We start from the raw sequence: 41935 nt of genomic DNA, 5'->3' as shown, positions 1-41935 counted from the left end.
GACCGCGCCGCTGACACGGGATCGGACACGGGCCATGACGACCATCGACCGGCAGCTCGTCGCGCCTCCCCCACGAGGCGAACACGCCCGCGGCGTCCCCCTCCGGCCCCTGGTACTTCACCGACTCGTGTGAGGGGAGTCGATATGATCACCGCTCCGGGGGACGCGTGAGGAGGGGTCGTGGCCGAGCGGATGGCCTTGCTGCCCACAGATCCGGACTCGGTCGGTCCCTACCGCCTTGAGCATCGGCTGGGCGCCGGCGGGCAGGGGACGGTCTACGCCGGTGCCTCGGCCACGGGCGAGACGGTGGCGGTCAAGCTGCTGCACCCGCACCTCTTCAGCAACGAGGTGGCGCGGACGCGGTTCGTCCGCGAGATGCAGATCGCCGAGCGGGTGGCGCCGTTCTGCACCGCGCAGGTGCTCGACAGCGGTGTCGAGGACGGCCGTCCCTACATCGTCAGCGAGTTCGTGGACGGCCCGTCCCTCCAGGCGTCGGTGCGCGACACCGGCCCGCGCGCGGGGGCGGCGCTGGAGCGGCTGGCGGTCAACACGGTGACGGCGCTGGCCGCGATCCACCGGGCCGAGGTGGTCCACCGCGACTTCAAGCCGGGCAACGTCCTGCTCGGGCCGGACGGGCCGGTCGTCATCGATTTCGGCATCGCCCGCGCCCTGGACCTCAACCAGTCGATCATCACCAGCCAGGCCGTCGGCACCCCCGGCTACATGGCGCCCGAGCAGCTCCGGGAGGACGAGACCGGCCCCGCGGCCGACATGTTCGCCTGGGGCGCGACCATGGTGTTCGCCGCGACCGGCAGGCGGGCCTTCGACGGCGGTTCGATCCCGGCGGTGATGCGGGCGATCCTGGAGGACGAACCGGACCTGGACGGCCTGCGGGCGCCGTTCGCCGCGATCGTCCGCGAGTGCCTGGCCAAGGACCCGGCCCGTCGTCCCATGGCCGCGCAGGTCGGCGAGCGGCTGCGCGACCTCCCGTCCCCCGTGTGGGAGGCCGGAGGCGCCGCGCCCGCCGAACCCGCGCCCCCGGAGCCGCAGGCGGTCGTCGTTGCTCCGGACACCGTTCACGACTCCGCATCGGAGGCGCCGGCGCGGGGCCGGAAAGGGCGTCGGCGCGCGCTCCTGATCGGTGCCGCCGTCGCGGCGTTCGTCGTGGCGCTGGGCGGCGGCTACATCCTGCTCCCGTCCGAGGGGGAGGGCGGGACGTCGGAGGCGTCCGAGACCCCGGATACCGCGAGGTCGTCCGGGGTGCCCGCCGCCGGGACGACCGGGCCTCCGGCGAGCCCGAGCGAGTCCGCGAGCCGCGGATCCGGGCCGTCGTCCGCGACGTCGAAGGCGCCGCCCGGCGGCCCGGCGCCCTCGACCGGCTCGGGCGGTCGCACGCCCCGGCCGTCCGCCAAGCCGTCCGAGCCGTCCGGCGGCGGCGGTACAGAGGAGAAGCCTCCCACCGGCCCGAAGACGCTGGGGACCATCTCGGCGACCGACGGCACCACCTACTGCCGGTCCCGTGGATACGCCGGCGCTGTCCGCGAGTACGGCGGCGACTACTCCTGCTACGGCGCGCCCGGCCGGACGACGGTCACCCTCAGCGAACTCTGCCGCTGGAAGTACCCGAACCACTCCAACGTCAAGGCCGACGGCACCACCTGCAAGTCCTCCTGACTCCGTCGCCGGATCAGGTGACGTTCCAGAGGTCGAGGGACGCGTAGGCGGGGCGCCACACGGTTTCGTAGGCGGTGCGGGCCTGCTCCGGGAGGAAGGCCAGCAACTTCGCGGCGAGTTCCGGGTCGGCGCCGTCCAGGAGCCAGGGGATGACGCGCGGGCCGTTCGGGCCGAGCTTCGCGCCGTGCACCTGGCCGAAGTTCGCGAAGTGCTCGGGCGGCAGGGTCTCGTCGATCAGCGGGAGCGCGGCCTCCTCCTCGTGCCTCAGGTGGCCGGTGAGGGCGGTGGCCAGGCGGTCGACGAGGGGGCCGAGGGGTTCGGCGCCGGCGTCGATCGCCTCGATGGCGGGGTCGATGGCGGCGTGTTCGGCCTCCATCGCGTCCATCAGGGCGAGCCCGTCCGGACGGTCGGCGAGGGCTTCGCGCATGGGCGGCCACAGGGCCTCGTCCTCGGCGGTGTGGTGGATGTGCAGGGCCGTCTTGAACAGGTCCCAGCCCTGTCCTTCCGCGAGGACGCGGCGCGCCTCGCCGTCCTCGCGGGCGGCGACCTTGGCGAGTTGCTCAAGCTCCCTCCGCAGCGCGTCGTGCATGACGTACATGGCGGTCCAGTCGTAGGTGGCCATGGAATCCCCTTCCGTTTCCCCATAGACGAAATCCGGGAGGGAAGTGTGACTCTTCAGGACGTCGGGGCCGGGCTGGAGAGGCGGCTGAGGAGGCGCTGGCCCTGGCGGGAGCTGATGTTGAGGCGGCGGCCGAGTTCGGCACCGGTGATGCCGGGCTCGGCGTCGATGATGGCGAGGGCGCGGGCCTCGTTGTCGGTCGCCACGCTGCGCGGGACGCTCGCCTTCTTCTGCTTCGGCGGAGCCGGAGGCGGCGGCGCAGGCGCAGGTTCGGGCTCGGGCGGAGGCGGGGGCGGAGGCGGGGCCGTGAGGGTGGTGACGCGGGTGAGGGCCTGGTCGAGCATGACGCCGTCCTTGAGCATCCAGACGACGTCCGCGGGGGCCTTCGACTTCCACTTGCGGCCGTAGTGGTCGTCCAGGAGGGCGAGGGCGTGGCGGCGGCGCTGCTCGGCCTGGAGGGCGTCGGGGTAGGACGTGATCTGCCACAGGACCATGCGGCGCCACAGGCGGAACGTGGAGAAGGGCGCCAGGATCCAGCGGGCGATGGGCACGCCTTCGCGGACGGTCCCGGCGGCGATCCCGGCGCGGCGGCGGATGGCATGCCGGACGGCCTCGATGAACGTGATGAACAGCACGGGCATGGCGGCGTGCATGACCATGCCGGTGACGTCGCCGTGCGCGGCGGAGATGTTGAGCCAGACGGTGGCGGCCGTGAAGGCGAACGCCATCCAGCGCAGCGCCGGCATGGGCATGGCCAGCCATTCCAGGAGCAGCGCGACGGAGACGAGGGCGAGGATGCCCAGGTCGACTCCGGCCGGGACGATCCACGCCTCGTCGCCGAACCACGGCTCGGCCACGTCCCGGACGGACGCGAACGAGCCGTATCCGCCCAGGCCGGCGAGGCCCGCGAAGAAGACGCCGCCGACCGCGGCCAGCACGCGCTGGGCCCGGGTCAGCGGCATCGTCGTCCGGTCCATCGCGTCCCTCCCGTCACGGGGTGTCTGGATCACCCCGTGACGGTAGCGCGCCGCCTCGGACGAAACCGGCAATATCCCCCAGTCGTCAGCGGAGCGGGTCGAACGGGTCGAGTTCCACCGGCCGCCGGCCCGTGACGATCTGCTCGGCGAGCAGCCGCCCGGTCGCCGGGCCGAGGGTGATGCCCCACATGCCGTGCCCGCCGGCGGCGAAGACGCGCGGCGAGCGGGTCGCGCCGATCAGCGGCAGGCCGTCGCGGGTGCAGGGGCGGGACCCGACCCACTCGTCCTGCCGGGCGCCGAGGTCGGCGCCGCGCAGCAGCGGCCGGGCGGCCTCGACGATCGCCTTGATCCGGCGCGGGTCGAGCGGGGCCTCCGGGGCGCGGAACTCCATCATCCCGGCGACGCGGAGCCGGTCGCCGAGCGGCGTGCAGGCGACGCGCTGGGCCGGGAAGTAGACGGGGCCGTCCGGGACGCGGTCCATCGGCACGCTGAAGCTGTAGCCGCGCCCCGCCTGGACGAGGGACCGCACGCCGAACTGCCGGGCGAGGTCGCCGAGCCACACGCCGCTCGCGAGCACCACCGTGTCGAACTGCTCGGAGTCGCTGCCCGTGGTGCGCACGGAGACGCTGCCCCGCTGGTGGCCGATCTCGGTGACGTCCGCGCCCGCGCGGATCTTGCCGCCCCGGTCGCGGACGGAGTCGGCGAGGGCGTGCACGAACGCGCCCGGGTTGACGAACCGCTGGCCGCGCAGCACGATCGCGGCGCCGATCTCGTCCGACAGGGCGGGCTCCAGGGCGCGGGCCTGGTCGCCGGTGAGGGCCTCGTACTCCAGTTCCTGGCCGGCCGCGCGGATGTGCTCGATCTCCTCCAGCAGGACGCGGCGCTCGGCGGCCGTCCGGTACGCGGCGAGGAAGGACCCGGCCTCGTTCGTCTCCGCCTTGACGCCGCCGTCCAGCAGCGCGTCGAAGCTCGGCAGCGCGCGGCCGTTGATCGGCACGAGCGACTCCATGGCGCGGCGCCACCGGGCGGCGGTGCTGTTGCGGGCGAACCCGGCGAGGAAGCGGAGCAGGCGCGGGTTCGCGCTCGGCGGGACGTAGACCGGCGAGGACGGGCTGAGCACCGCCCGGATGCCGTAGGAGAGGACGGCCGGCTCCGGCAGCGGGGTCGCCAGGCCGGGCGTGAGCCAGCCGGCGTTGCCCCAGGACGCGCCCGCGGCGACGTCCCGGCGGTCGAACACGGTGACGTCGGCGCCGTGCTCCTGCAGGAACCAGGCGGTGGACAGCCCGACCATGCCGGCGCCCACGACGGCGACTCGGCGCGGCGCTGCGTCGAGAGCCATGGCGACTCCTCTCCTCGCTGTTACGCGTGACACTTCGATGGTGCGCCGTGGTGAAGCCGTCGTCTCTGTCGCGATCGGCCAATCCGGTCGGGGCCCATCGTGCGAACGGCACAATGGACGCATGGTGAAGCTCGACGTGGCCGACCTCGTCGACTCGCTGGGGCTGCTCCGGCTGGTGACGCCGGGGCGCGGCGGGCAGGTCCACGACGTGGTGCTGGCGGAGCCGGGCGAGCCGGCCGGGCAGCCCGGCGAGATCGTCCTCGCCGTGGGCGTGACCGGCCCGGCCGAGGCCGTCGCGCTCCTGGAACGTGCCGACGCCGCGGGCGCGGAGGGCGTCGTCCTGAAGGCGCCCGTCGCGCCGGAGGTCGCCGAAGCCGCCGCCGGCCTGAAGCCCGCCGTCATCGAACTCCAGCCCGACACGTCCTGGACGCACGTCATCTGGCTGGTGCGGGGCGCCGTCGACCGCGCCTACGCGCCGCAGCCGTCCGGCATCCCCGACGACCTGTTCGCCCTGGCCGACACCGCCGCCGAGATCGCCGACGCGCCCGTCACCCTGGAGGACGCCCGCTCCCGCGTCCTCGCCTACTCCGGCCGCCAGGACACCACCGACCCGGCCCGCGTCTCCACGATCGTCGGACGCCGCGTCCCGCCGCAGGTCATCGCGCATCTCCGCGCCTGCGGGGTGTTCCGGAAACTGGCCCGCTCCTCCGACCCGATCCTCGTCCCCGCCGGGCCGGACGACATGCTGCCCCGCCTCGTCATCCCGGTGCGCGCGGGGGGCGAGTGGCTCGGCTCGATCTGGGTGGTCGCGCGGACGCCCATCTCACAGGACCGCGTCCGGCGCCTCACCGATCTGGCGTCCGTCGTGGCCCTGCACCTGCTGCGCCTGCGCGCCGAGGCGGGCGTGGCGCGCCGCGTGTCCGCCGACCAGTTGCGCACCGCCCTCCGCGACGGCACCCCCGTCCCGGCGGACCTCCCCTACCGGGCCGTGATCCTGGGCGGCGGCGAAGACCTCCGCCGCCGCCTCGACCTGTGGGAGGCCATCACCCACCGCTTCGGCTGGCACCGCCCCCTCCTCGCCGACCTGGACGGCGCCCTCTACGCCCTCCTCACCGATCCGCCCCGCACCCGGGGCGAAGCCGGGTCGACGCCGTGGCTGCGGACCGTCCTCACCGAGGTCCGCGCCCACGACCGCACCCTGTACGCGGCGGCGGGCGGCCCGGCCCGCTCCCCCGCCGACCTCCCCCGCTCCCGCGCGGAGGCCGCCGAACTCGACGCTCTCATCACGTCCGGTCGCCTCGCCCCCGGCCTTCTCCTGCTGGAGGACGTCTGGGACGCGGTCGTCATCGAACGCGCCCGCAAGGCGACCCGCGTCGAGGAGGGCCTCCTGGGCAGCCCCCTCCCGGCCCTGATCACTCACGACGAGAAGCACGGAACCGCCTTCCTCGCGACCCTCGCCGCCTGGCTGGACCACTACGGCGACCCGAAGGGCACGGCGGAGGCCCTGTCCGTCCACCCGAACACCCTGCGCTACCGCCTGCGCCGCATGGCCGAGGTGGCGCCGCTCGACCTGTCGTCCCCCCAGACGCGCCTGGCCCTACGTCTCCAGCTCACCGGTCTGGGAACAGACCCGTAGCCCCGGCCTAGGTTCCCGTGGTGCCGCCCTGCACGTACTGCTGGGCGTACTCCCCGGTCGCCGGGACGACGGTGATGACGTCGATCATGACGCCGTCCGGCGCCGCGACGATGAAGTGACGCTGGCCGAACTCCTCCGTGCGCAGGGAGAGGAGTTCAGGCAGGCCCGCCCCTTCGACCAGCCTGCGGTGCTCGGCGTCGACGTCGTCCACCTCGAAGTTGAGCAGGAGGCCGCCCTGGAGGGGCGTGCGGTGTCCTTCGGGGATGGTCGGGTGGGCGTGGTCGAGCAGGGCGAGTTCGTACTGCGGGGCGTCCGGGCGGCGGAGGCTGACGTACCAGTCGGCCTCGAAGGTCACCTCGAACCCGAAGTGCCGGACGTAGAAGCGCCGCGACGCCGCGACGTCGCGGGTGGCGATCACGGGGTAGAAGCCTCCGAGCTGGACTTTCATGAGCACGTCTCCATCCGTCCGTAGTACGATTTCACATACCCGAGGTATGTGAGACGGACGGTAGCATACCCTGGGTATGCGAAAGGGAGGGCGGACCGACGATGGCTGGCACGAGGGCCGAGCAGCGGGCGGCGACACGGCGGGCGCTCCTGGCCGAGGGACGCCGGAGGTTCGCCGCCGACGGCTACCACGACGTGGTCCTGGCCGAGGTGGCGCAGGCGGTCGGCGTCACCAAGGGGGCGGCCTACCACCACTTCGAAAGCAAGGCGGGGCTCTTCCGGGCCGTGGTCGCCGAGGTGCAGCAGGAACTCGGCGCGCGCGTCGCGGCCGCCGCCGACCAGCACGACGACCCCTGGGAGCAGCTGCGGGCGGGCTGCCGGGCCTTCCTCTCCGCCGGGACCGACCCCGTGGTGCGCCGCATCGTGCTGATCGACGCCCCGGCCGTCCTCGGCTGGGACGAATGGCGAGCGATGGACGAGGACTCCTCAGCCCGCCACCTAGCCGAAGCCCTTGAGGACCTCGTAAAAGCCGGAGTCATCACCGACCAGCCGGTAGAGCCGTTGGCCCGCTTGCTGTCCGGCGCCATGAACGAGGCCGCCCTATGGCTGGCCCGCTCACCGGCCCCGCACGCACTGGCGCAGACAGAGCAAGCATTGGACCGCCTACTGAACGGCCTGCGCACCCAAGACAACTAACGTGCGCGCCTGCGGCGGACGCGCCAGACGATGATGCCCACGACGACCACGCAGGCAACGACGATCGCGACGACGCGTCCGGCAACGTGCTCGATGCGGCTGTAGGCGGAGCCGGCGAAGTAGCCGAGCAGGGTGAAGCCGACGCCCCACAGCAGCCCGCCGGCGGCGTTGTACAGCAGGAACACGTGACGGGGCATCCGCGACATCCCCGCCAGCGCGGGCATGACCGCGCGGAAGAACGCGATGAACCGTCCGAGGAAGACGGCCACCCCGCCTCGGCGCTGGATCAGATCGCGGGCCTTGTCCACACGGTCGCGGTGGGGGCGGAGCATGCGGGTGTCCAGGATCGCCGGGCCGACCCGGCGGCCGATCATGTAGCCGACGAAGTCCCCGACGATCGCCGCCACGACCACGACCGCGCACAGCCAGACGATCGAGACCCGGTGCTGCCCGGCGATGACCCCGCCGAGGACGACGGCGGTCTCGCCGGGCAGCACGAAGCCGAAGAACAGGGCGTCCTCGCAGAACACCAGCCCGCCGACGACCCCGTACACGACCGGCCCGGACAGACCGCCCAACCAGGACGTGACCGAGTCGAGCACCTCTCCCCGCCCCCAATCCGGAGTCCCCCGCACCGGGACGGTTCCCCAGATCGCCCGGCCTAAGGCTCGTTCAGGTAGGCGAGTACGGCGCGGACGCGGCCGTTGGTGTCGTGCGAAGACCTCCCCCGCACGTGTCCCCATTGTCGTCTTGCCCCGCCCGTGAGCACTCCAATTCGATGAGTAGTGACAGCTCTGGAAGGGAGCACTGTGGGCAAGCACGATGAGAAGAAGGAAGGCGACGGCCGATGGGACAAGCCGATCCCGCCGCCGGACCCCAAGAGCCCGCCCGGGGGCGGGAAGCATGAGAAGGGCTCGTAGGTGGCCGACGCGGTTGAGTTGTCGGCCCGGCTCGTCTCCGCGCTCTCCGAGGCGGGGGAGATGACGCCGGAGTGGCGCGGACCGTTCGAGAAGGCGGCGCGGCACCGCTTCATTCCCGACACGGTGTGGGTCCAGGACGGCGACCTGCTGGTGCCGGTCGACCGGGCCGCCGACGAGGACGCGTGGCTTGAGCTGTGCTACCGCAACGACTTCGTGATCACGCAGGTGGACGACGGCGCCCCGTCCGCGCCGGGCGGAGCCGGGTACGAGATCACCAGTTCGGCCAGCCGCCCTGACGTGGTCGCCCAGATGCTCACGGCGCTGGAGGTCGCCCCGGGCATGTCGGTACTGGAGGTCGGCACCGGGACGGGATGGAACGCCGCGCTGCTGGCCGAGAGGCTCGGCCCCGGCCGGGTGACCTCGGTGGAGGTCGACCCCGCGGTGGCCGACCATGCCCGGCGAGCGCTCCAGAGGGCCGGATACGGCGTCACGGTGGTGACCGGGGACGGCGCGCTCGGATACGCACCGGACGCGCCGTTCGACCGGGTCATCGCAACGGCCGCGGCCGCTCGGGTGCCGTACGCGTGGGCGGAGCAGACTCGGCCCGGCGGACGGGTCCTGGTGCCGTGGACCACCGACTTCCACAACGGTGCGCTAGTGGCGTTCACGGTATCCAAGGACGGCACCATGCGAGGCCGGATCGTCGGCGACACGTCGTTCATGCGCCTGCGGTCCCAGCGCGGCAGGCGGGCCTTACTGGACCGTGACGTGCACAACGTCGCAGAAGCCCGCCGGTCCTCGACGGAGCTGCATCCCTACCAGGTGCTCGGCGAATACGACGCCTCGCTGGCGATCGGGCTCAGGGTGCCCCGCTGCAAGCCGATCGTCACCCATCACGGCGAGGCGTACACGGTGTGGCTGGTCGACCCCTGGTCGGGCTCGTGGGCGAGTCTGGAGCACGAGCCCGGCGCGGCGAAGTTCCCCGTCCGCCAATCGGGCGACCGCAACCTGTGGCAGGAGGTGGAGGCGGCCCTTCAGTGGTGGGACGGCCTCGGACGTCCCACCGCCGACCGCTGGGGCCTGACCGTCACACCCGACGCCCAGCACGTATGGCTCGACACCGAGAACCACCAGATCAGTCGATGACCGATGACGTCTTCGGCCACGGATACCGTACGGCTGCGAGCCGAGCTTGCCGGACGGCTCGCACTCGACGACCGGGCCTGGCGCGAGGCGGTGGGGGCCGTGCCTCGGCACCGGTTCATTCCGGGCTTCTATGCCGACTCCGGCGAGCGTTCCCGGGACGGGCTGACCGTCTGGGAGCCGGTCACCGAGGCCATCGACCGGGCGCGATGGCTGACGGCCGTCTACTCGGACACCACGCTGATCACCCAGTTCGACGGCGACGAGACCGACTGGGACCGTCCGGCCCCCAGGACCGGCGGGGCGCCGACCTCGTCGTCCACGCTGCCCTCCCTGGTGGTGCGCATGTGGGCCGACGCGGATGTCCAGAACGGCCAGAACATCCTAGAGATCGGCACCGGCACCGGCTACTCGACGGCGCTCGCGTGCGAGAGGCTCGGCGACAGTGGGGACGTCACATCCGTGGAGGTGGACGGCCACCGCCTGAGCCGGGCCGCGGCCGCGCTCTACGAGTGCGGCTACGCACCGGACCTCGCGGTGGCCGATGGGCTGTACGGGTACTGGCCGTGCGCCCCCTATGACCGGATCGTCGCCGCATGCTCGGTGCGCACCGTCCCGCGCGCCTGGCTCGCCCAGACACGGCCCGGCGGGAAGATCCTCACCACCTTGTCCGGCTGGCTGTACGGGTACGCGCGGGTGCTGCTGACCGTCCAGGACGACGGGACCGCCGAGGGACCGCTGCTGCCCGGGACCATCTCGTTCATGGCCGCACGAGTGCAGGAACGGCCGGAGCCGGGCAACCCGGCACACTGGGCGTCGCTCACACACGACGCCGAACCCCGCCCCGTCCGCCACAGCCCCGAGCGCCTCGACGATTCGACGGAGGACGGCTTCTCCGGACGTTTCCTCGCCCAGTTGGCCGCACCCAACGCGCAACTCACGCTGATGAACGGCACCGCGCAACTCATCGACGTCGCCACCGGCTCCACCGCCGCCTTCACCTCGGACGGCGTCCGCCAAGCGGGCCCTGTGCGCCTATGGGACGCCATCGAGGCGACCTGGGACGCCTGGGACCAAGCCGACCGCCCCGCCCTGGACACCTTCCGCCTGAGCATCGACAACGGAACCCAACGGATCCACCACCCCAGGACCCCCGCCCTGTCGTTCGCTTTGCCGAACTGACCCCCGGCGAGCGCCACTTCACCACTCAGCCCGGACAGCCGCAGATCAGCGGGGTTGCATATCATCGGTGGGTGGCTTCGTAGTGCTGTTGGACGGCGATGGCCTTGCCGAATTGGCCGGCCTGGCTGGGGCTGCCGCAGAGTTGCGGAGGGTTCGCCAGTTCTTAAGCATTCTTGAGCCGAGCGTTTGCGTTCGCCGCCTCGGAGCCTGACATGCGAGCGGGGGGATCGCCCCCGATGTCCAGAGGCTTGACCCGCCGGAATCCGGTAACGACCTGCACGTCCATCCAATGGCAGCGGTGCTCGGTCGAGTCGCGGCCTGCTCCGACCGCCTTTGTCAGATCACCCCATGCAGGACACACAACACGCGCTCAACAATCCGCAAGACAATGAAATCGAAATGCCCGAAATGAGGCATCCAAGATAACTGCGGGCAGCGATCATGAATCACAAGAAGAATCATGGTGGAATTTCGGATCGAAAGCACAAGCCGGCGCCCGTTCGGATACCATAGGAGCATGAGTTCAATTCCGCTCGATCTTGATGCCGCGTCCACCATTGAATTGGTGAACGCGGCCTCTGCGATCGCCGCTGAACTCGCCTCCCGCACCGCCCCCGACTCCCCAGCCGCCTGCCTGGAACTGGCCGAAGGACTCGCCGCCGCCACCGATCTGCAAGAGGCCGCGCTGGCTGGGTACGTCGGCGTGGTGGACGGCGCCCGGGAGGTGCAGCGGTGGGGTTTCCCCTCCACCCGGTCCTGGCTGCGGTCCCGCCTCGGCATGCGCGAAGCCCGCGCCAAGGAACGCCTGACCCTGGCCCGCCAACGGCACCGCCTGCCCGAGATGACCGGACGGTGGGCTGCCGGTGAGTTGTCGGCCGGGTACGCCGCCACCATCGCCGACGCCGTCACCCGGCTCGACGACACCGACTGCGGCAAGGCCGAGACCGTTCTGCTGGGCATGGTCGATCAGGGTTTCTCCGCCGGGAAGGTCGCCTCCTTCGGCAAGCGGATCCGTGACGTCATCGCCGAACGCGACGGGCGTGAGCAGGCCCCGGACGATGTGGCGCGGGGGTATGAGCGGTCGTGGATCGATTCGACGCGGTCGCTGGACGGCGGCCGCTACATCAAGGGCTGGCTCAACGCCGAAGACGCCGCGATCTGGGACGGCACTCTCGGGCCGCTGGCCAAACCCGCCGGAACCGACGACCACCGCGACCTGTCCGAACGCACCGCGGCAGCGCTGACCACGGTGCTGTCGGGCGGGCACAAGGCCACCAAGGTCACCGTCATCTGCGACCTGGACACCCTCACCGGCGGCACCACCCCCGCCCGCCTCACCGACGGCACCCCCATCCCCGCCGCCCAAGCCCGCCGCATCGCACTCGCGGCCGGAGTCTCACCCCTCCTCCTCGGCCAGGGGAACACCCCGCTCTACCTTGGGCACCGGGTGCGGTTCGCCACCGCCTCCCAACGCCAGGTCCTGGAGACCCTGTACTCCACCTGTGCGGTGCAGGGATGCGAAGTGCCCGGGACACTGTGCGAAGTCGACCACGTCCACGGCTGGGCCCTCGGCCACAGCCCCACCGACATCGACAAGCTTGCGCTCACCTGCGGGTGGCACAACCGGTACAAACACAGCAACGCCGATCGGCTCCATATCACCAAGGCGCAGGACGGCCGCTACACCTACCGCCTCCACCCACCCGGGGCCGGGCCCCTCCACAAGCTAAGACGCCCACCACCCACATGGCCCCAGGCCGCCTGATCAACAGACCGCTTGATCAACAGACCGACGCCCACGCGGGCGGTGCCCCACGCGATTCGTGCGGAGCACTCCTCACCCGCGTCCCCTGGCTCGATCGCCAATATGCCGGACAAGCCCGCGCTCACTCGCAAGAGTCCGGTCCGCTCATGCGCGGATTCAGCCGATCGAGCAGCCGTCCGACGGCGATGATGTCGGCCGTCAGGTCGCCGATCAACGCACCCGCCGGACGAACCCTGAGCTGCTGATCGTGATCTTGTAGGTGGGGCTGGGGTCTGGCGGTCGGATCGATATCGGATCGCGTGAGGTGGCCGGCCGCTGGCACGCTGCCCCCATGGATCATGCGGAAGTGCTGCTCATCGGAGGACGAGCTGGTGTCGGCAAGACGACGGTGGGGTGGGAGGTCTCGGCGCTGCTGCGCTCCGAGGCGGTCGCTCACGCGATCATTGATGGCGACTTCATGGGGCAGGTGCATCCGGCGCCGGCGGGAGACCCTCACCGCGAAGAGATCACCGAGAGCAACCTGACCGCCGTGTGGGCGAACTTCGCCCAGCGCGGCTACCGACGCCTGATCTATACGAACACCATGAGCGTGCTGCCAGAGGCGACGGGCATGTTCGAGCGTGCCATGGGGGCCGGAGTGGGGATCATACGGGTTCTCCTCACCGCCTCCGATGCCACCGCCCGCGAGCGGCTGGTGGGCCGGGAGCTCGGCTCAGAGCTGGAGCAGGAGTTGGAGGGAAGTGTCCGCAAGGCACGGCTCCTGGACCAGCGGGCCCCCGCGGAGACCGTGCGAGTGGCGACGGACGGACGGCTCGTCGTGGACATCGCGCGTGAGGTAGTCGCCGCCACTGGTTGGGCCGGGCCTCACTTCGCCCACAGATCGTGATCGTGTTGGTGGGCTGGTCCGGGAACCGGCGCGCATGCGCACTCGGCCTGGCTCAGGCCGACGTGAGGGCGCGGAGTTCGCGGGCTGCGGGTAGGGCCTGTGCTTGGGCGGGGAGGGTGCGCAGGATCTGGCCGGTCATGCGCCGTCGCGCCGGGCTCAGCGGTAGTTCCTGAAGGGTCGCCAGTGTGCGGTCGAGCCCCGTGTCGACCTCGCGGCTTGTGATCATGCCCATCGCGTCGATCATCTTGAGGTTGGCGACCGGGCCGAGAGTGCCGGGCGGGTAGAGCGCCAGGGCGTCGTCCACCGCCTTCCGGGCGCGGGCGTCACCGAGCAGGGTGTAGACGTACGCCTCGTTCCAGCGGAACCGGGCTTCGCTCCATCCGAAGGTGGCCGGGTCGCTCGTCACAGAGTTCGGCAGGTTCTCGAAGACCTCTGAGAGTTCGTGCATCGTCCGGCGAGCCGTGGCCTTGTCGCCGTGCTCTGCGGCGAGGCTGGCGCGCACGGCGTAGGCCCTCGGTAGTCCGCCGTTGGGCGTTCCACCCGAAATTCGTATGGCCTCTGTGGTGCGAGCGCTGATCTCCTGCGGTGAGAGCCCGAACCAGAATGCCTCTTCGGCTTCCCGTGCCCGCACCCATACCTTCAGGTCGCGATCGCCGGACGCGTCGGCGGCTCGGCGGGCCGTGCCCCACGTCAGGCGGGCGCCCCTGCGGTTTCCGATGTCGCCGAACTCGATGGCCAGAAGAGCGGAAAGGCCCGCGCTGACGCGAAGCAAGTCCGCCCGCTGCGCGTCGTCGCGCTTGAGCAGTTCCCCGACGCCGATGATGTCGGCGGTCAGATCGTTGATCAGCGAGCCGACCGGCTGCCGGTTGATCAGGAAACCGTACTCACGTACCGCGCTCTCCCATTCACCGATGTCGACCGGCCGGTCCAGGGCGCGGTCGATGCCGGCGAGGATTTCTTCCAGGGTTCCCGGTGGGACGGCGGCCCCGGCGCCCAGGGCGGCGATCAGCTGGAGTGCGGCGCGACGCTTCACGTCATCGTCCCCATCGTCCGGAAGAGGGCTCGGGGCTACGAGTACCCATCCGGATAACCGAGGACTCTCTCAGCGCCGCTCAGAGCAGGGACTTGAGGTTGTACTTTCCTTACCGCGTTCAAGGACGATCTGCCGGGTCCACGACGAATGTGCCGCGACCGACCACGCCTCGGACGACGCCTTTCTCACGCAGGACGCCCAACGCCTCGACCGCCGTCCGGCGCGACACCCCGAACTCATCGGAAAGGGCGGCGCCGCGGCCCCCACACCGCCGGCATCACACGACCTGCGGCCTATCAGGCTTTAACTCGGCTGGGCTCAGGCGGGCGTGAGGGCGCGGAGTTCGCGGGCTGCGGGTAGTGCCCGGGCTTGCGCGGGGAGGGCGGCGAGGACATGGCTCGCGAGTGTTCCCGTGCCGGCGGCAGAATAATCAGGGTGTTCCTGCAGCGCCGATATGGCTTCTTGCAGACCGGTGTCTATTTCTCGGTCCCGGACGAGCGCCTCGGCTCGCATCAGTGACAGGTTCTTGATCGGCGCGAGGGAGCCTGCCGGGTAGGAGGCGATCGCCCGTTCGAGCGTGGCCACAGCTTGAGAGCGCCCGGTGCGTGTCAGGACATATGATTCCGCCCACCGAAACTGGCTCTCACGGTACGCCAGGACGGTTTGGGCCCCGCCGGGCAACCGCCCGGCCACGTCCTTGACCTTGTTCAGCGATTCGAGCGCGGTGCGCTCGTCCCCGACGTCTGCCGCCAGATAGGCGCGGGCGGCGAATGCGCGAGCCAGGCCGGGGGTGGCCGCTCCCTCCGCGAGACCGACCGCCTCATCGATCAGGCCGACGACCACCCGATGCGGCCTTCCCGCCCAGAGAGCATCCTGTGCCGCTCTTCCGCGCGTCCATACCCGGAGTTCGCGATCACCGGACGCGTCGGCCGCACGGTGAGCGGTGCCCCAGGCGATCCGAGCAGAACGCTCCTCACCGGCGTCACCCAGCTCGATCGCCAAGATGCCGGACAAGCCCGCGCTCACCCGTAGAAGGCCGGTGCGCTCGTGCGCGGTGCGGCTCCGGTCGAGTAGGCGTCCCACGGCGACGATGTCAGCGGTGAGCCCGCCGATCAACGCCCCGGCAGGCTGGAGCATGATCCGCTGGCCGTACTCATAAACCGCTTGTTCCCATTCGTCGAGGTCGACGGCGTGGTCCGTGGCGCGGTCGATGCCGGCGAGGATTTCTTCCAGGGTTCCCGGTGGGACGGCGGCCCCGGCGCCCAGGGCGGCGATCAGCTGGAGTGCGGCGCGACGCTTCACGTCATCGTCCCCATCGTCGGGAATAGGGCTCGGGTTTACGGTACCCATCGGCTGATCAGTCGATTCCTGGCCGAAGAGGTCCCTTTCGTCCATTCCGAAGGCCGTGGCGTAGGCGGAGCCCCAGTCGGACGGGAACACCTCGCCTTTCTCATGGCGGTTGATCTGCCGGGAGAGGTTCTTGACCTGGCTCGGGTCCGGATGGTCGATGCCGGCGGCGGCGTACAGGCGGCGGGCCGCCTTGAACGGGCCCCAGCCGCGGGCGCGGCGTTCGGCTTCGAGGCGTGCCGCCCATTGTGGGCGCGGCTTGTCAGTCATGGGGACGGGCACCCTTCGACCGGGGAGGCGGGCGGACATGTGTCCCTCCAACACCTCCATTGTCGCCTTTCTCGGACCGTGTGCGCACGGTTTCACTGAGTTACGCGGGACATTCGCGTCCCCGAGACGAGGGAGGTCGAGGCAATGTACGGGCGTCTGGGCGCCGCGCTGCGGCGGGGCGGCATCACGCGGGCGAGTCAGGGGTCGCGGACGTATGTGTGGCCGCTCGGGGAGCGGGCGCCGGGGGCTGCGCGGCGGGCGGTGCGGGCGGCGCTGGCCGGGTGGGGTGTCGCGGAGTGCGACATCGACGTGGCGGAGCTGCTGACGTCCGAGGTCGTCACCAACGCCGTCCGGCATGGGCGGGTGAGCGGCGTCGTCAAGGTGCGGGTGCGGGTGATGGACGGGCGGCTGCGGGTGGACGTGACCGATCCGGAGCCGGGGCTGCCCCGTGTCATGGCCGCGTCCGACACCGATGAGGGGCATCGCGGCATGGCGATCGTCGCGGGGTGCGCCGATGCGTGGGGCTGGTACCCGGTGGCGGGTGGCAAGAGTGTGTGGTGGACGCAGGTGCTCGACGGCGGCAGCGGGCGGGGGTGCGCAACGAAGAGCCGTCCAAGGGGGTGAAGACGCAACGAAGTGGCAGGTCATCGCAATGTTGGCGCATTGGATCGCGCGGCGTTGCTTCCTAGGCTTCCGGTTGAGTGATCCCCCTTCGGACGTCCTTGGAGACACGTATGACCGTCATGCCGGCAATGGAGCCGAGCACCGTCCGGACCGCGCTGCGGCGGCACTTCCTGATGTGCCGGCCCGAGCACTTCGCCGTGACCTACGCGATCAACCCCTGGATGGATCCGGCGGCCGGGGCCGACGCGGCGCGGGCCGTCGAGCAGTGGGAGGGCCTGCGGGCCGCGTATCTGTCGCTCGGGCACGAGGTGAGCCTGATCGACCCGGTCGCGGGGCTGCCGGACATGGTGTTCGCGGCGAACGGCGCGCTGGTCGTCGGGGGGCGGGTGTACGGGGCGAAGTTCACGCATCCGGAGCGGCACGCGGAGGGGCCCGCGTACGCGAACTGGATGCGGGAGAACGGGTTCGCGGAGGTGCTGGAGCCCCGGCACACCAACGAGGGCGAGGGCGACTTCCTCACGCTCGACGACGTGATCCTGGCGGGGACGGGGTTCCGGACGGACGTGGCCGCCCACCAGGAGGCGCAGGAGTTCCTCGGGCGGCCCGTGGTGACGCTCCGGCTCGTCGACCCGCGCTTCTACCACCTGGACACGGCGCTGTTCCCGCTCGGCGGCGGCAACGTCGCCTACTACCCCGGCGCGTTCTCGCCGGGCAGCCGGGCGGTGCTGGAGCGGCTGTTCCCGGACGCGATCATCGCGGGCGAGGACGACGCGGCCGTGCTGGGGCTGAACGCGGTGTGCGACGGCCGCAACGTCGTCATCAACGCCGAGGCGACCGGGTTGATCCGGACGCTGGAGACGCACGGCTACGAGCCCGTTCCGGTTGATCTGTCCGAGCTGCGCAAGGCGGGCGGCGGGCCGAAGTGCTGCACGCTGGAGCTGCGCGGCTGAGCGCGGTGCCGGCCGCACGGTGCCGGCCCCGGGGGTCAGCTCCGGGGCCGGCGGCGCGTGGGCAGGCCGAGGTGGCGGCGGGCCAGGGTCCGGGTGCGCAGGACGCCGGCGACGCCGATCGCCCAGATGCCGATCTGGACGGTCCACGCGGCCCGGAACGCCTCGGGCGTGAACTCGCCGTCGGGTGACAGGGCGTCCAGGACGATGCCGATCAGCAGGATGGTGACGAGGGACGCGACGAAGCCGCCGACGTTGACGATGCCGGTGGCGGTGCCCTGCCGGCCGGGCGGGTTGAACGTGCGGGCGTAGTCGAAGCCGATCATGGAGCCGGGGCCGCCGGGCGCGACGCACAGGACGAGCAGGACGAGCAGCCAGGCGGGGGCGGGCGGCGGCCAGGCGAGGACCGCCGCCCAGGCCGCGACGTTCATCCCGACGATGCCGAGGACGAGCCAGGAGCGGCGCAGCGGGTAGCGGGCGACGAGCCGTCCGATGAAGGGCCCGGAGATGACGTTGACCAGCACGAACAGCGTCAGGAGGGTGGACGCGGCGGCCGGTTTCATGCCCTGGCCCGACACCAGGTACGGGTAGCCCCACATGAGCGCGAAGGTGTTGGACGAGAACTGCGTCACGAAGTGCGACCAGAGGCCGAGGCGGGTGCCGGGGTGGCGCCAGGCTTCGACGAGGTTGGTGCCGGTCTCGCGGAGGGTGGGGACGTCGGCGCGGCCGGGTCCGTCCCGCAGGAAGGCGATGGACAGCACCGCCATGAGGACGCCGAGGGCGGCGGCCGATCCGAAGGCGGTGCTCCAGCCGGGGCCGTGCAGGAGCGCGACGAGCGGGATGGCGCTGAGCACCTGCCCGAGCTGCCCGAGCTGCCCGGTGAGCTGGGTGACGACGGGGACGTACCGTCCGGGGAACCAGGTCGCGACGATGCCGAGGACGCTGATGAACGTCATCGCGTCGCCGGCGCCGACCATGACGCGGGCGGCGACGGCCGTGCCGATGCCGGTGGAGACGGCCATGAGCGCCTGCCCGCCGGCCATGAGCAGCGCGCCGCCGGCGACCATCCGGCGCGGGCCGACGCGGTCGAGCAGCAGGCCCACGGGGACCTGGAGGCCCGCGTAGACGAGCAACTGCAGGACGGTGAAGGACGCGAGGATCCCGGCGGACGCGTCGAACCGGTGGACCGCGTCCAGGCCGACGACGCCGAACGAGGTGCGGTGCAGGACCGCGACCGCGTAGGCGAGGACGCCGATGCTCCACAGCACCCACGCCACGGGGGCGGCCTTACGGCGTTCTGGGCGTTCCTGGGGAGGTTGGGCGGTCTGCACGGATACCCAATTTATGTCACTTCTGTCGGGGTCTTGCCCGCAGGTGCATGCGCTCCCCCTGCGGCCCGAACAGGCTGAGCACCTCGGCCGGGCCGCCCGCGCCGCCGAACCAGTGCGGCAGCCGGGTGTCGAACTCGGCGGCCTCCCCCGGCTCCAGGATCATGTCGCGGCCGGCGAGGTGGAGGCGCAGCCGCCCGTTCAGCACGTACAGCCAGTCGTAGCCCTCGTGCGTCTGCGGCTCGTCCGTCCAGCGGCGCTCCGGGACGATCATCTTGAACGCCTGCAGCCCGCCGGGCCGCCGGGTCAGCGGCAGCACGGTCATGTCGCCCATCTTCTTCGGGCGCGGCCTGATCCGCGGGTCGCCGACGGCGGGCGCGCCGACCAGCTCGTCCAGCGGGACGCCGTGCGCCTGCGCGAGCGGCAGCAGCAGTTCCAGGCTCGGCCGCCGCTTGCCCGACTCCAGCCGCGACAGCGTGCTCACCGAGATGCCGGTGGCCTCGGCGAGCGCGGTCAGCGTGATGTCGCGCTCCTGCCGCAGCCTGCGCAGCCGCGGTCCGACTCCGGCGAGGACGTCCTCGGTCGTCTCCATGGCTCTATTGCAGAATCGGCAAAGAAGTTTGTCAATCCGGGGAGGGTCGCGCATGCTCGCGGCATGGCTGAGAACAGGGAACGAGAAGTACTGGTCATCGGGGGCGGCCCGGCGGGGCTGAGCGCCGCGCTCGTGCTGTCCCGCGCCCGCCGGGACGTCACCGTGATCGACGCAGGCGAGCCGCGCAACGCGGGGGTCGCGCACATGCAGGGGTTCTTCACCCGGGACGGCATGCCGCCCGCGCAGCTGCTGGAGACCGGCCGCACCGAGGTGCGCGGCTACGGCGGCGAGATCATGTCCGGGACGGTCGAGCGCGCCGCCGGGAACGCGGCCGACGGCTTCGTCCTGACCCTGGCGGACGGCAAGCGACTGCGGGGCCGCCGCCTGCTGGTCACCACCGGCGTCACCGACGTGCTGCCGGACGTCCCCGGTCTCCAGGAGCGGTGGGGGCGCGAGGTGCAGATGTGCCCGTACTGCCACGGCTGGGAGGTCCGCGACAAGCGGATCGTGGTGCTGGCGACGTCGCCGAACTCCGTCCACCAGGCGTCGCTGCTGCGGCAGTGGTCGCCGGACGTGACGTTCCTCGCGGCCGAGGCCCCGACCGGCGACGACGCGGCCCGGCTCGGCGCGCGCGGCGTCCGCGTCGTGGAGGGCGAGGCGCGGCGGCTCGTCATCGAGAACGACCGGGTGACCGGGTTCGAGCTGGCGGACGGCTCCGTGCTCGGCGCCGACGCCGTGTTCCTCGCGCCGACGTGGGTCGCCAAGGACGGCCCGCTGACCGACCTCGGCTGCGAGATCGGCGACGACGGCTTCGTGAAGGTGGACACCACCGGCCGGACCAGCGTCCCCGGCGTGTGGGCCGCGGGCAACGTCACCTCCCCGGGTGGCCAGGTCATCATCGCGGCGTCCGCCGGCTCCATGGCCGCCGCGATGGTCAACGCCGACCTCATCGAGGACGACGTGGCGCGCAAGCTCGCCGCCTGACGCCGGGGCCGGGGCCCGGGGCGCGGCCTAGGGTGAGGCGGGTGGACGAGCGGGTGTGGCGGGAGCAGCGGGCCGCGTTGAACGCCGCGCGCGGCCGGTTCGGCGAGGTCGCGAGCGGCCTCTATCCGGACACGCCGCGCGTCGCCGGGACGCCGCTGCTCTGCACGGACGGCTGGATCCCCGACAAGCCGGTCCCGCTGGGCGACGTCCGGTTGGAGTGGGAGGAGCGGCCCGCCCCACCGGCCGTCGCCGACCCGTCCGACGGGCTGCCCGCCGGCTACCGGACGTACGCCGAGGCCATGGCCGCCCTCGCCCCGCCGAGGGTCTTCGAGGACCGCCCGTCCCACCGGCTGCTCGACGTCCGCCTCCCCGTCCTGCGCTTCGGGCCCGCCCGCTACTTCGACGGCGTGAACGTGGGCGAGTCCGCCGCGCACGAGCTGGCCGCCGGGACGGACGGCCTCCCGCTCCGCACCCGCGTCGGCGACCCGTGCGACCTCACCCGCCGCCCCGTCCTCTGCGCGATCACCACGCTGACCGTGACGACGTCCGGTTCCTACGTGCTGCACTGGCGCGACCCGGCGAAGGTGGCGCACGCGGGCGGGCTGCACCAGGTGATGCCGGTCGGCGTCTTCCAGCCGCTCCGGGACGAGGCGCCCGACCTGTGGGGGTGCATGGTCCGCGAGTACTCCGAGGAACTCCTCGGGACGGCCGAGGACTACGGCGGCGGCTTCGTCCAGGAGGAGTGGCCCTTCCACCGGACGATGACCGCCGCCCGCGACGCGGGGCGGCTGCGGCCGTACTTCCTCGGCCTCGGCGTCGACCCGCTGACGTTCGCGCTCGACCTGCTCACGGTCGTCGTCGTCGACGCCGGCCTGTTCGACGAGCTGTTCGGCGGCCTGGTCGACGTCAACGAGGAGGGCGCGGTCTCGCTGGCGCCGTTCGACGGGAGCGTCCCGCGGCCGATGCAGCCCGCCGGTGCCGCCGCGCTGGCGCTCGCCCGGCGGCACCGGGAGGCGCTCGGCCTCACTCGCGGCTGAGGGCCTTCAGCTCGTCCAGCGCGTCCACGAGGTGGTCCACGATCTCGGACGGGTCCGGGACGAGGTCGCGGCAGGCGACGATGCCGACGTTGACCTTCCCGTCGTAGGAGAAGACGGTGATGTTCAGCCCGCCGCTGACGTCGGTGACGACGGAGATCGGGTAGTAGCCGAGCACCTTCGCCCCGCACAGGTACAGCGGGAACTGCGGGCCCGGCACGTTCGAGATCATCAGGTTGACCGGGCGCAGCGACAGCGCGGGCGCGGCCTGCAGCGCGAGCTTGGTCACGGCGCCGGCGAGCGGCGCGGGCAGCAGGCCGCTCATCTCCCGCACCCAGCCGCCGGACGTGCGGGTGAACCGCCGCTTGGCGACGTCCAGGTCCTGCCGGACGGCGGTGTACCGCTCGGCCGGGTCCGGGACGTGGGTAGCGAGCGGCGCCGTCATGATCGAGACCTGGTTGCCCGGTTCGGCGACCGCCCCGCGGCGGCGCAGCGACACCGGGACGGCGGCGACGAGCGGGCGGTCCGGCAGGTCGCCGTGCTTGTCGAGCCACTGCCGCAGCGCGGTCGCGCACAGCGCCATGACCACGTCGTTGACGCTGCCGCCGAGCCCGCGCCTGACCTCCTTGATCTCGTCCAGCGGCAGGATGCCGCAGGCGACGGAGCGGCGGCGCCCGATCGGCCGGTTGAACGGGGTCGGCGGCGCGCTGATCCGGGGGGCGTCCGGCATCTCGGGGCGGCGCAGCGCGCCCTGCAGCGCCGACGCCACCAGCCCCACCCCCGGGACGGACGCCAGGCCCGGGATGTCGTCGATGTGCGGCGCGGTGCGCGCGACCGACACCGCCGCCCGGACGGGCTGCATCGCGGCCTTGAGCAGCCCGGTGCCGACCATGTCGAACATCCCCGGCGCGCGCGTGGGCGGCGCCTCGTCGGCGGGCACCTCGCGCGGTTCGGGCGACAGGTCGAGGAGCGCGGCGAGCGTCTCGGCGGCCATCACCCCGTCGATCGCGGCGTGGTGCACCTTCACGTAGACGGCGGTCAGCCCGCCCTGGAGCCCCTGGATCAGCACCAGCTCCCACAGCGGGCGGGTGCGGTCGAGCGGCTGCTCGTGGAGCATCCCGACGATGTCGGCGAGCTGCCGCGCGGTGCCGGGCGCCGGGAGCCCGATCTCGGTGATGTGCCGCTCGGGGTCGAAGTCGGGGTCGTCCTCCCAGTACGGGTTGTCCAGCCCGAACGGGACCTGGACGAGCCGCTGCCGCAGCGGCCGGGCGGCGAGGTGCGCGCGGCCCCGGATCAGCTCCGCGACGAGCGGAACGCCGAGCCGGCCGCCGGGGCAGGTCGCCGGGTCGACGATGCCCAGCCCGGCGATGTGCGCGTGCGTGGTGTCGTTCTCGGCGTGGAGGAAGGTGGCGTCCACGGTGGTCAACTGGCTCATTGCTCGGGTTCCGTCCGCTCGTTGTGCGCCTGCCCTGCCTCTCTAGGAGTTATGCGCTCCCAGACGCCAGGTCAACGTGGTACGGAAGGAAGCAACAGGGATTTAACGGGGCGTTTCACCCAGTTCATCCGCCATTTTTGGGGTGGCCTGGACAAGATTTTCACCGGCCCCGACCTCATGCGGTCACAAAACTTCACAAAGGCCCCTAACCAGGTGATCCAGCTACGCCGCGGTGATCAGCGCACTAGGCTGGACGGCCATGACGGCACGACCACTCTCGGAGATCGTCGAAGCGGGATGGGCGACCGCGCTGCAGCCCGTCGCCGGGACGATCGCCGCCGCCGGCGACTGGCTGCGCGCCGAGGTCGCCGCCGGCCGCAGGTACCTCCCCGCCGGGAACCTCATCCTGCGCGCGTTCACCCAGCCGTTCGACGACGTCCGCGTCCTCATCGTCGGGCAGGACCCCTACCCGACGCCCGGCCACCCGGTCGGGCTGAGCTTCTCGGTCGCGCCGGACGTCCGGCCGCTGCCCGCGAGCCTCGTCAACATCTTCCGCGAGTACTGCGACGACCTCGGCCACCCCGAGCCGTCCACCGGCGACCTCACCCCGTGGGCGGAGCGCGGCGTCTGCCTGCTCAACAGGTCGCTGACCGTGATGCCCCGCAAGCCGGGCTCGCACCGCGACAAGGGCTGGGAGCAGGTGACCGAGCAGGCCATCCGCGCCCTCGCCGCCCGCGACCGCCCGCTCGTCGCCATCCTCTGGGGCCGCGACGCCCGCAACCTCAAGCCGATGCTCGGCAACGTCCCCTGCATCGAGTCACCGCACCCGAGCCCCTACTCGGCCGACCGCGGCTTCTTCGGCTCCCGCCCCTTCTCCCGAGCCAACCAGCTCCTGGAACAGCAGGGTGCACCCCCACTCGACTGGAAGCTGCCCTAGGACTCGTCCGGGAGGTGGCGGAGGAGGGTGGCGAATTCGCCGGTGCCCTCCGTGGGGGCGTCGGCGGCCAGCGGGGTCAGGCGGCGTTCGCCGTGGCTCCAGTAGACGCCCGGCGCGCACGGGTCGTCGGCGCCGTGGTGCATCTCGCGGACGACGTCCGCGAACACCGGCAGCACCTCGCGGACGGCCGTGGACGTGATCGGGTACAGCAGCAGCGTGCTGTGGCACGGCACGCCGACCAGGGCGCCGTGCTCGTTCGGCCACGGCAGGAACTGGTCGACCTCGCTGAGCAGCGCCGACACGTAGCGGCTGCCGGGCTTGGTGACCACGCGGACGTCGCGGCCGGGCAGCAGCGGCTGGTCGTGGACGGAGACGTCCGCCAGCTCCCGGTCATGGGTGTTCGTCATCACGTAGCCGAGTTTGTGCAGGCCGAGCAGCCCCGCGCGGGCCTTCGTGAGCGGGCCGCCGTAGCGCGGGTGCTCTATCATCACGACCGCGTCGAAGTGGTCGCCGGCCGGGACGACGACGAGGCCCTCCCGGTCGCTCGGCGCGAGCTTCGGCACGATCCGCAGCCGCAGCAGCTCGCGGACGTCGCCGAACAGCTCCATCTCGCCGATCGCCAGGAACGCGCGGTCGCCGACCTCCCGGACCCACTCGTCCACGACCCGGGGCCACGCCGAGCGCGGCGCGCGGGCGCACCGCTCCAGGACCGTCCAACTGGAGGCCCGTGCCTCGGAGCGGCCGACGGGGAGCACCACTTCGGAGGTGCCGGGGTCGAACCAGGCGCTGGGCGCCAGGGCGGGCAGCACGTCGCGGATGAGCGCGTGCACGTCCGCCGCCGCGTCCAACGGTTCCATCAAAGCTCATCCTCCCTCAGCCGTCGGCGGATCACGTCTCCCCCCAACCTTCTCAGAGTTCGGCCCCGTTGTGTGATCCATCGCGATGACCGCCGACCACTCGCTGATCATGGGCTGCTCAAGTACGGTGCCTACATGCGCGAACTCGTCTACCCACCGGTGATCAAGACGGCTGTCGGTGTGTTCAAAGCCCTGAACATCAAGTTCCGTCTGGAGGGGACCGACCAGATCCCCAGCACCGGCGGCGCCGTGCTCGTCAGCAACCACGTGAGCTACCTCGACTTCATCTTCGCCGGCCTCGCCGCCCACCCGGCGAAGCGGCTGGTGCGGTTCATGGCGAAGAAGGAGATCTTCGACAACCGCGTCGCGGGGCCGCTCATGCGCGGCATGCACCACATCCCGGTCGACCGGAACGCGGGCGCCTCCTCCTACGCCGCCGCGCTGAAGGCGCTGAAGGGCGGCGAGATCGTCGGCGTCTTCGCGGAGGCGACCATCAGCCGGTCGTTCACGGTGAAGGAGATCAAGAGCGGCGCGGTGCGGATGGCGGTCGCGTCCAAGGTGCCGCTCATCCCCGTCGCGCTGTGGGGCCCGCAGCGCATGTGGACGAAGGGCCGCAAGCGCCGCCTGCTGCAGCGCAACATCCCGGTGACGATCCTCGTCGGCGAGCCGATGTACCCCAAGCGCGGCGACGACTACGAGGCGGTCACGCAGGAGCTGCACCGCCGCATGTCGGAGCTGCTGGAGAAGGCGCAGCGCGAGTACCCCGACGTCCCGCGCTCGGACGAGACGTGGTGGCAGCCCGCCTACCTCGGCGGGTCGGCGCCGACGCCGGAGGAGGCCGAGAAGCTCGACCTCGAGGAGGCGGAGGCGCGCAAGGCCGCCCGCGAGGCCGGGGAGTCCGGCGGCGCCTGACCCGCCCTAATTCGTTGGACGCGGCGCCCCGCGCGGCCTGATCATCTCTGCATGACCATGTCGCAGGAGAGGCCGCAGGAGGTCCTGCATCTGATCGAGCCCCTGGAGAACCCCATCGACCCCGGGGCGGAGTCCGCGCTGCCCGTGGTCTTCAACCTCTCCGACAACAACTCGCCGGCCGACGTCATGGACGTGCTGTCGCTGCGCCCGTTCGCGTCCGGCGAGCAGCCGTGGTCGCGGTCGACGCGGCTGGAGCATGTGAAGGCGGACGCTCCGCTGCGCCCGGACGGCGCCCGGCTCGTCCGGGTCGCGCACGAGAAGGGCAAGGAGTCGGTCCTCGCCGAGGGCGACGGCTGGACGCTGCTGACGAACCGCTGGAAGAGCGGCGTCGCCTACCTGGCGGTCTCGGCGGTCACCGACGAGCTGGCCGAGGAGATCCTGGACGCGTGCGTGAAGGACGCGACCGAGCCGCCGAAGACCGACGACACCAGTGTCGAGATGGGCTTCTGGCACATGGGGTCGCACGGTCCGGTCCGCAGCGAGCGCGCCATCACGGCGGACGCGTGGGCGGACATCCGCGGCAACTACACCGCGCCGGTCGCCGAGGCGCTCGACGCGGTGATGGATCTCACCCGCGACGACGTCGCGGGCCGGCTGCTGCTCCTGCACGGCCCGCCCGGCACCGGCAAGACGACGGCGCTGCGCGCGCTCGCCCGCGCGTGGGGCGGCTGGTGCCAGGCCGACTGCGTCCTCGACCCGGAGGCGCTGTTCGGCACGCCGAGCTACCTGATGGAGGTCGCGGTCGGCGACGACGAGGACGAGAACCGCCGCTGGCGGCTGCTCATCCTGGAGGACTGCGACGAGCTGATCCGCGGCGAGGCCAAGCAGTCGACGGGCCAGGGCCTGTCGCGCCTGCTCAACCTCACCGACGGGATGCTCGGGCAGGGCCGGGACGTCCTCGTCGCGATCACCACCAACGAGGACCTGGCGATGCTGCATCCGGCCGTCGTCCGGCCGGGCCGCTGCCTCGCCCAGATCGAGGTGGGCCGCCTCACCCGCGCCGAGGCCCTCACCTGGCTGGACGGCTCCGACGCCGATCCCGCCGAGATCGGCGCGGACGGCGCGACCCTCGCCGAGCTGGCGGCCCTCCGCAAGGGCGAGAAGCGCCCGGAGAACCAGCAGGCCCCGGGCGCGGCGACCGGCTTCTACCTCTAGGCGCCGGCCTTCTCCAGGGCCTGGGTGATGTCGGCCCAGAGGTCGTCGGGGTGCTCCAGACCGACCGCCAGGCGGACGAGTCCCTCGGCGATGCCGGCGGCGCCGAGGGACGGGGCGTCCATCTGGCGGTGGGACGTGCTCGCCGGGTGCATGACCAGCGTCGCGATGTTGCCGAGGGACGGGCCGAGCGAGATGAGTTCGACGGCCTCGGAGAAGACGCGGCCCGCGTCGCGTCCGCCGGCGAGTTCGAAGGACAGGACGCCGCCGGCGCCGTCCGGGAGGAGGCGCCGGGCCACCTCGTGCTGCGGGTGGTCCGGCAGCCCCGGGTAGTGGACGCGGGTGACGGCCGGGTGCGCGGCCAGGCGGCCCGCGAGGTCGAGGGCGGAGGCGCTCTGCCGCGCGACGCGCATCGGCATGGTGGCGAGGCCGCGGACGGTCAGCCAGGCGGCGTGCGGGTCGGCGGTGGAGCCGATCTCGATGGCGTGGTCCCAGACCCGCTGGTGGACGGACGGGTCGGCGAAGACGGCGACGCCGCCGATGATGTCGCCGTGCCCGCTGAGGTACTTGGTCGCGGAGTGGATGACGATGTCGGCGCCGTGCGCGATGGGCTTGCACAGCAGCGGCGCGAAGGTGTTGTCGACGACGGTCAGCACGTCGGTGCCTTCGACGGCGGCGGTGAGGGCGGGCAGGTCCGTGACGTGCGTGGTGGGGTTGGCGACCGTCTCCAGGTAGAGGAGGCGCGTCTCGGGCCGCAGGGCGTCGCGTACTTCGGCGGGGTCGTCGCCGGGGATGAAGGTGACGTCCACGCCCCAGCGCTCGGCAAGGTCGTGCAGGAGCGCGTAGGTGCCGCCGTAGAGGGCGGTCTGGGCGATGACGTGGTCGCCGCTGCGGAGCAGGCCCATCAGGACCGCGTTGACCGCGCCCATGCCGGACGCGGTGGCGAGCGCTCCGGAGCCGCCTTCGAGTTCGGCGGCGGCGTGTTCGAGGGAGCGGACGGTCGGGTTGCCCATCCGGGCGTAGAAGAACGCCTCGTCCGGCCCGGCGAAGGCGGCGGCCAGGTCGCCGGCGGAGTCGAAGGCGAACAGGTGGCCCTGGTAGATCGGGACGGCGAGCGGTCGGCTGCCCTCCGGCGTGATCACGGGCGGGTGGACGGCGCGGGTCTGCGGGTGGTGTCCGGTCATGCCTCCAGCCTGCGGCGGGATCCGGCGTGCCGGAACGGCCAATTTCGACCAGTGGCCCGGACCACGCCCCCCGGCGTGCTCCGCGGCGCCGGACCACCGGCCCGGCCGGGGACGCCCGGCGCCCTGTGCCGGTACGGTTCCCGCCGCCGGACCCGCCCACCCCGCGAGGGCCGGCCGGCGATCGGGATCGTCCCGGACAAAAGTGCCTTTCTGGGCGTCTCCCGGCCGGAGACCCGAGCATCACCCGGAAGAGCACCCCGGCGCCATCCGGGAGATCACCGCCACTTCGCGGCGCGCGGCCCCTACGTGGTGGGGGTCAGCCCCGGGCCGCGCGGGCGAACAGCCGCCGGTAGACGCGGCGGAGGCCGTGGATATCACTGACAGGCTCGGCGAACGCCACCCGCACTTCGAACGTCGGCGGCACGTGCGGCGCGTGCGACGAGACGCGCACCCACATGCCGTACCGGTCGAGCGCCAGCGGCCGGACCTGCCCGGACGGGACGGATTCCGGCAGCAGCCCGGCCAGCTCGCCGCGGTGCGCGGAGTCCAGATGGGTGAGGACGCCCGCCTCGATCGCGACGAACGGGTCCGGCGCGGCGGCGGCGTACTCCTCGGGTTCGAGGGTGGCGCTGCCCCAGGCGTCCTCGATCTCGACCTGCGCGACGTCGAGCGCGAGGACCGTCCACTCCCGGCCATCGCCGCCGAGGTCGAGCAGTTCCGGGCGCGGGTGGACGTGGGAGAGCCGCAGCGCGGCGGCGCGCCGCTCGTCGGCGGGGAGCTCGGAGAGCCAGCCGTGCAGCCAGGCCCGGCCGCGCACCCGGTCGGGGAACGCGACCGGCGCGACGTCGGAGATCCGGAGCGTGGCGGGCACGTCGTCGGGCTCGGCGGCGAGCGCGGCGACGATCGGCGCGGCGGCGGGGACGAGCAGCAGCGGCCGCCCGCCGCGGTCGGTGGTGTGCGCCGGGACGGGCGTGTCCGGGACCCCCGGCATCGCGAGGACGCCGCCCGCGATGCCGTAGGAGAGGGTCCGGGCCCGCTCGGCGGGCGCCGGCCCGCCCTCCACCATGGTCTCCGCTCGCCGCACCGCTGCCTCCTTGACGTACGAGGTTAGGCTTACCTAACTTAGGTTCACCTAACCACTAAGGAGCGTGATGAACAACCCCCGTCCGAAGGTGCGGCTCTCGCGGGCCCTCGGGATCCCGCTGACGCCGAAGAGCGTGAAGTACTTCGAGGCGCGCCCCTACCCGCCCGGCGTGCACGGCCGCGCGCGCAAGCAGGAGACCGACTACAAGGTGCGGCTCCGCGAGAAGCAGCGGCTCCGGGCGCAGTACAACATCCGCGAGGCGCAGCTCCGCAACGCCTTCGACAAGGCCGCGGCGGCGGGCGTCAAGACCGGCGAGGCCCTGCTCACCGACCTGGAGTGCCGGCTGGACGCGCTGGTCCTGCGGTCCGGGTTCGCCCGCACTATCTACCAGGCGCGGCAGTTCGTCGTGCACCGGCACGTGCTGGTGAACGGCCGCCGCGTCGACCGCCCGTCCTACCGGCTCCGGCCCGGCGACGTCATCACGATCGCCGAGCGCAGCCGCGGCATGGACGCGTTCCAGATCGCCGCCGCGGGCGGCCACGCCGAGACCGTCCCGCCCTACCTGGACGTCCGGCACGAGGCGCTCGCCGCGCAACTCGTCCGGCGGCCCGAGCGCGCCGAGATCCCCGTCGTCTGCGACGAGCAGCTCGTCGTCGAGTACTACTCGCGCTGAGCAGCTAGCGGAGGTCTCCGAGTTCTTCGCGGGACGTGGTGCGCAGGGTGCGCAGGGCGTCCACCAGGACGCGGCGCTGCTCCTCGGTGAGGGGGCCGGTGAAGTGCTCGCGCAGCGTCTCGGCGTGGACGCGCAGAGCCTCGTCCAGCTTCGCGCGGCCCGCCTCCGTGAGCCCGACGAGCTGCCGCCGCCGGTCGCCGGGGGCCGGTTCGCGGCGGACGAGGCCGGCGTCCTCCATCCGGTCGATGATGCGGGTCATGCCGCCGCTGGTCAGGATCAGGTCGCCGGCCAGGCAGCCCATCGACCGGGGGCACTCCCCCGCCGTGCCGGACAGCCGCAGCAGCACCTCGAAGACGGCGTGCCTGATGCCGCAGCGGCGCTCCAGCTCCCGGCCCGCGATCCGCTCCAGCGCGGACGCCGCGCCGAGCAGCGCGCCGAACTCGTGCACCACGTCGTCCGCGACGACCGTCCCCTGCCCGCTCTGCTCCGCCACCGTCGACATGATGCCCCGCCTTCCCCGCCGGTCCCAACGGACAACATGAAGGCGCCCCGCACGCTTCCGCGCGGGGCGCCTTCACACCGAAGGGTCAGTTCTTCGGCTTCTCGGTCTTGCCCGCCTTCGGCGACGGCGTCGTGCCGCCGCTCGGGACGCCGGGGATCTGCCCCTGCTGCTGGTTGCGGTTCTGGTCGTTGATGCCGGACGGGTACTGCTGGGTGATCCTCCACTTGCCGTCGATCTTGCTGAGGGAGAGCCGCAGCAGCGTCGCGGGCTGGTTGATCGTGCCGTCCTTGGTCTTCAGCGCCATGTCCATCATGAGCACGGCGGTGGCGAACTTGCCGTTGACGCTGCCGACGAAGACCTGGTTGGTCTTGGACGTCAGCGCCACCTGCGGGTCGGCCTGGAACGCGCTGGCCACGGTCGGGACCGTGTTCTTCTTGTAGTCGTCCAGCATGTCGCCGGCCAGCAGCTTGATCGCCTTGTCGGTCTGCGTCTGGTAGTTCGTGGGGTTGTAGTTGTAGGCGACGTCCCCGTAGGCGGACGCGACGTCGCCGATGGCGTCCCGCTCGTCCTGCTCGGACGACATCGAGCTCGCGCTCGTCCACTTCCAGATCGCCAGGCTCGCCAGCAGCGCGACGAGGACCACGAGCACGACGGTCGGCACGAGCGGCAGCCCGAACAGCCCCGGCCGCGCCGCAGGCGCCCCGGCCGCGTCCTCCGCCGGCTCGGCCGGCCGCGGCTTCGGCTTCGGCGCGGCCTTCGCGGCGGGCTTCTCCACCGACACGGGTTCGGGCTCGGCCTTCGCCGTGGCCTTGGCCGGACGGGCCGGAGCCTCCTCCCCGGCCTCCTCCGCCTCGGCGTCCTCGGCGTCGAGGGCCTCCAGCACCTCGTCCAGGTCCTCGTCGTCGATGACCTCGATGACCCGCACGCGGCGCTTGCGCTTGGCGGCGGGACGCGCCGGAGCGGACGCGGACTCGGCGGCCTCCGCGGCCTCCGCCCGCTCCTCGGCCGGGACCGCCTCGACCTCGTCGGCCTGGTCCTTGCCGGTCTTGGCTGTCACTTGGGGAACTCCTCGGAAGTTGGGTCAGTCCTTGCGCCGGCGCAGCCGGCCCAGACGGGACACCACGGGCACCGAGCCCATCATGACCCTGATCAGTACCAGCAGGGCGATGACCGGGGGAACGTAGATTAGCCACAGCGGCGGGCCGCCGGAAGAGTCCTCGTTGTTCGCGGCCTTCCTGGCCTGCACGTTCTGCTGGTCGAGGGCGGGATCGTGGGTCGGGATCGTCTCGCCCGGGTTCTTGGCCCGGTAGGGCTTCTGTTTGGTGACGGCGGGCTCCCGTCCGCCGGGGCACGTCGGCACCTTGGCCACCGGCGGCTGCGGGAGCGGGTACTTGTACTCCAGCGTCGCGGGCGCGTTCAGCGTGACCTGGAAGACGACGTTCAGGACCGGCTTGCCCTGGTCCATCCCGATCACGTTGTCGAGGACGTTCTTCAGCGCGGGCGCCGACGCGAGCGTCTTGTTCAGGTCCTTGAGGTAGCCGGGGTTGTACTTCCCGACGCCCCAGTTCCCGAGCATGTCGACGGTGCAGCCGAAGTCGCCCTCGGTCTTGTCGAGCAGCCCGTTCACGGTGGACAGCAGGCCGGGGCCGCGGTCGCGCAGCTCGGCGATCTGCCCGCGGACCTGGCTGAGCGCGGCGGTCAGCGCGGCGAGGTTGTCGACGCCGGCGCCGAGCGAGCCGCGGTTGCGGTTCAGCACGTCGGTGATCCGGCCGAGGTCCTTGGTCAGGCCGTCGAGCAGCTCGGTGTTCTCCGCGAACGTCTTGGTCAGGTCGTCCCCGCCGTTGATGATCTGGCGGAGCGACTCCTCGCGGCCGGACCAGCCGGCGGCGAGCTCGCTGGTGAGGACCTTGGCGTCGTCGGGGTTGATCGCCTTCAGCGAGTCGATGACCGCGCCGAACAGGTCGCCGTACTTGGGCGGCACGGTCGTGTGCGACACCGGGATGACGGAGCCGGGCTTCATCGGCGGCGCGCCCGCCTTGCCGGGGCCGGGGGTCAGCTCGACGACCGGCTCGCCGACCGCGGACTTGCGGGCCGCGGCGGCGGTGACGCCCTGCGGGATCTTGACGCCGCGGTCGATGTCCAGCCGGACGACGACCTTGTTCTTCTCCAGGTCGACCGAGTCGATCTTGCCGATCCGCAGCCCGAGGTAGTCGACCTCGAAGTTCGGGTGCAGGCCCGGCGAGGACTGGAACTCCACCGTGATGTGGTACGGCCGGTCGATGAAGTCGAACCGGACGACGTTGTTGAACGCCCACACCACCATGACCACGGCGAGGACGCCGAAGGCCACCAGGTTGATCGTCAGCCGGCGGGTCATCCGCGTCCCTCCAGGAGCTTCTCCAGGTCCGGCAGCGCGTCCCCGAGCTTCGGCGGGATCTTCGGCTTGGCCTGCTTCTTCTGCGGCTCGCTGAGGCCGGGGAAGATCGGCCGCCCGTCCGGCCAGGTGACGCGGACGATCGGGTAGAGCAGCAGCTGGCCGTCGTAGCTGGCCAGCGGGATCTTGTACGAGAACGCCACGATGCCGTCGACGACGGCGGTGAGCCGCTTGCGGTTGCTGCCGAGCTGCTGCAGGACGGGGTCGAGGTCGTTGAGCAGCTGCCGGAACCGGCGGATGCGGCCTTCCAGGACCTTGTCGTTCAGCTCGCGGGCCATCTTGGTGAGCCGGTCGACGGTCTTGATGATCTTGTCTTTGTCGTCGTTCAGCATCCGGGTGGTGCGCTCGAGCTGGCCGGGCGCCTGGGCCAGCGCGTCGCTGCCGTTGGCGAGCGAGTGGCCGAGCTTGGCGAACCGGTCGACGGTCTCGCCCAGCTCGATCCGCTGCGCGGCGAACATCTTCACCAGGTCGCTGGCCTGGGCGATCGTCTTGTTGAGCTTCTGCCCGTTGCCGTCCAGCGCGGTCGCGCCGGCGTTGACGACGGTGGCGACGTCGTCGCCGGCGAGCGCCTGGATCAGCGGCCCGGCCTGCCCGACGACCTGCTCGAACGCGGGCTGGACGCTGGTGTCGGTGATCGCGGCGCCGGACGCGAGGTAGGGGCCGCGGGTCATGCTGCCGCCGGGCGGCAGCCGCAGATCCACATAGTTCTCGCCGAGCAGCGAGGTCACCTTGATCTCGGCGTGGGTGCCCTTGGGGATCTTGATGCCGTCCTCGATGGACAGCGTCGCCCGCGCCTTGTAGCGGACCAGCTCGACCTTGGTGACGGTGCCGATCTTGATGTCGGACATCTGCACGCTGTGCCCGGCGACGAGGCCCTGGGCGTCGTCGAACGTGGCGGTCAGCGTGAGGTCGCCCTTCGGCGCGCCCGCCGTCTTGTACGAGCAGCCGGACACCGCGAGGGTCGCGGCGACCATGAGGAGGAGGAACTTCCTGCCCATCAGTTGCCTCCGTCCCAGGGGCAGTTGGAGTTCGGCTTGGGCAGCGGGCAGCCGACGTCGTCGGTGTTCATCAGGCCCTTCAGCCACGTCCGCAGGAACGCGTCGGTGGCGAACCGGATCTGCAGCGACTTGTTCTTCGGGTTGTAGCCGCCGATGAGGGCGTCGCCGATGCCGGGCAGCACGTTCAGGAGCTGCGCGATCTGCTTGGCGTTGCCCTTCAGGACGAGCGCGGCCCGGGTGAGGACGGCGAGGTCGTAGGGCAGGTTGCCCTTGTACTTCTGGATGAGCCGGTCGCCGTTCTTGGCCAGTTCGAGGATGCCGCTGATGAGCTGCTGCAACTCGCCGCGCTCGGAGCTGAGCACCTGGCTGGCGGTGCCGAAGTCCCGGATGATGGTGCCGAGGACCTGCTCGCGGCCCCGCACGACGCCGGCGAGCCGGTCGAGGTTCTTGGCGACCTCGATCAGCTCCTTGTCCTGCCCGGCGACGTTCTCGATGAGGCGGGCGCTCTGTTCGAGGGTGGCGTTGAACTCCTTGCCGTTGCCCTTGACCGTGTCGGCGGCGGTGCCGAGCGCGGTCTGCATCTTGGTCGGGTCGAGCGCGTTCGCCAGGTTGGTGAAGGAGCTGAGCGCGTCGTCCACCTCGACCGGCACGTGGGTGCGCTCGATCGGGATGACGTCGGCGGTCTCCTTCGCCTGCCCCGGCCGCCATGCCGGGTGCAGGACGAGGTTGCGCTCGCCGATGAGGTTCAGCGGCACGATCGACGCCTGCACGCCCTTCGGCAGCGGGACGTCCCGGCGGACGTGGAACGTGACCTTGACCTTGTCGCCCTGGTTCTCGACCTTGTCGACGAGGCCGACGTCGGCGCCCATGACCTTGACCTTCGACTCGGGGTAGAAGGAGCGGGCCTTCGGCACGTAGACGACCATCGTGCGCTCACCGCTCGCCGACGGGGTGAGCGAGCACCCGCCCACGGACGCCGTCAGGGTGAGGCCGAGGGCGATGGCGATTCCCTTCACTCTGCCCATTTAGTTGCCTCCCTGGCGCCGGGTGGAGATCGGGCCCGGCGGCTGCAGCGGGCCGAGGCCGGTGAGGACGCCCTCGATCCAGGGGCCGTTGCCCTTGAGGTTGGCGACCTGCTGGAACGTCGGCCCGAGCAGCGAGAAGTCGGTGTTCAGCGCGTCCATGTTGGGCGCGAGCCGGGTGGTCAGCAGGTGCAGGTTGTCCAGCAGCGAGTCGAGCTGCTTCTGGTTCTTGGAGATCACGTTGGACAGCGTCTGGACGGTCCGGTTGCCCTGCCCGATCGTCGCGGCCAGCTCGTTGCGGCGCCGCACGAGCGCCTGCAGCAGCACCTGGCTGGAGTTGATGATCTCGCGGAGCTGCTCGTCCTTGCTGGCCAGCGTGCCGGTGATCGTCTTGCTGCTCTCGATCAGCTTCTGGATCTGCGGGTAGGAGTCGTTGAGCATCCGGGACAGGTCCTGGACGTTGGTGAGGACCCGGTTCAGCTTCGCCGCGCCCGGCGACCTGATCTTGTTGACCTCGGTGAGCAGCTTGTCGATGCTCTTCTCGTCGAGCTTGCCGACGATGTTCTGCGCGCCCTCCAGCGCGTCCGGGACGGTGAACGGGACGCTGGTGCGGTCGAGCGGGATGCGCCGCCTCGACTCGGGGACGTCCGCCATGTACGGCTTGGACACCGGGCCGGACAGCCGCAGGTAGCGGCCGCCGAGCAGCGTGGTCGTCTGGATCTCCGCGCGGGTCTTCGGCCCGAGGTCGATCCCGGCGTTCACGTGCCACTTCACGATGATCTTGCCGTGCTTGAAGTCGGGCTCCACGGAGGTGATGCGGCCCGACTTCACGCCGGCGACGCGCACGTCCTGGCCCTTCTTCAGCCCGGCCGTGTCGCTGAACTCTCCGCTCATCGTGTAGCCGCGGTCGAACAGGTGGAGCTGGCCGATCGCGAACGCGAACACGCAGCCGGCGCCGAGCGCGGTGAGCGTGACGATCGCGACGACCTTCTGGTTGACGTCGCGCAGCGACTTCAGCGCCATCAGCCGCCACCTCCCTGCAGCATGGTCCTCAGCTTGGCGAGGTCGTCCTTGGTCGGCTGGCCGGTGCCCGGCGCCTTCGGCAGCTCCATCGGGAACGGGCAGGGCCCCTGCATCACGTTCAGGCAGAGCGCGTTGGTGCGCAGGTAGTGGCCGCCGTTCGCGGTGGAGAAGAGCTGCCGCAGCGTCAGCGGGAGCTGCTGCACCATCTTCTCCAGCTGGTCCACGTTCAGCCGGAACGTGGTGGCGAACTTGCCGAGGTTGTCGACGATCCGGGCGAGCTGCGCGTCGTTGCCGCCGAGCACCTGGTTGAGGTTGGTGGTGACGCCGCCGATCTCGACGATGGCGTCGTCGAGCAGCTTGCGGTTGTTGGCGAAGACCTTGGTGAGCGACTCCAGGTTGTCGATGCTCGCCGCGATCTGCTTGTCGCGGGTGGCGACGGCGCCGCTCACCGTCTCGTAGTTGTCGATCATCCCCTCGATCGTCTTCTTGCGGGCCGCGAAGGTCCGCAGCAGCAGGTCGAGGTTGTCGGTCAGCATCGAGATGTTCTGCTCGTTGCCGTCCAGCGCCTGCGAGAACGAGAAGAGGATCTTGTTGAGCTGGTTGGGGTCCAGGTTGCGGGTCAGCGGGCCGAGCGCGTTGACGACCTCGCCGAGGTCCACCACGGACCGGGTGTGCGGGACGCGGTCGCCGTCGCCCAGCATGCTGCCGCTCGACCCGGGCTCCAGGTAGACGACCCGCTGCCCCATCACGTTGCGCCAGCGGATCGCGGCGGTGGAGTCGGACGGCAGCCGGACGTCCTTGTCGACGGCCATCTCGACCACGGCCTTGCCGCGCACCACCTCGATGCTCTTGACCTGGCCGACGGGAGTGCCGGCGACCTTCACGCCGTCGCCCTCCAGCAGCCCGGTCACGTCGTCGAACGTGGCGGTCAGCTTGTAGCGGGAGGCGAAGCTGGTGCCGAGGATCTGCTGGCCGATGTAGAAGGTGAGCAGCCCGGTCACGAGGACGAAGACGAGCGTCTTCAGCATCGTGGTGTAGTCGGGTCCGCGCGCCGCCTTGCGACGCATGCGCGGGCTCATGGCCGCCCCCCGGTCTTGCTCTGGCCCGGGAGCTTCATCTCGAACGCCGTCTTCTGCGGCTTGGTGGCGCAGGCGTCGATGAAGATCTGGCAGATGTCGAGGGGCAGGTCGTCGCGCGCCTGCGCGATGACGGTGCCCTCCGGCCCGGGGATGCGGATGATCTGCGCCAGCAGGTTGAAGAACCCGTTGAGGCTGTCCAGCAGCACCGGGATGTTGCGGCGCTGGTTGTCGAACACCGCGACGATGCCGCTGCCGTTGTCGACGATGTTGCCGAGGTTGCGGCCGTGCTGCTCGAGGTTGCGGCCGAGGGTGTCGCCTAGCTTGCTCGACTCGTCCAGCAGCTGCGAGACCTTGTCGGGCTTCGCGCTGATCGTCTGGGACAGCTTGTTGAAGTCGCCGGTGAACGCGGTGAACGTGTCGCCGCGGGACGCGAGCGTGCCCGACAGGCCGTTGATGTTGCGCAGCAGCGCGTTGATCGCGGCCCGGTCCTTGTGGGTGGCGTCGACGACGATCGCGCCGTTGTCGATCGTCCGGCGGAGCGCGGGGCCCTGCCCGGACAGGCCCGCGCCGAACGTGTGCAGCAGCGCGGCGACGTCGTCGGGGTTGATCGCCTTGGTGAGGTCGTAGGCGAGCCAGGCGGTGTCGGACAGCTCCTTCGGGTCGTTGGTCTCGGTGATCGTGGCCCCGTCCTTCAGGTACGGGCCGGTGAGCTCGTTCTTGCCGAGGTCGAGGTTGAGGTCCTTCGGGCCGAACACCGAGACGGGCTCGACCGTCGCGACCGTCGTGTCGGCGATGCGGACGCCCTTGTCGAGCCGGAGCCGCACCTTGACGCGGCCCTTGTCGTCCAGGTCGAGGCTGTCGACGGCGCCGACCGCGATGCCGCGGACCTTCACCTCGGACTTGCCCGGGTCGAGGCCCTGCCCCGCCCGTCCGAACGTGGCGGTGTAGTACGTGGAGCCCGAGTGGTCCGGTGTGGAGCCGATCGCGACGAACGCGGCGGCGGCCGCGATGACGCCCGCGCCGACCAGCCCGAACACCGTCCGGGAGCGCTGGGAGATGCTCTCTTCGCTCATCCGGTCAACTTCACTGTGCTGCCGTGGCCCCAGAAGATGTACGACAGGACCAGGTTCATGAGGATCATCAGGATGGTCGACTCCCGGATCGCGCGGCCCGCGGCGACGCCGACGCCGACCGGCCCGCCCGCCGCGTAGTAGCCGCGGTAGCAGTGGATGAACATGATGATGAACGCGAACACCGCCACCTTGATGACGCTGTAGAAGACGTCGATCGGGGGGAGGTAGAGGTGGAAGTAGTAGTCGTAGATGCCGGGTGAGAGCCCGAAGTACTGGATCGTGATGAACCGGGTGGCGAAGAACGCCATGAATAGCGAGACCAGGTACAGCGGCACGAGGGCGATGACGCCGGCGGCGACCCGGGTGCACACCAGGTAGGCCAGCGAGTTGATGCCCATGACCTCCAGCGCGTCGATCTCCTCGGAGATCCGCATCGCGCCGATCTCGGCGGTGAACCCGGTGCCGACCTGCGCGACCAGCGCGACGCCCGCGATGATCGGGGTGACCTCGCGGACGTTGGAGTAGCTCGCGACCAGTCCGGTGAACGCCTCGGCGCCGATGCGCTCCAGCCCGGGGTAGCCCTGCAGGCCGACCATCGCGCCGGTGGCGAGCGACATCGTGGCGATCACGAAGATCATGCCGCCGCCGATGACGAGCGCGCCGACGCCGACGGTGATGTCGCTGACCTGCTTGGCGAGCGTCTTGCCGTACTTGCGCTTGATGATGATGTCGACGAACAGGTGGTAGAGGACCCGGCCGAGGAAGACCGGGAGGTCGGCGGACGCGGCGAGGCCCGCGGTCCGGCCGCGGACGGCGCGGCCCAGCTTGCGGACGGGGGATATGGCGACCATCAGAACCTCGGGGGGAACAGGACCTGGTAGATCATGGTGAGGATGTAGTTCGTCGCGAACACCACGATCGAGGTGACGACGACAGCCTTGTTCACCGCGCGGCCGACGCCGACGGGGCCGTAGTCGCAGTTCATGCCCATGTAGCAGGCGACGGCGGCGGCGATGAAGCCGAACACCCACGCCTTGAACAGGGTGATCACCAGGTCTGAGAACTGCAGCAGGGTGGTCGAGCCGTCGAAGAACGCGCCCGGGCTGACGCCCTGCTGGATGACGTTGAAGTAGTAGCCGCCGACGACGCCCGCCAGGATCACCACCGAGCACAGCAGCCCGGACACCATGCTCGCCGCCCACAGCCTGGGGGTGACCAGGCGGTGGATCGGGTTGATGCCCATGACCTCCATCGCCGCGAGTTCGTCGCGGATGTTGCGGGCGCCCATGTCGGCGGTGATCGCCGATCCGCCCACGCCGGAGACCAGCAGCGCCGCGGCCAGCGGCGCCACCTGCTGGATCATCGCGGCGGTGAGCAGCGCCCCGGTGCCCGACTGCGCGCCGAGCTGGCGGGCGATGTCGCCCACCTGGAGCGAGATGGTGGCCCCGAGCGGCACCGCGATGAGCATGACCGGCACGCTCGTGACGCGTGCCAGGAACCAGCACTGCTCGATGAACTCGCCCCACCACTGGCGCAGGTCCCAGGAGCGGCGCAGCCCTTCGAGGAGGGTCACGCACAGCAGTCCCGTCTCGTCGAGCGCTCGCCCGACGCGTCTGCGTGCCAGGTCCGGGGCCTTCGTGAGGCTCAGGGCCATCAGCCGGCGACCTCCCCCGGGGGGCGGGGGTGAAGGTACATACCAGCCTCCTTCGTTCTCGGACGTCGGCGCCCATCCGATACGCCGGCTCCCGCCGAGCCACAGGCGGCGCCCACGTCCTCTTCGTCGTCGCGCGCCACCGTGGTCTCGGCAGAGACCGGGATCACAGGATGACCCAAGCAAGCACTCGGGCACCACCGCTGTGATCTGAGGCACTCTATTGGAAGAAGGTCTAAGAAGCGAGTACTTACATCTGGATTTGTCCGAAGCTACGATCGGGCGCACGATGATCGACACGGGGCGTGAGAGGGAGGACGACATGGACGGCGGCGACGACCCGCTGGTCATGGGCGTCCGGGACCGGTGGGAGGAGCAGGGGCTCCAGGGCGGCCCGTGGCCGTTCATGGCGATCTGCGCGGTGGGACGGCTCGATCAGCTGTTCAAGAAGGCCCTCGAAGCGGAGCTGAAACGGCTGGGCCTGACCCGCAGCGGCTACCTGCTGCTGACCACGCTGGCCCTCACCACCCGCGGCAGCGCGCGGCTGAGCACGCTCGGCCGGATCCTGATGGTGCACCCGACGACGGTGACGCTGACCGTCGAGCAGCTGGAGGCGGTCGGTCTCGTCGCCCGCACCCGGCATCCCCGCGACCGGCGCGCGACGCTGGTGGAGATCACCGCGGCGGGACGGGAGCGGGCCAACGAGGCGAGCCTGGCGCTGGAGTCGCCCGGCGGCGCGTTCGCCCCGTTCGCCGGGACGCACCGCGAGGTGTTCGAGGCGCTCCAGCCGGCCCGGCTCGCGGCCGGCGACGTGGAGCTGCTGAACCCCGGCGGCGCCCGGAGCTGACGCACCGCCCCCGTGACCGGGGTGACGGCGGGGGAAGACGCGGGGCGGGTGAACCGCGTACGATGCCGCCCGCGTACCTTCAGTTCGACGACACGACCCCGGGCGATAAGGCAGTCTTCATCCCATGCCCCAGAGTCACGGCACCCGCAGACGTTCCGCCGAGGGCCGGCGCGCCCGCTCCGAGCGGGTTCCCGCACCGCGTCCGGCGGCCGACGAGTACGACGCGTACGGCGCCTACGGCGGGCCGGGCGGGACCGGGCCGACGCCGATGCCGCCGTCCGTCCCGCCGGAGAAGAAGCGGCGCCTGCGGCGGGTCCTCACCAGCAACGTGACCATCACCGTCGCGGCGATCGCCGCGCTCGGCACCGCGGTGACGGTCGTCGACCTCAACGCGTTCACCGGCGACGACACCAAGCCGCCGAAGGCCGCCGCGGCCGGGCTGTCGACCAACGACATGCTCGCCCAGCTGACGTCCGCGACCGACATGGACAAGGTCGCGGCCGACGCGATCGCCACCGCCAAGAAGCGCGCCTACGAGGAGCACCAGCGCGAGCTGAAGCGCCTCAAGGAGAAGGCCAAGCGGGACGCGGCGGCGCGGGCGAAGCTCAAGGCGCAGCAGGAGCGCGAGCGGCTCGCCAAGATGAACCCCAGCGCCGGGCAGAACAAGGCGTACGGCAAGAAGATGAACGCCATGAAGGGCTGGGGCCGCTGCTGGCCGTCCCTGCTGACGCTGTGGAACCACGAGAGCGGCTGGAACGAGCGGGCCGTCAACCCGTCCAGCGGCGCCTACGGCATCCCGCAGGCGCTGCCGGGTTCCAAGCTGGCGAGCGCCGGGGCCGACTGGCGCACCAGCTCCCCCACCCAGATCGCGTGGGGGCTCGGCTACATCAAGGCCCGCTACAAGGACCCGTGCGGCGCCTGGTCGTTCTGGCAGGCGCACAACTGGTACTAGCCGTCCGCTACTCCCCGTCTGCGGGCCCGCGACCTGGCACCATGAAGGGATGCGGACGAGCAGGACGCGCCACGGCAACGACACGGGGAACGGCGACGGACCGGGCGGCGGCTCGGCGGGCGGCGGGCGGCAGTGGGCCCGCGCCGACGCGACGCGCCACGCGCTGCTGAGCGCGGCGCAGCAGGTCTTCGCCGACCGCGGCTACGCCGACGCGGGCATCGCCGAGATCGTCGAGCGGTCCGGGATCAGCGTCGGCAGCCTCTACCACCACTACGGCGGCAAGGCCGGCCTGTACGTCGCGCTGTGGGAGGACCTCACCGCCGAGCAGGAGGCGAGCGCCGCGCAGGCGGTGTCCGCCGCGCGCAAGAGCGGCGAGTCCGACCCGATCGCGCTGTTCACCGCGGGGGCCCGCGCCTACCTGCTGGTGTGCTGGGAGCGGCGGGAGGCGGCCCGGCTGTTCCTCGCCGGCGAGGGCCCGTCGGGGTCGTCGCTGATGCGCCGCAGCCGCGCCCAGCACTGGATCGCGCAGAACACCAAGCTGCTGCGCGGCCCCGGGGCCCGCCCCCCCCCCCCGCGCCGCCCCCCCCGGGCCAGGCCGGTGGGGACAGAGAGGGAGA

The 41935-nt window shown here is 71.5% G+C and carries 42 protein-coding genes and 1 pseudogene; 18 read left to right on the top strand and 25 right to left on the bottom strand.

The annotated features are described in order from the left end of the window. The first annotated feature begins 180 nt into the window (after positions 1-180). Positions 181-1674, top strand: a complete 1494-nt coding sequence (locus tag AB0K34_RS30155) for a protein kinase (RefSeq protein ID WP_364552316.1) — start codon at positions 181-183, stop codon at positions 1672-1674. A gap of 13 nt (positions 1675-1687) precedes the next feature. On the opposite strand, the gene AB0K34_RS30150 is transcribed toward AB0K34_RS30155, so the two are convergent. Genes AB0K34_RS30150 through AB0K34_RS30140 form a run of 3 tightly spaced genes read right to left on the bottom strand, consistent with a single transcriptional unit; the run spans position 1688 to position 4609 of the window. Further along, a complete protein-coding gene (locus AB0K34_RS30150; protein WP_364552314.1) occupies positions 1688-2296 on the bottom strand; it encodes a hemerythrin domain-containing protein in 609 nt (202 codons plus the stop codon). A gap of 53 nt (positions 2297-2349) precedes the next feature. Next, positions 2350-3303 (bottom strand): DUF2637 domain-containing protein, encoded by a 954-nt coding sequence (locus AB0K34_RS30145; RefSeq protein WP_364552312.1) that lies wholly within the window; start codon positions 3301-3303, stop codon positions 2350-2352. 52 nt (positions 3304-3355) lie between these two features. After that, positions 3356-4609, bottom strand: a complete 1254-nt coding sequence (locus AB0K34_RS30140; protein ID WP_364552310.1) for an FAD-dependent oxidoreductase — start codon at positions 4607-4609, stop codon at positions 3356-3358. 121 nt (positions 4610-4730) lie between these two features. On the opposite strand from AB0K34_RS30140, the gene AB0K34_RS30135 reads away from it, so the two are divergent. Further along, on the top strand, positions 4731-6245 hold the full coding sequence (locus AB0K34_RS30135) for a helix-turn-helix domain-containing protein (protein WP_364552308.1): 1515 nt from the start codon (positions 4731-4733) through the stop codon (positions 6243-6245). A gap of 7 nt (positions 6246-6252) precedes the next feature. Here AB0K34_RS30135 and AB0K34_RS30130 read toward each other — a convergent pair whose 3' ends face one another. Then, complete coding sequence (locus AB0K34_RS30130) at positions 6253-6693, bottom strand: VOC family protein (RefSeq protein WP_138640714.1); 441 nt, start codon at positions 6691-6693, stop codon at positions 6253-6255. A 101-nt stretch (positions 6694-6794) separates the two neighbouring features. Between AB0K34_RS30130 and AB0K34_RS30125 the strand changes: the two genes are divergently transcribed. Next, positions 6795-7388 carry a TetR/AcrR family transcriptional regulator gene (locus AB0K34_RS30125; protein WP_364552305.1) on the top strand — a complete coding sequence of 198 codons (594 nt, stop codon included), beginning with the start codon at positions 6795-6797 and terminating at the stop codon, positions 7386-7388. Here the strand turns inward: AB0K34_RS30125 and AB0K34_RS30120 are convergent. Further along, positions 7385-7990, bottom strand: coding sequence for a DedA family protein (locus tag AB0K34_RS30120; RefSeq protein WP_364552303.1), 606 nt, complete (start codon positions 7988-7990; stop codon positions 7385-7387). The two genes, AB0K34_RS30125 and AB0K34_RS30120, sit on opposite strands and share 4 nt — an antisense overlap. A gap of 318 nt (positions 7991-8308) precedes the next feature. Here AB0K34_RS30120 and AB0K34_RS30115 point away from each other — a divergent pair, with 318 nt between their 5' ends. The 3 genes from AB0K34_RS30115 (at position 8309) to AB0K34_RS30105 (ending at position 12398) form a co-directional block, all read left to right on the top strand. Continuing rightward, the gene (locus AB0K34_RS30115) at positions 8309-9454 is read left to right on the top strand and encodes a protein-L-isoaspartate O-methyltransferase (protein ID WP_364552301.1); all 1146 of its coding nucleotides are present in this window, start codon (positions 8309-8311) and stop codon (positions 9452-9454) included. A gap of 3 nt (positions 9455-9457) precedes the next feature. Then, the gene (gene tgmC / locus AB0K34_RS30110) at positions 9458-10633 is read left to right on the top strand and encodes an ATP-grasp peptide maturase system methyltransferase (protein WP_364552299.1); all 1176 of its coding nucleotides are present in this window, start codon (positions 9458-9460) and stop codon (positions 10631-10633) included. Positions 10634-11150: 517 nt separating this feature from the next. After that, positions 11151-12398, top strand: a complete 1248-nt coding sequence (locus tag AB0K34_RS30105; RefSeq protein ID WP_364552297.1) for a DUF222 domain-containing protein — start codon at positions 11151-11153, stop codon at positions 12396-12398. A 121-nt stretch (positions 12399-12519) separates the two neighbouring features. Here the strand turns inward: AB0K34_RS30105 and AB0K34_RS30100 are convergent, their stop codons facing one another. Continuing rightward, complete coding sequence (locus AB0K34_RS30100) at positions 12520-12738, bottom strand: hypothetical protein (RefSeq protein WP_364552295.1); 219 nt, start codon at positions 12736-12738, stop codon at positions 12520-12522. Between AB0K34_RS30100 and AB0K34_RS30095 the strand changes: the two genes are divergently transcribed. Beyond that, positions 12730-13284: a hypothetical protein gene (locus AB0K34_RS30095; RefSeq protein ID WP_171068872.1), complete on the top strand. Its 555-nt coding sequence runs from the start codon at positions 12730-12732 to the stop codon at positions 13282-13284. The two genes, AB0K34_RS30100 and AB0K34_RS30095, sit on opposite strands and share 9 nt — an antisense overlap. Positions 13285-13336: 52 nt before the next feature. On the opposite strand, the gene AB0K34_RS30090 is transcribed toward AB0K34_RS30095, so the two are convergent. The 3 genes and pseudogenes from AB0K34_RS30090 to AB0K34_RS30080 form a co-directional block, all read right to left on the bottom strand. Continuing rightward, positions 13337-14317: an XRE family transcriptional regulator gene (locus AB0K34_RS30090; protein ID WP_364552293.1), complete on the bottom strand. Its 981-nt coding sequence runs from the start codon at positions 14315-14317 to the stop codon at positions 13337-13339. Between the two features lie 118 nt (positions 14318-14435). Then, positions 14436-14561 (bottom strand): annotated as a pseudogene (locus AB0K34_RS30085) (GntR family transcriptional regulator); the annotation flags it as partial. A 74-nt stretch (positions 14562-14635) separates the two neighbouring features. Continuing rightward, a complete protein-coding gene (locus AB0K34_RS30080; RefSeq protein WP_364552290.1) occupies positions 14636-15934 on the bottom strand; it encodes an XRE family transcriptional regulator in 1299 nt (432 codons plus the stop codon). A 144-nt stretch (positions 15935-16078) separates the two neighbouring features. On the opposite strand from AB0K34_RS30080, the gene AB0K34_RS30075 reads away from it, so the two are divergent. Beyond that, on the top strand, positions 16079-16558 hold the full coding sequence (locus AB0K34_RS30075; RefSeq protein ID WP_364552287.1) for an ATP-binding protein: 480 nt from the start codon (positions 16079-16081) through the stop codon (positions 16556-16558). A 110-nt stretch (positions 16559-16668) separates the two neighbouring features. After that, positions 16669-17508: a dimethylargininase gene (gene ddaH / locus AB0K34_RS30070; protein ID WP_138635039.1), complete on the top strand. Its 840-nt coding sequence runs from the start codon at positions 16669-16671 to the stop codon at positions 17506-17508. Positions 17509-17543: 35 nt separating this feature from the next. On the opposite strand, the gene AB0K34_RS30065 is transcribed toward ddaH, so the two are convergent. Continuing rightward, on the bottom strand, positions 17544-18782 hold the full coding sequence (locus AB0K34_RS30065; protein ID WP_364552285.1) for an MFS transporter: 1239 nt from the start codon (positions 18780-18782) through the stop codon (positions 17544-17546). Between the two features lie 70 nt (positions 18783-18852). After that, on the bottom strand, positions 18853-19425 hold the full coding sequence (locus tag AB0K34_RS30060; RefSeq protein WP_138635036.1) for an XRE family transcriptional regulator: 573 nt from the start codon (positions 19423-19425) through the stop codon (positions 18853-18855). Positions 19426-19488: 63 nt separating this feature from the next. Here AB0K34_RS30060 and AB0K34_RS30055 point away from each other — a divergent pair, with 63 nt between their 5' ends. Continuing rightward, on the top strand, positions 19489-20409 hold the full coding sequence (locus AB0K34_RS30055; RefSeq protein ID WP_364552284.1) for an NAD(P)/FAD-dependent oxidoreductase: 921 nt from the start codon (positions 19489-19491) through the stop codon (positions 20407-20409). A 41-nt stretch (positions 20410-20450) separates the two neighbouring features. Continuing rightward, entirely contained in the window at positions 20451-21446 is a 996-nt protein-coding gene (locus tag AB0K34_RS30050; RefSeq protein ID WP_364552282.1) for a hypothetical protein, read from the top strand. On the opposite strand, the gene AB0K34_RS30045 is transcribed toward AB0K34_RS30050, so the two are convergent. Further along, positions 21433-22878, bottom strand: coding sequence for a wax ester/triacylglycerol synthase family O-acyltransferase (locus AB0K34_RS30045; RefSeq protein ID WP_301174796.1), 1446 nt, complete (start codon positions 22876-22878; stop codon positions 21433-21435). The genes AB0K34_RS30050 and AB0K34_RS30045 overlap by 14 nt on opposite strands. A gap of 259 nt (positions 22879-23137) precedes the next feature. Between AB0K34_RS30045 and AB0K34_RS30040 the strand changes: the two genes are divergently transcribed. After that, positions 23138-23815, top strand: coding sequence for a uracil-DNA glycosylase (locus AB0K34_RS30040; RefSeq protein WP_301174797.1), 678 nt, complete (start codon positions 23138-23140; stop codon positions 23813-23815). Here AB0K34_RS30040 and AB0K34_RS30035 read toward each other — a convergent pair. Beyond that, entirely contained in the window at positions 23812-24672 is an 861-nt protein-coding gene (locus AB0K34_RS30035; RefSeq protein WP_301174798.1) for a hypothetical protein, read from the bottom strand. The two genes, AB0K34_RS30040 and AB0K34_RS30035, sit on opposite strands and share 4 nt — an antisense overlap. A 135-nt stretch (positions 24673-24807) precedes the next feature. Between AB0K34_RS30035 and AB0K34_RS30030 the strand changes: the two genes are divergently transcribed. Beyond that, the gene (locus AB0K34_RS30030; RefSeq protein WP_301174799.1) at positions 24808-25584 is read left to right on the top strand and encodes a lysophospholipid acyltransferase family protein; all 777 of its coding nucleotides are present in this window, start codon (positions 24808-24810) and stop codon (positions 25582-25584) included. Positions 25585-25635: 51 nt separating this feature from the next. Further along, positions 25636-26799, top strand: coding sequence for a DUF5925 domain-containing protein (locus AB0K34_RS30025; RefSeq protein ID WP_364552279.1), 1164 nt, complete (start codon positions 25636-25638; stop codon positions 26797-26799). Here the strand turns inward: AB0K34_RS30025 and AB0K34_RS30020 are convergent. Next, the gene (locus AB0K34_RS30020; RefSeq protein WP_364552277.1) at positions 26796-27980 is read right to left on the bottom strand and encodes an aminotransferase class I/II-fold pyridoxal phosphate-dependent enzyme; all 1185 of its coding nucleotides are present in this window, start codon (positions 27978-27980) and stop codon (positions 26796-26798) included. The genes AB0K34_RS30025 and AB0K34_RS30020 overlap by 4 nt on opposite strands. Positions 27981-28296: 316 nt before the next feature. Further along, positions 28297-29064: a DUF2470 domain-containing protein gene (locus tag AB0K34_RS30015; protein ID WP_364552274.1), complete on the bottom strand. Its 768-nt coding sequence runs from the start codon at positions 29062-29064 to the stop codon at positions 28297-28299. 67 nt (positions 29065-29131) lie between these two features. On the opposite strand from AB0K34_RS30015, the gene rpsD reads away from it, so the two are divergent. After that, positions 29132-29737 (top strand): 30S ribosomal protein S4, encoded by a 606-nt coding sequence (gene rpsD / locus AB0K34_RS30010; protein ID WP_138635012.1) that lies wholly within the window; start codon positions 29132-29134, stop codon positions 29735-29737. Between the two features lie 4 nt (positions 29738-29741). On the opposite strand, the gene AB0K34_RS30005 is transcribed toward rpsD, so the two are convergent. From AB0K34_RS30005 to AB0K34_RS29960, 10 genes are all read right to left on the bottom strand, one after another. Then, positions 29742-30239 (bottom strand): MarR family winged helix-turn-helix transcriptional regulator, encoded by a 498-nt coding sequence (locus AB0K34_RS30005; protein WP_364552271.1) that lies wholly within the window; start codon positions 30237-30239, stop codon positions 29742-29744. Positions 30240-30324: 85 nt separating this feature from the next. Continuing rightward, the gene (locus AB0K34_RS30000; RefSeq protein WP_364552269.1) at positions 30325-31296 is read right to left on the bottom strand and encodes a hypothetical protein; all 972 of its coding nucleotides are present in this window, start codon (positions 31294-31296) and stop codon (positions 30325-30327) included. Between the two features lie 24 nt (positions 31297-31320). After that, a complete protein-coding gene (locus tag AB0K34_RS29995) occupies positions 31321-32616 on the bottom strand; it encodes an MCE family protein (protein WP_364552266.1) in 1296 nt (431 codons plus the stop codon). Further along, positions 32613-33671: an MlaD family protein gene (locus AB0K34_RS29990; RefSeq protein WP_364552263.1), complete on the bottom strand. Its 1059-nt coding sequence runs from the start codon at positions 33669-33671 to the stop codon at positions 32613-32615. Before AB0K34_RS29990 ends, AB0K34_RS29995 begins: the two co-directional genes overlap by 4 nt. Beyond that, positions 33671-34696 (bottom strand): MCE family protein, encoded by a 1026-nt coding sequence (locus tag AB0K34_RS29985; protein WP_138634997.1) that lies wholly within the window; start codon positions 34694-34696, stop codon positions 33671-33673. Before AB0K34_RS29985 ends, AB0K34_RS29990 begins: the two co-directional genes overlap by 1 nt. Further along, positions 34697-35716 (bottom strand): MlaD family protein, encoded by a 1020-nt coding sequence (locus AB0K34_RS29980; protein ID WP_138634995.1) that lies wholly within the window; start codon positions 35714-35716, stop codon positions 34697-34699. After that, positions 35716-36783: an MlaD family protein gene (locus tag AB0K34_RS29975; protein WP_240807262.1), complete on the bottom strand. Its 1068-nt coding sequence runs from the start codon at positions 36781-36783 to the stop codon at positions 35716-35718. Before AB0K34_RS29975 ends, AB0K34_RS29980 begins: the two co-directional genes overlap by 1 nt. 8 nt (positions 36784-36791) lie before the next feature. Continuing rightward, positions 36792-37868: an MCE family protein gene (locus AB0K34_RS29970; protein ID WP_364552258.1), complete on the bottom strand. Its 1077-nt coding sequence runs from the start codon at positions 37866-37868 to the stop codon at positions 36792-36794. Next, positions 37865-38719: an ABC transporter permease gene (locus AB0K34_RS29965; RefSeq protein ID WP_089326540.1), complete on the bottom strand. Its 855-nt coding sequence runs from the start codon at positions 38717-38719 to the stop codon at positions 37865-37867. Before AB0K34_RS29965 ends, AB0K34_RS29970 begins: the two co-directional genes overlap by 4 nt. Then, complete coding sequence (locus AB0K34_RS29960) at positions 38719-39522, bottom strand: ABC transporter permease (RefSeq protein WP_138634989.1); 804 nt, start codon at positions 39520-39522, stop codon at positions 38719-38721. Before AB0K34_RS29960 ends, AB0K34_RS29965 begins: the two co-directional genes overlap by 1 nt. Before the next feature lie 286 nt (positions 39523-39808). Between AB0K34_RS29960 and AB0K34_RS29955 the strand changes: the two genes are divergently transcribed. The 3 genes from AB0K34_RS29955 to AB0K34_RS29945 all read left to right on the top strand — a co-directional run. After that, complete coding sequence (locus AB0K34_RS29955; protein WP_301174807.1) at positions 39809-40366, top strand: MarR family transcriptional regulator; 558 nt, start codon at positions 39809-39811, stop codon at positions 40364-40366. A gap of 124 nt (positions 40367-40490) precedes the next feature. Then, a complete protein-coding gene (locus AB0K34_RS29950; protein WP_301174808.1) occupies positions 40491-41318 on the top strand; it encodes a lytic transglycosylase domain-containing protein in 828 nt (275 codons plus the stop codon). Between the two features lie 49 nt (positions 41319-41367). Continuing rightward, a partial coding sequence (locus tag AB0K34_RS29945) for a helix-turn-helix domain-containing protein (RefSeq protein WP_364552253.1) occupies positions 41368-41935 on the top strand: 568 nt, incomplete at its 3' end.

Source organism: Actinomadura sp. NPDC049382, from assembly GCF_040677125.1.
Taxonomy (GTDB): domain Bacteria; phylum Actinomycetota; class Actinomycetes; order Streptosporangiales; family Streptosporangiaceae; genus Spirillospora; species Spirillospora geliboluensis.
Note: the sequence above shows the minus strand (reverse complement) of the source record. Positions and strands in the feature narration are given on the sequence as shown.

What these genes read in the sequence shown, in the direction of transcription:
- AB0K34_RS30080 (WP_364552290.1), bottom strand. Translation starts at nt 15,934, where the DNA reads ATGACTGACAAGCCGCGCCCACAATGGGCGGCACGCCTCGAAGCCGAA.
- AB0K34_RS30150 (WP_364552314.1), bottom strand. Translation starts at nt 2,296, where the DNA reads ATGGCCACCTACGACTGGACCGCCATGTACGTCATGCACGACGCGCTG.
- AB0K34_RS30020 (WP_364552277.1), bottom strand. Translation starts at nt 27,980, where the DNA reads ATGACCGGACACCACCCGCAGACCCGCGCCGTCCACCCGCCCGTGATC.
- AB0K34_RS30030 (WP_301174799.1), top strand. Translation starts at nt 24,808, where the DNA reads ATGCGCGAACTCGTCTACCCACCGGTGATCAAGACGGCTGTCGGTGTG.
- AB0K34_RS30100 (WP_364552295.1), bottom strand. Translation starts at nt 12,738, where the DNA reads ATGATCCATGGGGGCAGCGTGCCAGCGGCCGGCCACCTCACGCGATCC.
- AB0K34_RS30040 (WP_301174797.1), top strand. Translation starts at nt 23,138, where the DNA reads ATGACGGCACGACCACTCTCGGAGATCGTCGAAGCGGGATGGGCGACC.
- AB0K34_RS29950 (WP_301174808.1), top strand. Translation starts at nt 40,491, where the DNA reads ATGCCCCAGAGTCACGGCACCCGCAGACGTTCCGCCGAGGGCCGGCGC.
- AB0K34_RS29980 (WP_138634995.1), bottom strand. Translation starts at nt 35,716, where the DNA reads ATGGCGCTGAAGTCGCTGCGCGACGTCAACCAGAAGGTCGTCGCGATC.
- AB0K34_RS29985 (WP_138634997.1), bottom strand. Translation starts at nt 34,696, where the DNA reads ATGGGCAGAGTGAAGGGAATCGCCATCGCCCTCGGCCTCACCCTGACG.
- AB0K34_RS29975 (WP_240807262.1), bottom strand. Translation starts at nt 36,783, where the DNA reads ATGCGTCGCAAGGCGGCGCGCGGACCCGACTACACCACGATGCTGAAG.
- AB0K34_RS30105 (WP_364552297.1), top strand. Translation starts at nt 11,151, where the DNA reads ATGAGTTCAATTCCGCTCGATCTTGATGCCGCGTCCACCATTGAATTG.
- AB0K34_RS29960 (WP_138634989.1), bottom strand. Translation starts at nt 39,522, where the DNA reads ATGGCCCTGAGCCTCACGAAGGCCCCGGACCTGGCACGCAGACGCGTC.
- AB0K34_RS30135 (WP_364552308.1), top strand. Translation starts at nt 4,731, where the DNA reads ATGGTGAAGCTCGACGTGGCCGACCTCGTCGACTCGCTGGGGCTGCTC.
- rpsD (WP_138635012.1), top strand. Translation starts at nt 29,132, where the DNA reads ATGAACAACCCCCGTCCGAAGGTGCGGCTCTCGCGGGCCCTCGGGATC.
- AB0K34_RS30045 (WP_301174796.1), bottom strand. Translation starts at nt 22,878, where the DNA reads ATGAGCCAGTTGACCACCGTGGACGCCACCTTCCTCCACGCCGAGAAC.
- AB0K34_RS30035 (WP_301174798.1), bottom strand. Translation starts at nt 24,672, where the DNA reads ATGGAACCGTTGGACGCGGCGGCGGACGTGCACGCGCTCATCCGCGAC.
- AB0K34_RS29965 (WP_089326540.1), bottom strand. Translation starts at nt 38,719, where the DNA reads ATGGTCGCCATATCCCCCGTCCGCAAGCTGGGCCGCGCCGTCCGCGGC.
- AB0K34_RS29955 (WP_301174807.1), top strand. Translation starts at nt 39,809, where the DNA reads ATGATCGACACGGGGCGTGAGAGGGAGGACGACATGGACGGCGGCGAC.
- AB0K34_RS30140 (WP_364552310.1), bottom strand. Translation starts at nt 4,609, where the DNA reads ATGGCTCTCGACGCAGCGCCGCGCCGAGTCGCCGTCGTGGGCGCCGGC.
- AB0K34_RS29970 (WP_364552258.1), bottom strand. Translation starts at nt 37,868, where the DNA reads ATGAGCGAAGAGAGCATCTCCCAGCGCTCCCGGACGGTGTTCGGGCTG.
- ddaH (WP_138635039.1), top strand. Translation starts at nt 16,669, where the DNA reads ATGACCGTCATGCCGGCAATGGAGCCGAGCACCGTCCGGACCGCGCTG.
- tgmC (WP_364552299.1), top strand. Translation starts at nt 9,458, where the DNA reads ATGACGTCTTCGGCCACGGATACCGTACGGCTGCGAGCCGAGCTTGCC.
- AB0K34_RS30130 (WP_138640714.1), bottom strand. Translation starts at nt 6,693, where the DNA reads ATGAAAGTCCAGCTCGGAGGCTTCTACCCCGTGATCGCCACCCGCGAC.
- AB0K34_RS30005 (WP_364552271.1), bottom strand. Translation starts at nt 30,239, where the DNA reads ATGTCGACGGTGGCGGAGCAGAGCGGGCAGGGGACGGTCGTCGCGGAC.
- AB0K34_RS30060 (WP_138635036.1), bottom strand. Translation starts at nt 19,425, where the DNA reads ATGGAGACGACCGAGGACGTCCTCGCCGGAGTCGGACCGCGGCTGCGC.
- AB0K34_RS29995 (WP_364552266.1), bottom strand. Translation starts at nt 32,616, where the DNA reads ATGACCCGCCGGCTGACGATCAACCTGGTGGCCTTCGGCGTCCTCGCC.
- AB0K34_RS29990 (WP_364552263.1), bottom strand. Translation starts at nt 33,671, where the DNA reads ATGGGCAGGAAGTTCCTCCTCCTCATGGTCGCCGCGACCCTCGCGGTG.
- AB0K34_RS30025 (WP_364552279.1), top strand. Translation starts at nt 25,636, where the DNA reads ATGACCATGTCGCAGGAGAGGCCGCAGGAGGTCCTGCATCTGATCGAG.
- AB0K34_RS30125 (WP_364552305.1), top strand. Translation starts at nt 6,795, where the DNA reads ATGGCTGGCACGAGGGCCGAGCAGCGGGCGGCGACACGGCGGGCGCTC.
- AB0K34_RS30095 (WP_171068872.1), top strand. Translation starts at nt 12,730, where the DNA reads ATGGATCATGCGGAAGTGCTGCTCATCGGAGGACGAGCTGGTGTCGGC.
- AB0K34_RS30055 (WP_364552284.1), top strand. Translation starts at nt 19,489, where the DNA reads ATGGCTGAGAACAGGGAACGAGAAGTACTGGTCATCGGGGGCGGCCCG.
- AB0K34_RS30075 (WP_364552287.1), top strand. Translation starts at nt 16,079, where the DNA reads ATGTACGGGCGTCTGGGCGCCGCGCTGCGGCGGGGCGGCATCACGCGG.